Source organism: Agrobacterium sp. CCNWLW32, from assembly GCF_037083425.1.
Classification (GTDB): domain Bacteria; phylum Pseudomonadota; class Alphaproteobacteria; order Rhizobiales; family Rhizobiaceae; genus Agrobacterium; species Agrobacterium radiobacter.
In genome coordinates, this window is sequence record NZ_JBAOJM010000015.1 from 56,926 (window position 1) to 110,633 (window position 53,708).

Below are 53,708 nucleotides of genomic sequence, written 5' to 3' on the forward strand. Positions count from 1 at the left end.
CGCCCAACAATCCCTTCGTGGCTGACAAGGTTTTCAATTTCCGCAAGGAGCGCATGGGTAATCTCGTGCCCTCGCATGCCGGCTCTTCCTTCGCGCTGGCGCGACAGCTGGAAAAGGGTGGCGGCGTGGGCGTGCTCGTCGACCAGAAATTCGGCAAGGGGCTGACGACGAAATTTTTCGGCCTTGAGGTTCGCACCAATCCGCTTCTCGCCAAGCTGGTGCGGCAGTTCAACTGCGATGTTTATCCTGCCCGCTGCGTGCGTCTTCCGGATAATCGCTACAGGCTGGAAATAGAGCCCAGGGTTGAAATTCCGCGCGATGAGAAGGGCAATGTCGATATTCAGGCGACGGCGCAGCTTCTGAACGACAAGGTGGAAAGCTGGGTGCGCGAATACCCCGGACAATGGCTGTGGTATCACGACCGCTGGGACGTGAAGCATCAGATTTGACGGGATCGTGTGCGGCCAGATTTTCGGTGATTCTCACGAAATTCGACGGGAAAATCGTGCGTTTCGGTACTTTTCCATATTTGCGGAACCTCATTTTTCGTTCATGGATTATCGAAATTGAAAAATTAGCGGCTGCTGTGATATTTTGAACAACAATCCTCGCGGCGTTCCTGCGTTTCGTTACGTCATTTTTAAGCGCAAAGACGCTACAATCAGGGGATAAAGGCTTAATCCGTTCGCATAGGTAGCGGGGTTATGCCCGTTCAGGGAGAGTTGGGTTGAAAGATTTGATTGAGTTGTTCTGGCTGCGTTATACGGAACTGCAATCTGCCGTTGGTAAAAACGAAGCCGACAAGATTGCCGTGCTGGAACGTGAACTGGAACAGCTCCTCGAGCGGGTTGTCGGACGCAAGACAGAAAACTCCGAAGATATCCGCGAGCAGTTCCGTTTTGCCATCGATCTCCTTAACCACGAGGCGGAAGACCTTGGCTGCGTGCAGCGCAACTCCGAGCTTCTTCGCACCCTTGTCGATCGCTACGTCGGCATGCCGTCAAAGGCGAAGGTCGTCGGTGACGAGGACGAAGACACTCTGGAGTGGCATCACCGCCATCTGATCCTCGATGAGGATATGCTCAACGATCTCGACGAGCCGGTGGTGATCGTTTCCCCTGGCTACCGCGTTTCCTTCGCCAATGCTCTCGATGCATTTCAGCGCAATGCCCCGGAAGGGCTTGTCGGCTGCCATATCGCCGAACTTGTCGGCGTTCACCGGTTCCAGAACAATCTCAGGGAAAAGCTCGACAATTGCTTCAAGGGCGATACGTCGAAATATACCTATGCGGAAGATCAGAATGGCCGCACGGTCGTCAAGTCGCTGGAAATGTCGCCGTGCTACTCGTCCGCCTACAAGCTCGTAGGTGCGATGGTGGTGATCCGCGAAATCGCCGATCGCCGTCGCCGCGCCGCTGGCTGAGGCAGCAGGGCGCCTTCCCATTGTCGGAATGACGGGAAAAGGCGCTCCACCATCCCTTATTTCGGGAATATGGTTTCCCAGACAGTGGCGATCGACCAGGCGGACGATGCGTCGACAAGAAGCTTCGTCGCCATGGCAAGGCATGACAGGACGAGCAGCGGGCGGATGATCTTTGCGCCGTTTTTCATCGCGAAACGGGATCCGATCTGCGCGCCGATGAACTGGCCGACCCCCATGGCCAGGCCGAGCTTCCACAAAACCGCGCCACCCATTGCAAAGACGAGAAAGCCGCCGAAATTCGAACCGAGGTTGAGAAGCTTCGTGTGGGCGGTCGCCTTCAGCATTCCGAAACCGGCAAGACCCACAAAGGCCAGCATGTAGAAGGACCCAGCGCCAGGGCCGAAAACACCGTCGTAAAAACCGATCAGCGGCGCGACCGCAAGCCCGAACACGAAGGGCGTGATGCGGCGGTGGCTGTCGACATCGCTGAGCTGCGGCTTGAAGGCAAAATAAAGCGCGATCGCAATCAACAGGAACGGCATGATGGCGCGCATGAGATCGGCCGGCACGAAGGCGGCTGTCAGCGCGCCGAGCATCCCGCCGGCCATGGCCATCAGCGCCATCGGCAATTGTTCTTTGAGATTCACATGGCCGCGTCTGGCATAGGCAAGGGTCGCAGAGGCGGAACCGAACTGCGCCTGCAGCTTGTTCGTGCCGAGCGTATCGAGTGGGGCGATGCCCATGATCATCATTGCGGGAATGACGATGAGGCCGCCACCACCGGCGATGGAATCGATAAATCCGGCAAAGATGGCGACGCAGAAGAGAACGATAAAAACGTTGAGGGCGATGTCTTGCACTGGGAATGTCCGGGCAGGCGAAGGAGAGGGCTTCTTCTTTCACCGAAAGGGCCACGGCGCAATCTCTTTCTGTGCGTTCAGCAGCGGGCAGGGGGATTGCGGTGTTGCCGCTTATCGTTATGTTTCCGTGGCGCGTCGCCGGAAGGACGGATGGCGCTTGAGACATATGGATGAGGGCATTATGCATAAAGTGATATTCGATACGGACCCCGGTGTGGATGACGCCATGGCGCTTCTGTTCCTGCACCGCCATCCCGATATCGATCTGATCGGCGTTACCACCGTTTTCGGCAATGCGCCCATTGATATCACCACCCGCAATGCGCTCTTCCTGAAGCGGGAATGGCAGATGACAGCACCGGTCGCCAGGGGCGCCGGCGTGACCTTCGATCCCGCCCGCAAGGAAGGCCACTGGCCGACCTTCATCCATGGCGAAAACGGTCTCGGCGATATCGATATCCCTGAGGCCATCGATCTGCCGCTCGACCCGCGCCCCGCACATCGTTTCATCATCGAGACGGTAAAGGCCAATCCCGGTGAGGTGACGCTGATTGCCGTCGGTCGCATGACCAATCTGGCGCTGGCGCTCAGCGAAGAACCTGACTTCGCGGCGCTGGTGAAGGAAGTGATCGTCATGGGCGGCGCCTTCGACATGAACGGCAATGTGTCGCCGGCGGCCGAGGCTAATATTCACGGCGATCCTGAAGCGGCCGATCTCGTCTTCACCGCGCCCTGGCGCGTGATCGTTGTCGGTCTCGATGTGACGATGAAAACGGTGATGACCAGCGCCTTCATGGCTGACATGGCAAAGGCCGGCGGCAAGCCGGTGCAGCTGCTTTCGGACCTGTCGCAGTTCTACATCGATTTCTACAAGACCCGCACCGGCGACGGCATGGTGGTGCATGACAGCTGCGCCTGCGTCTATCTTGTGGCGCCTGAGCTTTTTGAAACCCGCAGCGGCCCGGTACGCGTCGTCTGCGGCGGGCTTGCCGACGGCCAGACGATCCAGAAGCCGGATGGCCGCGCCTTTCCGCCCGGTGACTGGGATGGGCATCCGAGCCAGCTCGTCTGCACAAATATCGAGCCGGAGCGCGTGCTTTCGGTCATCCGTGCCGCAATTGTGACAGGGGAGCGCGGCTGAAGGGCGGGAATGGCTGTTCTTGAGCATGGCTTGCCTTGCATTTTCCAAGAATCTGGCGTTATGCAAGTTCCCTGATCGTAGTGCGCGATCCGCCATGCCTGAGGGGCTGAAAAGGCCGTGCCGGAAGGACGGGCGGATGGCCGCTATGCGGCGTGGGCCAAGAAAACCCCTGTAGGTTTTCCCGTGCTTTGCGCTACAATGAATAACGCCTGCCGGGTCGGTTCGTGTCGGCGGCGTTTAACAACAAAAAACGAACCTTCGTTATGGACCGGAAGAACCGGTCCATTCCCATGAGGAAAGAGATGGAAGAGTTTCATAAGGTCCGGCGTCTGCCGCAATACGTCTTCGAACAGGTCAACCGTTTGAAAGCGAGCGCGCGAGCGGCCGGGGCCGATATCATCGATCTCGGCATGGGCAATCCCGACCTTCCGACCCCCAAGGCGATCGTCGACAAGCTTTGCGAGGTCGTTCAGGATCCGCGTACCCATCGTTATTCCTCCTCCAAGGGCATTCCAGGCCTTCGCCGCGCGCAGGCCGGTTATTATGCCCGCCGTTTCGGCGTGAAGCTGAACCCCGATACGCAGGTCGTCGCGACCCTCGGCTCCAAGGAAGGCTTCGCCAATATGGCGCAGGCCATCACCGCGCCGGGCGACGTCATCCTGTGTCCGAACCCGACCTATCCGATCCATGCCTTCGGTTTCCTGATGGCGGGCGGTGTTATCCGTTCGATGAATGTCGAGCCTGATGACAGTTTCTTTGGCCCGCTGGAGCGCGCCGTGCGCCACTCCATCCCGAAGCCGCTGGCGCTGATCGTCAACTACCCGTCGAACCCGACGGCGCATGTCGCCTCGCTTGATTTCTACAAGGACGTGATCGCCTTTGCGAAGAAGCACGAGATCATTGTGTTGTCCGACCTTGCCTATTCGGAGATCTATTTCGACGACAACAATCCGCCGCCTTCGGTTCTGGAAGTTCCCGGTGCAATCGACGTTGCGGTGGAATTCACCTCCATGTCGAAGACCTTCTCCATGCCAGGCTGGCGTATGGGCTTTGCCGTCGGCAACGAGCGGCTGATCGCGGCGCTGACGCGTGTGAAGTCCTATCTCGACTACGGCGCCTTCACGCCGATCCAGGTTGCGGCAACGCATGCGCTGAACGGTGACGGCTCTGACATTGCCGAAGTGCGCAATGTCTATCGCCGCCGTCGCGATGTCATGGTCGACACGTTCGGCAAGGCCGGCTTCGAGGTTCCGCCGCCGGCGGCGACCATGTTCGCCTGGGCGAAAATCCCGGAAAAGTTCCGCCATCTCGGCAGCCTGGAATTCTCCAAGCTTCTGGTCGAGAAGGCCGATATTGCCGTTGCTCCCGGCATCGGCTTTGGCGAGATGGGCGATGATTACGTCCGTCTCGCGCTCGTGGAAAACGAGCACCGAATTCGTCAGGCAGCGCGCAATCTGAAGCGTTTCCTGTCGAGCGCAGACGAAACGATGCACAACGTCGTTTCGCTTAACGCCCACAGATAAGGGCAACCGAAGGCGGCCGGGCCTCGGCCGCCACCATCACCAACAAATCAGGAACATACCCATGGCAGATTCATTGAGAATCGGCATAGCGGGGCTCGGCACTGTCGGCGCTTCGCTCGTGCGCATCCTCCAGCAGAGAAGCAACGAACTTGCGATTACCTGCGGACGCGCGATTGAGATTATTGCGGTGAGCGCGCGCGACCGTTCGCGCGACCGCGGCATCGATCTCAAGGGTATTACCTGGTTCGACACGCCGGAGCAGATGGCAAGCGAAGCCGATATCGACGTCTTCGTCGAACTGGTCGGCGGTGCTTCCGGCCAGGCGGAAAATGCGGTGCGGGCCGCACTCGCACGTGGTCTCCACGTGGTGACAGCCAACAAGGCGCTGCTGGCCAAGCATGGCGTCGAACTGGCGACCATTGCCGAAGACAAGGGGGCGCTTCTCAATTTCGAAGCGGCGGTGGCCGGCGGTATCCCCGTCATCAAGGCGCTGCGCGAATCCCTGACCGGCAACCATGTGTCGCGCATCTACGGCATCATGAACGGCACCTGCAATTACATCCTGACCAAGATGGAGAAGGAAGGGCTGTCCTTCGAGGCCTGTCTGAAGGAAGCGCAGCGGCTGGGCTATGCCGAAGCCGATCCGGCCTTCGATATCGAGGGCAACGACACCGCTCACAAGCTCGCCATTTTGACCACGCTTGCCTTCGGCAACAAGATTTCGGCTGATGACATCTATCTGGAAGGCATCACCAATATCTCCAGCGAGGACATTCAGGCGGCCGCCGAACTCGGTTACCGCATCAAGCTTCTCGGCGTGGCGCAGGTGACCGAATCCGGCATCGAGCAGCGCGTGCATCCGACCATGGTGCCGCTCGATTCCGTCATTGCCCAGGTGGACGGCGTGACCAATGCGGTGGCGATCGAATCCGACATTCTCGGCGAATTGCTGATGGTCGGCCCGGGTGCGGGCGGCAACGCCACGGCTTCCGCCGTGCTGGGCGACATTGCCGATATCGCCAAGAGCCGTCCGGGCGCCCAGCAGGTGCCTGTCCTCGGCCGTCCGGCGAAATCCCTGTCGGAGTATCGCCGCGCCAAGATGAAGAGCCATGAGGGCGGTTATTTCATCCGCCTGACGGTGAAGGACCAGGCGGGCGTCTTCGCCTCCATCGCCACCCGCATGGCTGACAATAACATCTCGCTGGAATCCATCGTGCAGCGCCAGCGCGTGCATGTGGAAGGCGCGCCGCAGACCATCATCCTTGTCACCCATGCGACGATGGAAGATGCGATCCGCAAGGCGGTAAAGGCGATCAAGAACGAGAAATATCTCGTCAGCGAGCCGCAGGTCATCCGCATCGAGCGGACCTGAGACGCTTCATTATTTTGATGACACCGAGAGCCGCGCTTCCATATGGAGGCGCGGTTTTTCGTTGTATGGCTGCCTGTATAGCGCCGGTGGTCCGGCGCCCATAAAATTTGAGGGGAAGGCGTCGGAAGCGCTGGAAAACAAGGCGATTCGGCACTATGGTTAATCCTGTTCACCAAGCGAGGGAGGCGTGGCCGTGACATCGATCATCCTGTTCAAGGACAATAAGCGCGCTGGCATTGCGGCGACCCATCACCGGGCGCGGCCTCACAATGCCAATGACAATATTCGCACTATGGAATTCGACATGGGGGAGCATGAGCGCAACTGGTGTTCGCTCGCCGTCTTCTCGCTGCTGCTGCTCGTTGGCGCTGTCTCGATCGTCAGCCCATTTTTCTCGATTTTTTCGGTGTGAAACCTCATATGCGCGTTTTTGCTTGAAAAACGCGCCACCGCCATTTAGCCCGTCTTAAGAGCGCGATCAGGCGCATGACAGGACGAATGGACAGGATGGCAATGATGGAGCCGGCCGATACCGTGGCCCGCGCATTTTTAAGCGTGGAGCGGTCGGCGACAGAACAGCGCTGGGTATCGCGGCTGGATCAGGCCGGGCAGAACCGCGCGCTGGCCATGTCCCAGATTCACGCCATTCCCGAATTGATCGCACGCGTTCTTGCCGGACGCGGGGTGGGTGTCGATGACGCCCTGGCATTCCTTGATCCGACCATCCGCTCCCTGATGCCCGATCCGCATATGCTGACCGATTGCGAGAAGGCCGCCGAGCGGCTGGTACGCGCTATCGAGACCGGCGAGAAGGTGGCGATCTTCGGGGATTACGATGTCGACGGTGCAGCCTCTTCCGCACTGATGTATCGCTTTCTCGCGCATTTCGGTCTGACGCCGGAAATCTATATTCCCGACCGTATTTTTGAGGGCTACGGGCCGAACCCGGCGGCGATGCAGCAGCTTGCTGCCAATGGCGCGACGCTGATCGTGACGGTCGATTGCGGCTCAACCAGCCATGAATCGCTGCAGGCCGCCAAGGACGCGGGAACGGATGTCGTGGTGATCGATCACCACCAGGTCGGCACGGAGCTGCCGCCGGCGGTGGCGCTGGTCAATCCCAACCGCGAGGACGATCTTTCGGGGCAGGGGCATCTCTGTGCGGCAGGCGTGGTGTTCCTCGTGCTGGTCGCCACCCTGCGCCTATTGAAGGACAGGCGGAACCGGCAGGCCTTCACACTCGATCTGCTGTCCCTTCTCGATATCGTTGCGCTTGCCACCGTATGTGATGTGGTGCCGCTGAAGGGCCTCAACCGCGCCTATGTGGTCAAGGGGCTGATTGCCGCGCGCCACATGAACAATGCAGGTCTCGCTGCTCTGTTCAAGAAGGCGGGGCTTGGTGGCCCTGTCACACCCTATCATTTCGGTTTCCTGATCGGGCCGCGCATCAATGCCGGCGGCCGCATCGGTGATGCGGCACTCGGCAGCCGACTGCTGACGATAGATGATTCCTCGCAGGCCGAGGTGATCGCGGAGCGGCTGGATGAGCTGAACCGTGAGCGGCAGGCGATGGAAGCGGTGATGCTCGCGGAAGCCGAAGCGGAGGCTCTGTTCGAATATGGCGACGGCTCGGGTGCGGGCGTCATCGTCACCGCGCGCGAGAACTGGCATCCCGGCATTGTCGGCCTGCTCGCCTCGCGTCTGAAAGATCGTTTCCGCCGCCCGGCTTTCGCCATTGCTTTTGATCCCTCGGGCAAGGGCACCGGCTCCGGCCGTTCGATCAACGGTTTCGATATGGGGCGCATGGTGCGCGCCGCCGTGGAGGCCGGTTTGCTGGTCAAGGGCGGTGGGCATGCCATGGCGGCCGGTCTGACGGTTGAGCGCGCCAATCTCGGCAAGCTCAGGACCTTCTTCGAGGAGGCGGCCGCAAAGACCGTGAATGAGCTGGTGGAAAGCAGCGTGCTGAAGATCGACGGCGCCATCGGCGCCTCGGGCGCGACATTGCAGCTTGTCGACCAGTTGGAGCAGGCCGGTCCTTACGGATCAGGCCACTCGCAGCCGATCTTTGCCGTGCCGGCGCATCGCCTGCGCGACGTGCGGCTCGTGGGTACAGCTCACGTCAAGATCACGCTGGAGGCCATGGACGGCTCGCGGCTGGACGGTATCGCGTTTCGCGCTGCAGAAGCGCCTCTGGGGCAGATGCTGCTGAATGCACGCGGCAGGAACATTCACGTCGCAGGCACCGTGGGCGCCGATCTGTGGCAGGGCCAGAGGCGCGTGCAGCTGCGCGTTCTGGACGCGGCTTTCGCGCCCTGACGGGGCCTTGGAACTTACCCTGAATTTTGGGAACACTGTCTCTGACGAATGGCCGAGACACGCCAATGCGTCTTTACGCGATGCGTGAAGATTTTCGTGCAGACTACTGATTTTTATGGAGAAGCAAGTGGCACGCCCTAGGGGAGTCGAACCCCTCTTTTCAGAATGAAAATCTGACGTCCTAACCGATAGACGAAGGGCGCGTGCGCTTGTGGTGTGGCGCCCTTATAGTCAGGCTCCCGTTGCTCCGCAAGCGGAAAAATTGATTTTTTTCGCTTCACGACGAGTTTTTTTATGGAAGCCGAAAGGGCTGTGGAAAACTGAGCCGGGTCTGGCCAAGGCCTTGAAATTTCGCCGCTATCGCTGCGCGCCGGTAATGCCTTCATGCCTCGTGGAAGGCCGGGGGGTGCTTTTCCCAACCCTTAGCTGGCATCTGCCGCCCGCCGGAAAGAACCGACGCTATGACTTGTCTAAAGGGGGGAAAGGCAAGCCGGTCGATTTGCCCGCTGGCGCTTCATCCGGCTTGCCTTCCATCGGGGGGACAGCACTCTAACGTGCCGACCGGGAATCGGTTCCGGCGCATCGATCACGCGCGACGAATTCGCGATCTGTGAAGCTGCTTTATATTTTTGAAGAGGAAGAACACGAAGGCAAGTGGCACGCCCTAGGGGAGTCGAACCCCTCTTTTCAGAATGAAAATCTGACGTCCTAACCGATAGACGAAGGGCGCGTGCGCTTGTGGTGTGGCGCCCTTATAGTCAGGCTCCCGTTGCTCCGCAAGCGGAAAAATGCATGATTTGACAAAAAAATGACATGGACCGCCAGAAGCCCTGAGAAACAAGGATTCTTGTTTCGTAACAAATGGTTAAATGGTCGGGCTGTGGCTATTTTTGAGGCCTGTTGCTTTGGATGTGGGCTGTGAAACGACGACTCAGCACAAGCGTTGGCTTGATTGGAACTAACGGCGAGGCAGTGATGAGGTAGAACATATTTGCCGTCATCCTCGCCTCAGGGGCGAGGATGACGTTGGGTGTGGCCACTGTTTCTGCAATAAAAAACGGGGCCGAAACGGCCCCGTTGGATGATGCGTTGATGGCAAAAGTTCTCAGTGCAGAATCTGGCTGAGGAACAGCCGGGTGCGCTCGTGCTGTGGATTGTCGAAGAATTCGGCAGGCGAATTCTGTTCGACGATCTGGCCCTGGTCCATGAAGATGACGCGGTTTGCGACCTGGCGGGCAAAGCCCATTTCGTGGGTCACGCACAGCATCGTCATGCCGTCTTCGGCAAGGCTGACCATGGTGTCGAGCACTTCCTTGACCATTTCCGGGTCAAGCGCCGAGGTGGGTTCGTCGAACAGCATGATCTTCGGCTTCATGCAGAGCGAACGGGCAATCGCCACGCGCTGCTGCTGGCCGCCGGAGAGCTGGCCGGGATATTTATGAGCCTGCTCGGGGATCTTGACGCGCTTCAGATAGTGCATCGCCACTTCTTCGGCTTCCTTCTTGGGCATCTTGCGAACCCAGATCGGCGCCAGCGTGCAGTTCTCGAGGATCGTCAGATGCGGGAAGAGATTGAAGTGCTGGAACACCATGCCAACCTCGCGGCGCACCTCGTCGATCTTCTTCAGATCGTTGGTGAGCTCGATGCCATCGACATTGATCGTACCCGACTGATGTTCTTCCAGCCGGTTGATGCAGCGGATCATGGTCGACTTGCCCGACCCCGAAGGACCGGCGATGACGATGCGCTCGCCTTTCATGACCTTCAGGTTGATGTCGCGCAGTACGTGGAAGTCGCCATACCACTTGTTCATGCCGATGAGTTCGATCGCTACGTCCGTTGTCGAGACGGTCAGTTTTTTTGTTTGGGTTTCTGCCATTTGAGCGTCCCTTATCGTTTATGCCCGGTGTCGAGGTGCCGTTCCATGAACAGCGAATAACGCGACATGCCGAAGCAGAATATCCAGAATACGAAGCCTGCGAAAATATAGCCAGTCATGGCGGTGACGGGCGTCGCCCAGTTCGCATCCGACTGGTTGAGTGTGACAATGCCAAGCAGGTCAAACATGCCGATGATCGAGACCAGCGACGTGTCCTTGAAAAGACCGATGAAGGTGTTGACGATGCCCGGAATAACGAGCTTCAGCGCCTGCGGCAGCACGATCAGCCGGGTTTTCTGCCAATAGTTCAGGCCGAGCGAGTCTGCCCCTTCATATTGCCCCTTCGGGATGGCCTGCAAGCCGCCACGGATCACCTCCGCCATATAGGCGGACGAGAAGAGCGACACGCCGACCAGAGCTCGCAGGAACTTGTCGAAGGTCCAGCCGTCGGGAAGGAACAGCGGCAACATGATGCTGGCGAAGAACAGGACGGTGATCAGAGGAATACCTCTGATGACTTCAATGAAGAGCACGCAGAGCATCTTGATGACCGGCAGGTTCGACCGTCGGCCGAGCGCCAGGAGAATGCCGAAGGGGAGCGACACCGTGATCCCGAAGAAGGACAGGATGAGCGTCACCATCAGGCCGCCCCACAGCTGCGTTTCCACCTTCGGCAGGCCGAAGACGCCGCCGATGAGCAGGAAAAACGCAATGAAGGGCAGGATGATGAAAAGCACCAGCGCGTTGAGGCGCTTGAACGGCGCTTTTGGAATCAGCATCGGTATCAGCAGGATGGCGAACGTCACCATCACGAGGATGGGACGCCAGCGTTCGTCGATCGGATAGCGGCCGAAGACGAATTGTCCGAGCTTTGCCGAAACGAAAGCCCAGCACGCACCGGACTGGCCGTCCGGCAGCGCGCCGCCCTGCGAAGCGGTCAGGCAGGCGATACGATCGCTGCCGGTCCACACCGCGTCAATGAACAGCCACTTGATGACCGGCGGCACCAGATAGGCGAGCAGGGCAAGGGCGATCACCGTCAGGACCGTGTCCTTGGGGGTGGCGAAGAGTTTGGTGCGCAGCCAGTGACCGAAGCCGACGGCGCTCGAGGGCGCGGGTCTGGCGTCCTCGATGGTCTGCCGCACGAAAGCGTGATTGCTTGTTGTCATCGTCATCTCTCCACCAGGGCCATTTTCGCGTTGAACCAGTTCATGACCACGGCCGTGAGCAGGGACAGCGAGAGATAGATGACCAGCCAGATCGCAACGACTTCGACCGCCTGACCCGTCTGGTTCAGGATCGTGCCGCCGACGGAGACGATGTCGGCGAAGCCGACCGCGACCGCAAGCGAGGAGTTCTTGGTCAGGTTGAGATATTGACTTGTCAGCGGTGGGATGATGATGCGCATCGCCTGCGGAACGACGATCAGGCGCGTCGTGGTGCTGGAACGAAGCCCGAGCGCATCCGCAGCTTCCGTCTGGCCCTTCGCCACGGCCTTGATGCCGCCGCGAACGATCTCGGCGATGAAGGAGGCGGTGTAGAAGGAAAGCGCCAGAAACAGCGACATGAATTCAGGTGCGACGACCGCGCCGCCCGAGAGGTTGAACCGCCCGGCAATCGGGTAGTCGAAGGTCAGCGGTGAGCCGAGCGCGAGAAATGTCGCGGCCGGAAGGCCGATGATGAGAAGTGTAGCCGTGATCCCGGTGCGGAACTGCTGACCGGTCTTTTCCTGTCTCGCCTTTGCCCAGCGGTAAATGAAAAAGCTGATGACGATGGCGACCAGAAGGGCGAGCGGTATCAGCCACGTGCCTTCGCCCCAAAGGGGCTTCGGAAAGAAGAAACCGCGATTGTTGAGGTAGCTTCCGAGCGGAAGCTCCAGCGAATCACGCGCCTGCGGCAGGACTGAGATGACGCCCTTGTACCAGAAGAAGATGACGAGCAGGGGCGGGATGTTGCGGAAGATTTCCACATAGGCCTGCGCGAGCTTCGAAATCAGCCAGTTGCTGGACAGCCGGGCGATACCAACGATGAAACCGATGATCGAGGCGGCGATGATGCCAAAAAACGCAACCTGGATCGTGTTGAGAATGCCAACGAGCAAAGCCCGGCCATAGGTCGCGTCGCTGGTATAAGCGATCAGCGACTGGCCGATATCAAAACCGGCTCTTCCGTTGAGGAATCCGAAGCCGGACGAAATGTTTGACCGTTGAAGATTGGTGATCGTATTCGTCACGATGATCCAGACGAAGGCGGCCAGGATGACGACTGTCAGGACCTGATAGAAAATTCCGCGTATGCGTGGATCGTAGATAAGTGACGACGCGCTTTGCGCGCGCGATCGTTGCGAACTGACCGCGTTGCCTGCCATAGGCACCTTTCCCTTTTATATGCTCTTTGCGAGCTTATTTATATAATTTTAAAATGGAGGCCGGGCATTGCCCAGCCTCCTGTCATGATCTAGCCGATGATGGGGCCGATCAACGGACCGGCGGTGCGTATTGCAGGCCGCCCTTGGTCCACAGCGCGTTCTGGCCGCGCTCGATCTTCAGCGGAGAGCCTGCACCGACGTTGCGGTCGAAGACTTCGCCGTAGTTACCCACCAGCTTGATGATGTTGTAGGCCCAGTCGTTGGTCACGCCGAGATCGGTACCGATCTTGGTGCCTTCTTCCGTGCCGAGCAGGCGCTTGATATCAGGGTTGGCGCTGGTCTTCTGCTCATCGACGTTTTTCGAGGTGATGCCCAGTTCTTCGGCATTGACCATGGCGTAGTGAACCCAGGTCACGATGTCGAACCACTGGTCGTCGCCCTGGCGAACGGCCGGTCCAAGCGGCTCCTTGGAGATGACCTCAGGCAGAACGATGTTGTCGTCCGGGTTCTTCAGCTTGAGGCGGATGGCGTAAAGACCGGACTGGTCGGTGGTGTAGACGTCGCAACGGCCGGAATCATAGGCGGAGGTTGCGTCGGCTTCCTTTTCGAAAACGACCGGGTTGTACTGCAGATTGTTGGTCTTGAAGTAGTCGGCGAGATTGAGCTCGGTGGTCGTGCCGGTCTGAACGCAGACGGCGGCGCCGGAAAGCTCGAGCGCGGACTTAACATTCAAGCCCTTCTTGGCGATGAAACCCTGGCCGTCATAATAGTTGACGGTACGGAAGTTGAAGCCGAGCGACGTGTCGCGGCTGATCGTCCAGGTGGTGTTACGGGTCAGAACATCGACTTCACCGGACTGGAGAGCCGGGAAACGGTCCTTGCTCGAAAGGGCGACGAACTTGGCCTTGGAAGGATCGCCGAAAACCGCAGTGGCAATACCACGGCAATAGTCCACGTCGATACCGGACCATTCGCCCTTGTCATCGGGATTGGAAAATCCCGGAATGCCGGCGCTGACGCCGCAGGTGACGAAACCCTTGCCCTTCACATCCTGAAGCGTCGCAGCCGAAGCGACCGAGGCTCCTCCCAAAACTGCTGCGCCGATGGCGGCTGACAGAATTGCCTTTTTCATTTTTCCCAACCTTTGTTTGTTATCGTCACTTGGAAGAGGACCGGCATATTGTCTTGCCCCAGCTCCCCCTTCAGCGAGACCTTTTCGATCCGCTTTTTCTATCACAATCGCAATTGGCAGCGGGGTCAAGACGTGCGGGCAATAATTGTGCCTATAAAACGGAATTTTCCAAATTTTGGTCGGGAAGTGTGCAAAGGGTGAAAATATAAGCATATTTTTGCGAAAATTTGAACTTGCACAGTATTTGTATACTTGTTGTATGCTCGCTCTCGGCGGATCAATTCACCCTGTTTGACAGAACCCTGCGGGACTTGACCTTGCGGTCCGCTCTTAGCATTGTCGCACGCGTCAATGTTCCTTCGAAAGCTGATCTGAAATGACCAAGACAAATGACCTGCTTTCCGCCGCAGGTGTGAATACGCGCCTGACCCACGGCGGCAACGATCCCGCGGACTGCTTCGGTTTCGTCAATCCGCCCATCGTGCGTGGCTCTACAGTGCTTTTCCCCGATGCCGAGACGCTTTCGACCGAAAACCAGAAATACACCTATGGCACCCATGGCACGCCGACGACCGATGCGCTGTGCAGTCTCGTCGATGAGCTGGAAGGGTCTGCCGGAACCATTCTCGTGCCGTCGGGCCTTGCGGCGATTACCGTGCCGTTCCTCGCCTATCTCGGCGCCGGCGATCATGCGTTGATTGTCGATTCCGTCTATTATCCCACGCGCCGCTTCTGCAACATGATGCTGCGGAAGCTCGGCGTCGAGGTGGAATATTACGACCCGGCAATCGGCACGGGCATCGAGGCGCTGATCCGTCCGAATACCAAACTCGTGCATCTGGAAGCGCCGGGCTCCAATACCTTCGACATTCAGGATGTCCGGCTGATCACCGAGATCGCCCACAGGCATAATTGTGTGGTGACGATGGACAATACCTGGGCGACGCCGCTTTATTTCAGGCCGCTCGATTTCGGCGTCGATGTCTCCATTCACGCCGCCACCAAATATCCTTCGGGTCATTCGGACGTGCTGATGGGTTTCGTCTCGGCCAATGAAAAGCATTGGAAGACGCTTTATCAGGCCAATACCAATCTTGGCATCTGCGTCACCTCTGACGATGCCTATCAGATCCTGCGCGGCATGCGCACCATGGGAATCCGGCTGGCGCATCATCAGAAAAGCGCGCTTGAAATCGCCACATGGCTGGAGAGCCGTGACGACGTCATTCGTGTGCTGCATCCGGCCTTGCCGAGCTTTGCCGGGCACGAACTCTGGAAGCGCGATTTCAAGGGCGCAAGCGGTGTCTTCTCCTTCGTGCTGAAGGCGGAAGAGGGCAAATACAAGCAGACGGCGGCTGCCTTCCTTGATGCGCTGACGTTCTTCGGGCTCGGCTATTCCTGGGGCGGATACGAATCGCTTGCTGTTTCGGTGTCGCTTGTCGACAGGACCATCGCCAAGGGCCCCTCCGAAGGGCCGGTCATCCGCCTGCAGATCGGGCTCGAGGATGTCGCCGATCTCCAGAAGGACCTCGAAGCCGGGTTCGCGGCTGCCGCCGGAGTCTGATTTCAGACCCCGCACCCTTCAGCCCTTTGCGTGATAACCGTAGAGCCAGTCGAAGTCCTTCAGGAAGGCTTCCGTCGGACGTGTGGAAAACACGAAGTCCCGCGCGGTGCGGACCGGGCCTCTGGCATGATAGGCAAAACGATTGAGAGAGGCCCGCTTGCGGGCCTTTTCTATGCGCGGCAGGCGCAGGGCCTCGAAAGCGGCAAGGGCCTGCGGCACGGGCGGCGGGGCTCCGGCGTTGCTGCCTGCCATGGTTCCCGCAAGTTCAAACGCATCCTCGATCGCCATGGCCGCGCCCTGGGCGGCGAACGGCATCATGGCGTGCGCCGCGTCGCCGATCAGCACCGTGTCACGGCCGTTGTGCCAGCGGCCGGAGCCAGCCTGATAGAGCGGCCAGAAAGTCGGGTTTTCAGACGAATCAAGCAATCGGACGATGTCAGGGCTGAAGCCGCGAAACTGTTCCAGCAAGAGGGCTTTCTGCCGTCCGCTCGATTCCGCCCGCCATGTCGCGCCGGGGTCGGCGCCGAGCGCGATGGCGACGATGTTGAAGCCGCCGATTTCCTTCAGCGGATAGGCGACGATATGGCCGCCCGAGCCGAGATAGGCCGTGACGGCGCTTTTGTTGATGGCTGACGGCACGTCATTTGCCGTGACCGTGAAGCGCCAGGCCACATTGCCGGAGAAGGTGGCGGTGGGAGCGGAAGGCACGGCGAAGCGGGCCGCCGACCAGACGCCATCCGCGCCGACCATCAGATCATGGTCGCGGAAAGTGGTTGCGGCAATGATATCCGCTGTCGCATTTTCGATGCGTTTTCCGAGATGCAGGCGGCAAAGCGGGTTGCGTATCACCGCCTGGAGAAGTGCGTTTTGCAGCGTCGAGCGGTGCAGCACGCCATAGGGTGCGCCCCAGCGGCTGCGGGCCACCGCGCCCATCGGCAGGGAGAGCAGCGTGGCAAGCGATTTTCCGGAGGCGAGTTCGACGCTGAGAGGTTCGGTCCAGCGCGCCTCGATATCAGGCAGTACCCCGAGCGTGGCGAGAATGCGGGCGGCATTGGGGGAAAGCTGCAGGCCGGCGCCAACTTCCGCCAGTTCGCCGGCCTGTTCGATGATGTCACAGTCGATACCGTGCCGGGCAAAAGAAAGGGCAGCGGTGAGACCGGCAATGCCGGCACCGACAATGGCTACGGATTTTATGGGCATGGTGCGCCCCGATCAGAAAAGGTGGAAGGTCAGGCAGCCTTCACATGGAAGACGCAGCCCGGAGGATTGGTCTGCTCTGCCTTCAGCGACGGATTGTAGCGATAAAGGGTCGAGCAGTAGGAACAGACCTTCTCATTGTCGTCGCCCATATCGATGAAGATATGCGGATGATCGAAAGGCACGGAAGCGCCGGTGCACATGAATTCCTTGACGCCGATCTCGATCATGCGGTGTCCGCCATCGTTCTGGAAGTGGGGAATGGAATGGCCGGCCATGTTCGTCTCCAAATGCAACATCGTTATCGAGCCGCCGCTGGTTTTCGCGCATCGGCTCGTCGTTGCGGATATGTAGCCTCAAACGCATTGCATCTCCATAAAAATCGTCAGCAAAACATGTTCAACATTGCTAATTCCTGCCATATGGTCCGGCAAAAAGGATGTCCTTGATGAATCTCAACACGCCGCAGTTTTCCGATTTTTCCCATGACGGCCTTCGCCTTGCCTATTTCGACGAGGGTAATCCGGCGGGCGATCCGGTTTTGCTGATCCACGGCTTTGCCTCCAGCGCCAATGTCAACTGGGTGCATCCCGGCTGGCTGAAGACGCTGGGTGAAGCGGGTTACCGGGTGATCGCCATTGACAATCGTGGCCATGGCGCAAGCGACAAGCCGCATGATCCGGAAGCCTATTATCCGCCTGTCATGGCCGGCGATGCGGTGGCGCTGCTCAATCATCTCGGCATCGCCGAAGCCCATGTGATAGGATATTCCATGGGCGCGCGCATTTCCGCCTTCCTTGCCATGGCCCATCCTGAGCGTGTGCGTTCGCTGGTCTTCGGCGGGCTCGGCATCGGCATGGTCGAGGGTGTCGGCGACTGGGATCCGATTGCCGAGGCGCTTCTGGCACCTTCGCTCGATGTCGTGACGCACGAGCGCGGCCGTATGTTCCGCGCCTTTGCCGACCAGACGAAAAGCGACCGGCTGGCGCTGGCCGCCTGCATCGAGACATCGCGGGTTCTCGTCACGCGCGAACAGGCGGAAAAGATCGACGCCCCGACGCTGATCGCAGTCGGAACGAAAGACGACATCGCCGGATCCGGCGCGGAGCTTGCGGCGATCATGCCGCATGCGCGGGCAATCGATATTCCCGGCCGCGACCACATGCTGGCTGTCGGCGACCGGGTGTTCAAGGCGGCGGTGCTGGAATTTTACCGCTCGCTATGAGCGTGATGGCAAGAAACGGTTTTTCATGCTGCATGAAGAAAAACTGAAGCCTTGCCGCCTTTAAAGTCGTCATTCGAATCCCATTTCTAATGCACGTCTTTTTCTGTATAAAGAACGACTACTGCAAACGAGGAGACCATTCATGGTCGCACGTACCGAGGCCCGTCAGCCCGAACAGCTGGCGATCGTCGATCCGATCTGGGGCAGCCTGCTGCATGAGGCGCGTAGCGCCGCGGCACAGGATCCGCTGCTTTCGGCCTTCCTTTATTCGACGATCCTCAATCACCGGTCTCTCGAAGAATGTGTGATCTACCGTATCTGTGAACTCCTCGATCATCCCGACATGCAGGCCGTGCTTCTGCGCCAGACCTTCCAGGATATGCTGGATGACTGGCCGGAATGGGGAAGCGTGCTGCGCGTCGATATCCAGGCCGTTTACGACCGTGATCCGGCCTGCACGCGCTTCATGGAGCCGCTCCTCTATTTCAAGGGGTTCCAGGCCATCCAGACCCATCGCCTTGCCCATTGGCTGCTGCAAAAGGGCCGCAGGGATCTGGCGCTTTATCTGCAAAGCCGCTCATCGAGCATCTTCCAGACCGATATCAATCCGGCCGCGCGCATCGGCAAGGGCATCTTCCTCGACCATGCCACCGGGCTGGTGGTCGGCGAGACGGCCGTCATCGGTGACAACGTCTCCATCCTGCATGGCGTCACACTTGGCGGCACCGGCAAGGAGGGGGCGGATCGCCACCCGAAGATCGCCAATGGCGTGATGATCGGGGCGGGGGCGAAAATCCTCGGCAATATCGAAATCGGCAGCTGCTCGCGCATCGCCGCCGGTTCGGTGGTGCTGAAGCCGGTTCCGCCGAAGACTACCGTTGCCGGCGTGCCGGCGCGCGTGGTGGGAGAAGCAGGGTGTTCGGAGCCCTCGCGCCTGATGGACCAGCTTATCGGAGCCGATATCTGACCGGCCCTGTCGCGCTCTGATGGGGCCGGCATTTTCACGGTCGTCCGTGTGGAAGACGCGGATGACTTGCCGCTTTCACTTTACTTTGGCCTTTGTCCCATGCCAAAAGCGGCTCAACGCGAACCGCACAGGAGAATAGTGGTGAAAGCCGACGAAATCAAAAAACTCGACGCCTATTTCAAGCGCACCTTCAATGAAAAGATGATTGTGAAGGCGCGTCCGCGCAAGGACGATTCCGCCGAAGTGTATCTTGGCGAAGAGTTTCTCGGCGTCGTTTATATCGATGACGAAGACGGCGACCGTTCCTACAACTTCTCCATGGCGATCCTCGACGTCGATCTCTGATCGTCACCATTCGGTGACGGATGGAGTTTCGCACTAAATCAGTCGCCCGCGGTGGTTACGCCGCGGGCGATTTGTTTTGTCGCGGGCTCACCTGCATCATCAGGCGGTTTTCCGGCCGCAAGGTGACCCGCATCAGCGGCTCCGTATTTGCCGGGCTTTTGTTCTTGAGGTGGACGTCCTGCAAAAGCACGGCAAGGATTGCGACAGCCTCCATCATGGCAAAGGCGTTGCCGATGCAGACGCGCGGGCCCGCGCCGAAGGGCATATAGGCGTAGCGGTGGCGCGCCTTGATCTTTTCGGGTTCGAAACGTGACGGGTCGAAGCGGTCGGGTTCGTCCCACAGCGTGGTGTGCCGGTGGACGGCGTAGATCGGCACATAAAGAACGGTGCCCGCCGGGATATCGTGTTCGCCGAGCCTGAAGTCCTGCAATGCGGTGCGTGTCACGACAGGGGCGGGCGGGTAGAGCCGCATCGCTTCCGAAAATACCTGTCTGGTATAGGTCAGGCGGGCGATATGATCCGCCGCCACCGGTTCGCCGGCGGTAGCGGTTTCAATCTCGTCGATGACCTTGCTTTCCACGTCGCTGCTTTGGGAGAGCAGATGGAAAGTCCAGGCAAGGCCGAGGGCCGTGGTTTCATGACCGGCCGTGATGAAGGTCAGGAGATTGTCGATGATTTCCGTGTCGCTCATCATGCGTCCGGTTTCCGGGTCTTTCGCTTCGAGCAGCATGGAAACCAGATCGTTCCTTTCGATCGGATTCTGCCGTCTTTCGGAAATGACGGTCGCAAGGCTGGAACGAAGATAGCCGACCGCCGCGCGGGCCTTGCGCCGGCCCGGATGCGGAAGCCATTCCGGTGCGCCCAGCATGGCGAGCGCGAAGGTCCAGCCCGTGGGTTTCAGATAATCGGTGATGCTTTGCTCGACACGTCCTATATCGATGCCATGGCCGCCGGACATCATGGTTTCGACAATGATATCGAACGTCGTCCGCATCATCTCATGGCCGATATCGATATCACCGGCAGGTGAGCGCCAGCGCCCTTGCGTGCGACGCGCGGCGTCGATCATGACCGGTAGCAATTCCAGCAGCTTCTCGTGCCGAAAGGCCGCGGCGACGGATTGCCTTTGCCACTTCCAGTGATCGCCGTCGGCCGTCAGCAGGCCCTGGCCGAGTGCGGGGCCGAGGGCGCGGCGTACATCTTCGCCCTTGCCGAGCAGATGGGCGTTCTTGACCAGAGCTTCATGAATAAGTGCGGGGTCGGCAAGATGAACCCGCATGACACCGCCAAGGCGCGTAAAGACCGCCGGCTCGCTGAAAATTTCCGGCGGCAGAGCCTTCAACGGATTGCGGATGAGCGACAGGGCGACGCGTACCGTCGCGAATTTGGAGACGGGAGCGGTTCCGGGCGTATCGGGGGAGGCGGTGCGAATGTCGGTGCCGGTCATTTACAGGTCCTTTGTCCGCGTTGAACACTTACATTTTCTGTTAAGGTGTATACCTTATTTTTGGTATTTAAGGTGCATGCCTTAGGTTTCAATGGTTGGGTTCGACATCAATGAAAAAAATCAATACCGGACGCACGTCCGTTCGTCCCACGCGCCAGAGAATTCTCGACGCCGCACTTGTGCTGTTCAACGAGCGCGGGCCCGATCATGTGACGACGGCCGAAATCGCGCGAGCGGTAGAAATCAATGAGGGCAATCTCTATTACCACTTCCGCACCAAGGAAGCGCTGTTTCTGGCGCTGTTTGCACGATTCGAGGCCGATGCGCTGGCGATTGTCGGAAAGATTGACGGGGCGGATGAGGCGGCGGCGGCAACCTATGCCGGTTTTCTGCGGCTCTGGTTTTCGCTTGTATGGGACTATCGTTTCCTGTTTCGCGATCTGGTCGGCCTTATCTCTTCCGCCCCGGCGCTGGTGGAGCCTGTGCGAACCATAAGCGCCGCCATGCGTCTCGCTGTCGGCGATATCGTCGCCCGCATGGAGAAAGCGGGCCTGGCAGTTATTCCCGAGGAAGAACGGTCGGCCGTCCTGACAAATCTCTGGATCGTCTCCACCTATTGGGCGGCCTATCTCAACCTTCAGGAAGGTATCACCGAATTTGGATCGCAGCAGCTAGACTGGGGATTGGAGCAGGTCTCAAGCCTGTTCAGCCCCTATCTCTCCCCGGAAGCGAAAGCCGAACTGGAAGCGATGCTGATAGTGGAACCGTAAGTTTCACCTGACGGTGACAGGACGGGAAACAAAGACGCCCGCGACGATATCCGTCGCGGGCGCTTTTACGAGTATCAGCCGGGTGCCGCTGAAGTATCAGGCAGCCTTCAGCAGATCGCCATGCGGATCGAGGACGAACTTGGTTGCCGCACCCTGGTCGAAGCTTTCATAACCCTGCACGGCGTCATCAAGCGCGATGATCTTGGCGTTGACGATATCGGCAATCGGCAGGCGGTCATGCAGGATCGCCTGCATGAGCTGGCGGTTATATTTCAGCACTGGCGTCTGGCCGGTGTGGAAGGATTGCGCCTTTGCCCAGCCGAGGCCAAAGCGCAGCGAAAGGGCGCCCTGTTTTGCCGCATTGTCAACCGCGCCGGGATCTTCTGTGACATAAAGCCCGGGGATGCCGATAGAGCCGGCGGCGCGGGTGATTTCCATCATCTGGTTGAGAACGATGGCTGGCTGTTCACCGCCGGAATGGCCGCGTGCCTCGAAACCGACGGCGTCGATTGCACTATCAACCTCATTGGTGCCGACGATCTCGGCGATCATGTCGCCCAGCCGGTCGCCCTTGGAAAGATCGACGGGTTCGAAGCCGACTTTTGCTGCATGGGCAAGGCGATCCTTGTTGAAATCGCCGATCATGACGACGGCAGCACCCAGAATGCGGGCGGAGGCGGCAGCGGCGAGACCCACCGGGCCGGCGCCTGCGACATAGACCGTAGAGCCGACGCCGACGCCCGCCTTGACCGCGCCGTGGAAGCCGGTCGGCAGAATGTCCGACAGCATGGTGAGGTCGCGGATTTTCGACATCGCCTTGTCGCGGTCCGGGAACTTCAGCAGGTTGAAATCGGCATAGGGGATGGTGACATAGCGGGCCTGTCCGCCGATCCAGCCGCCCATATCGACATAACCGTACGCGCCGCCGGCGCGGGATGGGTTCACCGTCAGGCACACGCCGGTATCCTGCGACTTGCAGCAGCGGCAACGGCCGCAGGCGACGTTGAACGGCACGGATACGATATCACCGACCTGCAGCATCTCGACGTCGATGCCTTTTTCGATGACTTCACCGGTGATCTCATGGCCAAGAACGAGGCCCGGCATTGCCGTGGTGCGGCCGCGCACCATGTGCTGGTCGGAGCCGCAGATATTGGTGGAAATCACCTTGAGAATCACGCCGTGCTCGATACGGCGGCCATCCGGCGCCTCAAGCTTCGGGTCGTCGATGTCGCGGACTTCGACCTGACCCGGCCGCATGTAGACGACGCCTCTGTTCCTGCTCATATCCATCTCCTCCGTGGTTTGAACACCGTGCCTGTCCGCTCCTCCGCGGGCAGGTGACTCCATGGGTGCAGCAAACCATGTGAGGGGAGATGTGGCGTTCGGGAATACGACACTGGTTGTGGCCGTAACGACACCGGCTTTCATCCGGTGTCACGGTGGCGTTATCTGTCGAGTGGTTTTCTGAGGCGGCCGGCGGCATCCTGAATATATTGCCAGGCAACGCGGCCCGAGCGGCCGCCGCGGGTGGCTGCCCATTCCAGCGCTTCACGATGAAGCGTTTCGCGGTCCAGACCCAGATCGAAATGCGTGGCATAGCTGTCGATCATCGTCAGATAGTCTTCCTGGCCGCATTTGTGGAAACCGAGCCACAGGCCGAACCGGTCCGAAAGCGACACTTTTTCCTCAACCGCTTCCGAAGGGTTGATGGCGGTGGACTGCTCGTTTTCCATCATGTGGCGCGGCAGAAGATGGCGGCGGTTGGAGGTCGCATAAAACAGCACATTGTCCGGCCGTCCCTCGATGCCGCCGTCGAGTGCTGCCTTCAGCGATTTATAGGCTGTATCGTCATGGTCGAAGGAGAGGTCATCGCAGAAAACGATGACGCGCTGGCCTGACGCCTTCAGGATGTCGAGCAGGGCGGGCAGGGTGTGAATGTCCTCGCGGTGCACTTCCACCAGTTTGAGCGAAACGCCGCTTGCCGCGCGCACATCTTCGTGAACGGCCTTGACCAGCGAGGATTTACCCATGCCGCGCGCGCCCCACAGGAGCACGTTGTTGGCGGCAAAACCTTCCGCGAAGCGCAGCGTGTTTTCATGCAGGATGTCACGCACATGATCGACGCCACGGATCAGCTTCAGCGCGATGCGGTTGGGGCGGGGAACCGGCTGGATAAAGGAGTTGGTCGGCACCCAGACGAAACAATCGGCCGCATCCCAGTCGTTTACGGCGGGCGCGGGGCCGGCCAGCCGCTCCACGGCGAGGGTGAGCCGGCGCAGTTCTGAAAGAAGCAGGGAGGCCGTTTCTTCTCGAATCATGGTGTTTCTTCCGCTTGTCTGGTGTTCAAAACTCTGTTTTGCGCCCGGCCTAGCATGGTGTTTGGCGCCCATAAAGGTTAAGAGGTCCGGAATCGGTACGGCGTGGGCCCTGCATCTGTTGCAATCCCGGCGTTCCCCACTATATTCCGGCGGCTTGAAAGCTGGGGCGGCATCCAAGGTCGTGCCGTAATTCTGAGGAGTTTTATATGTTCATTAGTCAAGCTTTTGCCCAGGACGCAGCAGGCGGCGCATCTGCCTTCGGTTCCGGCCTTGAAATGCTTTTCCTGTTTGCGCCGCTTATGGTGGTCTGGTACTTTTTCCTTATCCGCCCGCAGCGCGCGCAGATGAAGAAGCGTCAGGAAACGCTCACCAATATTCGCCGTGGCGATCAGGTCGTTCTTGGTGGCGGCATCGTTGGCAAGGTGACCAAGGTCATCGATGACAATGAACTCGAAGTCGAAATCGCCGAAGGCGTGAAAATCCGTGCCGCCCGTGCTTACATTGCCGAAGTGCGCGTGAAGGGCGAAGTGGTCAAGACGGAAACCGCTTCCTGATCCTGCCGGACAACCGAATGCCCGATTGCGAATTTTGACGGGTTGCGCGGAGCGCGACCCCAACCCTGACCGAGATCGAAATGCTTCATTTTTCCCGTTGGAAAACAGTCTTCATCTGGCTGCTTGTGCTGGCAAGCGTCTTCATCGCCTCTCCCAACCTGTTTACGGACAAACAGCTGGAGGGCATGCCTGCCTGGTACAAGGACAACAAGGTAACGCTCGGTCTCGACCTTCAGGGCGGTTCGCACATCATGCTCAAGATCGAGCGTTCCGACATCGTCAAGGAACGGCTTGAAACGATCGTGGGCGATGTGCGCACGCAGCTTCGCGACGCCAACATTCGCTATTCGGGGCTCACCGGCAACGGCCAGCAAATTCAGGTCCGCATCAGCGATCCCGCTCAGGTGGAAGCCGCAAAGAACGCGCTTCGTGACCTGACGCAGCCGGTGTCCGCCGGCACGCTGGTCGGCGGCTCCATCACCGAAGTGACGATGAATGACGGCGGCGACAATCTGCTCCGGCTCAATCTGACGGATGAAGGCATCGATTACCGTCTGTCTTCGGCCGTTTCGCAGTCCATCGAAGTCGTGCGCCGCCGCGTTGACGAAGTCGGCACCACCGAGCCGCTCATCCAGCGTCAGGGTTCCGACCGCATCATCGTGCAGGTTCCGGGGCTTCAGGATCCGCAGCGTCTGAAGTCGCTTTTGAACCAGACGGCCAAGCTCTCCTTCCGCATGGTCGACACGACGATGCCGGTGCAGGAAGCCATGAACGGCCGTCCGCCGGCTACATCAGAGGTTCTGTACTCGCAGGACGATCCGCCGGTTCCCTATCTGGTGGAGCGCCGCGCGCTCGTTTCCGGCGACAATCTCGTCGACGCGCAGGCAAGCTTCAACCAGCAGACCAACGAACCCGTCGTTACCTTCCGCTTCGACAGCCGCGGCGCGCAGCGCTTTGCGCAGGCGACGCAGCAGAATGTCGGCAAGCCTTTCGCCATCGTGCTTGATAATCAGGTCATTTCCGCGCCTGTCATCCGCGAACCGATTATTGGCGGTTCGGGACAGATTTCAGGTAATTTCTCGGTGCAGGGCGCCAACGACCTTGCGGTTCTGCTGCGCGCCGGTGCACTGCCGGCCACGCTGACCGTGGTTGAAGAACGCACTGTCGGTCCGAGCCTTGGTAACGACTCCATCACCGCCGGTCTGACGGCCAGCGTCATCGGCGCCGTCGGCGTCCTCATCTTCATGTTCGTGTTCTATGGCTTCTTCGGCCTGCTCGCGAACATCGCACTCATCGTCAACGTCGTCATGCTGCTCGCTGTCCTCAGTGTGATAGGATCAACGCTGACCTTGCCAGGTATTGCCGGTATCGTTCTGACGATCGGTATGGCGGTGGATTCCAACGTTCTGATCTATGAGCGCATACGCGAGGAGGTGAAGAGCGGCAAACCGCTGATCCAGTCACTGGATAACGGCTTCACCCGCGCCTTTGCGACCATTATCGACGCCAACCTGACGACGCTGATCGTGGCGAGCGTGCTGTTCTACATGGGCACCGGCCCGGTCAAGGGCTTCGCGGTCACGCTGGCTGTCGGTATCATCACCACCGTCTTCACGGCCTATACGCTGACGGCGTGGATGTTCGGCTACTGGGTTCGCCGCAGCCGTCCGAAACATCTGCCGAAGGGTGTCCGCACCGCCATGTTCGACGGCCGCGACATTCCGTTCATGCGCTACCGTCGCGTGGTGTTCATGATCACCGGCGTCGTCATGCTCGCCTGTGTCGGTGGCTTCGTGGCCAAGGGCCTGAACCTCGGCATCGACTTCCAGGGCGGCTCGGTCATCGAAGTCCGCGCCAAGCAGGGTGAGGCCGATCTCGCCGATATCCGTGATCGCCTGAACCAGCTCAACCTCGGTGAAATCCAGGCGCAGAACTTCGGTACGCCGCAGGACGTTCTCATCCGCATCCAGGCGCAGGACGGCGGCGAAAATGCCGAGCAGTCTGCGATCACCATGGTGCGCGGCGAGCTTGAGGACAAATATGACTTCCGCCGCGTGGAAGTCGTCGGTCCGGCCGTTTCGGGTGACCTCACCTTCACCTCCACGGTTGGCATCCTGCTCGCCATGACGGCGATCATGATCTACATCTGGGTTCGCTTCGAATGGCAGTTCGCCTTGGGCGCCGTCATTTCGATGGTGCACGATGTGGTCTTCACCATCGGTCTCTTCGTGTTCCTGGGGATAGAATTCAACCTCACCAGTATCGCGGCGATCCTGACGATCATCGGTTATTCGCTGAACGACACCGTCGTCATCTATGACCGTATCCGCGAAAACCTCAGGCGTTATAAAAAGATGCCGCTGTCGATGATCATCGACGTGTCGCTGAACCAGACGCTGTCGCGTACGATCCTCACCGGTCTGACCGTGCTTCTGGCGCTGCTGTCGCTCTACCTCTTCGGTGGCGAAGTCATCCGCTCCTTCACCTTCGCCATGCTGTTTGGTGTCGGTATCGGCGTGTTCTCGTCGCTCTACATCGCCGCACCGGTGCTGATCGCCTTCAAGCTGCGTCCCGACAGCAAGGATGCGGAAGACGAGAAGGACGACAAGAAAGAAAACAACACCGGCGCCATTGGCGGCAAGCCTGCCGTCTGATGGCCGGCGGGATCGAAATACGCCCGGCCCATTTTCCCGGCCGGGCGCCCATCGATGCCTATGGTAATGGCGGTTTTCGCTTTGCCGACATGTCGCATCGCGGCTCTCTTCTCCTCCTGCCTTCGGGCATTTACGGGTGGGAGCCGGTTGATGCAAAAGAACTGACCGTCGGGCATTTCGAAAAGGTTCTGGCGGAAGCACAGGATATCGAAGTGCTGCTGATCGGCACGGGTGACGGCATGCGGGTCCTGCCGAAAGAACTGCGCGCCGCCTTTAAGGAGGCGGGCATTTCGGTTGATCCGATGAGTACGGGTGCTGCGGTGCGCACCTACAATATCATGCTTTCGGAATCGCGCGCCGTGGCCGCGGCGCTGATTGCCGTCGAAGGCTGACAGGACGTTTCGCGCGGGGAACCATGGCACCCACAGAAAATCTCGACGTCAGCCTCGCGACGCTGCGCGATACCGATCGCGACCGTTATCTTGCCTGCCTTCTGTCGCCTGCCGACAGGCGTAATGCCCTTGCCGCGCTTTATGCCTTCAACGCCGAAATCGCCCGCATCCGCGATTCCGTGCGCGAGGCGTTGCCCGGCGAAGTGCGCATGCAATGGTGGCGCGACCTTATCGATGGCAATCCGCACGGTGACAGCCAGTCCCACCCGGTGGCTGCAGCGCTTCTGACAACGATCGAGCAATATCGCCTGCCGCGCCCGGTTCTGGCCAATATGATCGAGGCCCGGATCTTCGATCTCTATGACGACCTGTTCGAGGATCGCAATGCGCTGGAAGGTTATGCTGGCGAAACCGCATCCGCTTTGATCCAGCTTGCAAGTCTCGTGCTTTCCGCTGAAGACGCCGCATCCAGCGCGGAAGGGGCAGGTCATGCGGGCGTCGCGCAGGCCATGGCCGGCATGTTGCTGCTTATGCCGCTGCACCGGCGTCGCGGGCAGGTCTATATTCCCGCCGATATGCTGGCTGCGGCCGGGCTCGACCGCGAGACTTTTCTGGAAGGTAAGGACAGGCAGCGCATCGGCATTGCCATCGAGATTTTTGCGACCCATGCGCTGGATCATATGGAGAGGGCACGACGCGCAAAGATCTCGAAAAATGTTTTTGCCGCCTATCTTCCCGTCGCCCTGTCCGGCCCTGTCATCGCTGCGGCGAGAAAGGCGGGGAGCGGTGTATTTGACGGCGACCTGCAACTGTCGCAGCTTCGCCGGCAATGGCTGCTGGCAAAGGCCTCCTTCCTCAAGCGTTTCTGATTGCGCAGACCGCGTAGCGCAGCGAAACGACGTCGATCCGGCAGAGCCACACTTCACACAAGCCTCGGTCTGTATGAACCTGAGCCGGGTTCGCGTCTTTTCGATTCGCGAATCGTGATGTTTCGATGCTGAGGGAGCGCCCCGGATGAGTATTGCGATCTGGATTATCGTTTTCGTGCTGCTTTCGGTCTTCGCTGTCTACGCCTGGCGCATGACGCGGGCGACGGATGAGGATAACAGTCATGATGTGGGGCAGGCGATCATGGATTTCGCCCGTGCCTTTCCCAATGAGGCGATCAGAAGTCTGCACATGACGGCGGATGGTGGTGCTGCCTTCGTGCGGCTGCACGACAACAAGGCCGGCTTCATGCGCAATATGGGGTCGCATTATGTGTGTGTGATGATCGATCCCGAGCGCATCAGGGTCGAAAGTCTGGAAAGCGGTGACGGTTTCGTCGTCACCTTTTTCGATATGCCGAAATATAGCGGCTCATACCGGTTCAAATCGGCCGGAGAGGCGGCCGAGGTTTCCCTTTGGCTGCTTGGCAGTCTTGTGGAGGCGCAGGATCATCACGACGACGGGCCGCCGCCCTCGGATAGTTGAGAGACGGCTAGGGTTGGCAGTCATTGCCCGTCAAGCGGCGGGTTTGCGCCGGTTTGCTGGCGCTCGCGCCAGATGATGAACAGGCCGGATGCGACGATGATGAGAATGCCGAGCCATTTTGATGGCGTCGGGAAATCGGAAAACAGCGCATAACCGAGGATAGTCGCCGAGATGATCTCGAAATACTGGAACGGCGCCAGCAGAGAAAGCGGCGCCAGCCGGAAGGCCCTGACGATCAACAGGTGCATGTAGCCGGATATCGATCCCAACAGGATTAGCAGGGTGAGGGCAAAGCCGGATTGCGGAAGCGAGACGGCAAAATCCTTGTCGCCGAGTGCATCACCGGCAAGAAGGGCCGCCCCCATGAACACCGTACCGGCAATGCCGGACATGGTCTGCATGACCAGCGGGCTGTCGGCATCGCCGATGGCGCGGTTCAGGAACAGGTAAAGTGTGTACAGAAAGGCGCAGGCAACCGGCAGAAGCGATGTCCAGCCGAAGATTTCGAAACTCGGCTGAATGACGATCAGGGCGCCGCCGAACCCGACTGCGATCGCCGTCCAGCGCTTCCAGCCCACCTTGTCGCCGAGGAAGATCGCCGACATCATCGTCAACATGAATGGTTCGACGAAATAGATCGCGAAGACATCCGCAAGCGGCATGTATTTGACGGCGGCGAAGAACATCAGGCTGGCCGAGGCGTGCAGCACACCGCGCAGGCAGTTCATCCATGGCCGTTTGGCGCTGAACAGCGCCCTGGGTGACACCACGAGCAGCAACGGCAGGGTGCAGAGCACCTGGAAAAAGAAGCGGTAGAAGGTCACTTGCGCCGGCGACATGCCGCCACTGACCGCCATGTATTTGGCGATCGCATCCATGACCGGCAGCACCAGCATGCAACCCGCCATGATGGTCATGCCCTTGGCGATATCGTTGAAACCGGTCTGGCTGGTCATGGATCAGGCTGCGCTTTCGACCCAAAGGTCCAACGGGAGAGGGGACGCCTGCAAGGTCGCCCCCCTTCAGGGGTCAGGCGGCCTTCTGGCGCGGCAGGCTCTTCATATCAATGACGAAGCGATAACGCACATCGCTTTTTATCATGCGTTCATAAGCGTCGTTGATCTGATCGATATTGATCATCTCGATCTCGGCGGTGATGCCTTTTTCGGCGCAGAAATCCAGCATGTCCTGCGTTTCGGGAATGCCGCCGATCATCGAGCCGGCAAACGTCTTGCGGCCGGGAATGAGACTGAAGGCCATCACCGAGAGCGGCTTTTCCGGTGCGCCCACCTGCACCAGCGCGCCGTCACGTTTCAGCAGTGCGAGATAGGCGTTGATATCGTGGTCGGCGGCCACAGCGTCGATGATGAGATCGAGACTGGAAGCGGCCTTGTTCATCTGTTCGGCATCACGCGAGATGATGACCTCGTGGGCGCCGAGTTTTTTAGCGTCCTCCGCCTTGCCGGGCGACGTCGTGATCATCACGACAGTCGCGCCCATGGCGTTGGCGAGCTTGACCGCCATATGGCCAAGGCCGCCGAGACCAACGACGCCGACACGCTTGCCGGGACCGGCATTCCAGTGCCGCAGCGGCGAGTAGGTGGTGATACCCGCGCAGAGCAGGGGTGCGGCGGCGGCCGGGTCGAGGCCTTCGGGAATGTTGAGGACGTAACGGTCATCGACGACCACATGGGCGGAATAACCACCAAGCGTATGCGCGCCGCCGCCCATCGCCTTGTCAGGCGAATTATAGGTGCCGGTCATGCCGTTTTCGCAATATTGCTCCAGACCTTCGGCGCAGCTCGCGCATTCACGGCAACTGTCGACGATACAGCCGACGCCGACGCGGTCGCCCACCTTGAATTTGGTGACCTGCGCACCCACCCGGCCGACACGGCCGATGATTTCGTGGCCGGGAACGCAGGGGTAGAGGGACCCCGGCCATTCGCTGCGGGCCGTATGAATATCGGAGTGGCAGACGCCACAGAATTCGATCTCGATTTCGACATCGCGCGGGCCGGGATCGCGACGCTTGATGGTCGCGAGCTTCATCGGCGAAGAACCGTCGTCGCAGGCATAGGCGGACGTTGTGAACATGGTCGTTCCTCCTCTTGTAGTGATCGATGCTGGAAACACCGGACTGCGGCAAAGGTTGCGCTGCAATCAGCCGCCAGCGCCGGTTTCGGGCACTGCAGGGCCAAAGACCTCCTCGAAGGCCTCGCGCAGCAGAACGTCGACGTCGCCGATCATAACCGGCAATCCGAGATCGACAAGGCTGGTGACGCCATAGGCGCTGATGCCGCAGGGAACGATGCCGGAAAAATGCGTGAGGTCGGGATCCACATTGATCGACAGCCCGTGAAAGCTCACCCATTTGCGCAGGCGGATGCCGAGCGCGGCGATCTTGTCCTCGGCCATGCCGCCATCGGGCAGAAGAGGTTTTTCCGGACGCCTGACCCAGACGCCGACGCGGTCCTCGCGCCGCTCGCCCCGGACATTCATCTTGTCGAGCGTGCGGATGATGACATCCTCCAGCGCCGCCACATAGGCGCGCACATCCTGCCGCCGCCGCTTCAGGTCGAGCATGACGTAGACGACCCGCTGTCCCGGCCCGTGATAGGTATATTCACCGCCGCGACCGGTGGCGAAGACGGGGAAACGATCAGGCTCAATGAGATCAACGGCATCGGCGCTTGTGCCCGCGGTATAGAGCGGCGGATGTTCCAGAAGCCAGACGAGTTCGTCAGACTCCCCGCTGGCAATGGCGGCCACTTCGCGTTCCATCTCCTCGATCGCCAGTTCGTAAGGCACGAGACCTTCCGAGATTCGCCAGCGGACGGGCGGCGAACCGGCGGCGGGAAGCATATTTGTCTCGATATCGGTGCGTGTGAGCATGAAAAAGTCCTTTCCACAGCCTTCTCGCAAAATGGCGACAGGGCCGCAACCCCAGCATTTCCGGGCTTCCTGCATATAGGATGGTGCAGTGCGATTTTTAATTTCAAAAAACTGTCACGACGCTCTTGTGCACCGAAAATCCTTTTGCTACATGCACCCCCGTCGGCGCAAGTCGACGCCTACCACGATGCGGTCGTGGCGGAATTGGTAGACGCGCAGCGTTGAGGTCGCTGTGGGGCAACCCGTGGAAGTTCGAGTCTTCTCGACCGCACCAAAAAAACCCGCTTCGGCGGGTTTTTTCTTTTTTAGCCAGTCGTTTAGCTAGCTCTCCGTTTTCTGCCCCGGGTTCGTTGGGCCGTATTGGAAGTCACCCGGGCTGCGTCGATGTGATTTGCGCCACTGCCCGGGCTTTATAATTTCGGTTCGGAAATTCCCGACTTGCTGCTACTTCAGCATAGTCGTCGCGATTTAGCGTCGAATGATATTTGAGGCCGTACCGTTTTCCTGATGGTTGCCATCTCCGACGCGATAAGGGTCCCCGTCCATGACCTGGTCCATCCGCCATCCGCTTCCGCGATATGGACTTTCCCATGTCTGGCACCCAGCGAGAACGACAGTTACCATCAGTAGTCCGAAAGTGAGAGCGGTTCGCAGCATATTGGCCTCCTTTGAAATTTCATCACAGCGCTATGTAGGAACAGGTTGGTGGCTTTGCGATATCTCTTAGGAACTTATCGCTCCTTTGAGCCCTTACTCCGATCAGGCCGTCATGAAATTTCGGTGGATATCAATGCACGCTCTGGTGGACGGCAGCTTCTCCCTAAAAAACGAGGGGTGGAATATTAGAGGTCTGATGTTAGCTTTTGTCAGGAAAAATGTCTGGGGGTTTTCGTGCTGGGGGACAAAACGGATTCAGACAATGCGCTCGGCTATTACATGTGGAGCATTTCCGACAACAGGCTGATCATGGATGCTGTCACCGCGGAATGTCATGGGTTTCCCGAACCAGTTGCGTCGCGCGGGGTGACGATTGAGGAGATTCTCGAAAGAATCGATGTCGAAATGCGCGATCAGGTGGCGCAGGCCATTTTTGAGAGCATCACCACCGGCGTGTTTTTCGATCAGCGCTACAAGGTCAATCTGCCGGATGGTTCAAGCCGGTGGATCGTGGCGAAGGGCAGGGCGATTTTTGATGCCGACAATACGCCGTTTCTCGGCATTGGCAGCGTCCGGGATATTACACTGAAAAAAGCCTATCAGTTCGAGCCTCGCCAATAGCGATCAGGCAGGTGAAAAACGCGCATAAAAAGAGGCGGCTTTCGCCGCCTTTTTCGTCTGCACTACGCCGGGACATCAGAAGACGGCGAGATATTTCAGCAGCGAAATAATGCCGATGATGATGACGATCACTTGAGCGATCTGTTTCGCACCGCCGCCGACCGGCAGTCGTGCGATAAGCCACAAGACAAGCACAATCACCAGGAAGGTGATCAGAATGCTGACGAGCGTAGATGTAACCATATGTCCCAGCTCCCTTTTTAATCAATATTCGACGGTCGTTCACCGTTGCGTGAGTAAAAGCGCGAGGCTAATTTTGGTTCCATCGGTGTAATCGCGGTGTGAGGTCGGGTGTGAATCAGTTCAGGGTTAAAAAGCGGCCGACAGGGGCTGTCGTTACACTTGGCCGCCTTGGGCATCCCGACGTCGTCACGGCCACCGGAGGCGCCCTGACGGTGGTGACGGGGGCCTCAGAGCCGGGTTTCAATCCGCTCGATCTTCTTTATTCGTCGCTGGCGGCCTGCCTGGCGCTTAGCGCCCGGATTGCGGCGAGCCGCATGGCTGTGCTCGACCGGTTCGAAAAGGTCACGGTGCATGTGTCGGGCGAAAAGGCCGATGAGGAGCCATCGCGGATCGTGCGTTTCGATGTCCGGATCGAGATAAAGGGGGATTTCGATGAGGCCACCCGCAGCGGCATCGCCCATATGGCCGAGGATATCTGTACCGTCAGCAACACGCTGAAGGGCGATGCGGAATTTGTGCTGTCGGTTACCGGCTGACCATCAAGTTTTTCGGGATTTTTCCCATTTTTTTACCAGCCGGTCGCGCTTGAGTTTCGAGAGGCGCTTCAGCCAGAAAATACCGTCCAGCTGGTCGATCTCGTGCTGGATACAGATGGCGTGAAACCCCTCGGCGTTCTGCCGGTGTTCGCCGCCGGATATATCCTGAAACCTCACCTCGACTTCGGAAGGCCGCTCAACCTCGTCGGTAAAGCCCGACATGGAGACGCTTCCTTCCATATGCCGCATCGTCTGTGCGGATTGGCTGACGATTTCAGGGTTGACGTAGGTGAGGACAGTTCCCGGCGTCAGCTCCAGAACGAAAACGCGCTGCTTGACGCCGATATGGGCGGCGGTGATGCCGACGCCGGGCGCGGCGCGCATCGTGTCGATCAGGTCGGTGACCAGATCGTGCAGCTGCTCGTCGAAAACCGTGACCGGCGCGCAGATTTCGGACAGACCGGGATGGGGATAGGGCAGGATCGGCCTGATTGCCAAGGAATGCTCCGTTCGTTTCAAATCCGGGATGAAGAGGCGGCGGCGAGCGCCTGTCCTTCTTCAGTCGTCTCTAGAAAGCTGCGCTGGGTGCGGGCGTCGCGTTTTATCACCCGTACGAAACGCGGTGACAGGAGAGTGATTTCGCGCAGAATAAGGGCGTGTGCAAGCCCAAGCCGGTTGGCGATGCTGCGGCTGTCGGCGGCGATGTTCAGATAAACCGCCAGAAGGATCGCCGCGCCCGTGGCCGTCAGCGCCTGTGAGGAGCTTTCCTGAACCCGCTCCACCGCCGCCATGAACGCAGCGGCGGATTGCTCCTCTTCCATCAGGAGGCGTTCGGGCGCAGGCGAACGGAGACGAGCACCGATTTCGATGTCGGCGTGAAGCTGCCTTCGCCATAGCTCGACAGCGGCACCAGCACGTTCAGTTCCGGGTAATAACCGCCGACGCTGCCGCGCGGGATATTATAGGGCACCAGTCGGAAATCTTCCGCGATACGCTCCATGCCATCGCCATATTCGCCGATGACATCAACGCGCTGGCGGGAATGGGCGCCGAGCGCTTCCATATCTCCAGGGTTCATGAATATGACGTGGCGTTCGCCATAGACGCCGCGATAGCGGTCATCCATGCCGTAGATCGTGGTGTTGTATTGATCGTGGCTGCGGAATGTCTGCAGCACGAAGAGGTTATCACGCATCAGCGCCTGCTGGTGTTCGGTCTGTTCCGGCAAGGGGCCGCTATAGAAGGTGGCCTTTTTTGCCGGCGTGTTCCATTCCCGTTCGGCCGCCGCATTGCGCAGATGAAAACCGCGGGGCACACGGACGCGTTCGTTGAAATTGTCGAAACCGGGAATGACCCGCTCGATCATGTCGCGGATGAGATCGTAATCATCGGCAAGCGCCTTCCAGTCGAGATGCGCATTGCCAAGCGTTGCTTCGGCGATGCCGGCAACGATGGCGACTTCCGAACGCAGCTCCTCCGAGGCCGGCGGATTGATGCCGCCGGAACCGTGCACCATGCTCATGGAATCTTCCACCGTAACGATCTGCGAGCGGCCGGCCGAATTGCGGTCGATTTCCGTTCGGCCGAGGCAGGGCAATACGAAGGAGGTTTCGCCCGGCACCAGATGCGAATGGTTGAGCTTGGTGGCGATGTTGACGGTCAGCTTCTGCTTTTCGAAAGCCTTGATAATCAGCGGGCTGTCGGGTGTCGCGCGCATGAAATTGCCGCCAAGCGCGATGAAGGCCTGAGCCTTGCCCTCCAGCATCGCGGCGACGGCTTCCACGGTATTGTGGCCGGGTCTGCGCGGCATAGGGGCGCCGAGTTCCTTCTCCAGCGCGTCGAGAAGCGCCGGCGGTGCTTTTTCGTCGATGCCGACGGTGCGGTCACCCTGCACGTTGGAATGGCCGCGCACCGGGCAAAGGCCAGCGCCGGGACGGCCGACATTGCCGCGCAGCAGCATGAAATTGGCGATTTCTCGAACGATGATGACGGAGTGACGGTGCTGGGTGACGCCCATGGCCCATGTGGTGATGACCGAGCCGGCATTCATGTAGATACGGGCGGCTTCCTCGATCTCCGCGCGGGTGAGGCCGGACTGGTCGAGGATGCTTTCCCAGCTCGTCGCTTCAACGGCGGCGCGATAGGCCTCGAACTCCGCCGCATGTTCGGCGATGAAGTCATAATCGATAATGGTAGGCTCGCCGGCCGCCCTTGCGGCCTCGTCGGCGGCGAAGACCGCCTTGCTCATGCCGCGCACCGCCGCCATGTCTCCGCCCTGCCGGGGCTGGTAATAATTGGTGGCGATGCGGGTGCTGCCACCGGTAATCATCTCCACCTTGTCCTGCGGGTCTGCAAAGCGCTCCAGACCCTTTTCGCGGATGGGGTTGAAGACGGCGATCCGGGCGCCGCGAAGGGCGGCGCGGCGCAGGTCGCCCAGCATGCGGGGATGGTTGGTGCCGGGATTTTGCCCGATGACGAAAATGGCGTCGGTCTGCTCGAAATCCTCAAGCAGCACGGTGCCCTTGCCGACGCCGATCGATTCCTTCAGGCCGACGCCGCTCGCTTCGTGGCACATGTTGGAGCAGTCGGGGAAATTATTGGTGCCGTAGAGCCGGACCATCAACTGATAGAGGAAGGCGGCCTCGTTGGAGGCGCGGCCGGAGGTATAGAACTCCGCCCGGTCCGGGCTGTCGAGACTGTTGAGGATGTCACCGATTTCGGCGAAGGCATCGTCCCAGGAAACGGGCAGATATCTGTCGCTTGCCCGGTCATAACGCATGGGATGGGTCAGGCGGCCCTGTTTTTCCAGATCGTAGTCAGACCAGCTGCGCAGTTCGGAGACGGTGCGGCTGGCGAAGAAATCCGGTGGTACGCGCGCCTCCGTCGCTTCCCATGACACTGCCTTGACGCCGTTTTCGCAGAATTCGAAAGAGGAGCCGTGTTCTGGGTCACCCCAGGCGCAGCCCGGGCAGTCGAAACCATCCGGCTGGTTGGTCTTCAAAAGTGTGCGGGCGCCGGAAATCGGTGCGCCGGATTCCAGAAGGCGTTTGCCGACGCTTTTGAGTGCGCCCCAGCCACCTGCGGCGGAGGATGCCTTGCCTATGAAATCCGTCTTGCTCATGGTTGTGATTCCCGGGATATGTCTTCTCGCGCCCGCCTGCCGGCGCTTGTCGTTTGTCAAAAGCAACTTCAAAAGCGCTGATCCACACCGCCTGTCAATGTCTTAATTGTGCATTGCGGTGAAACCCTTATTTGCCCGTTCGACATTTGAAATGGGAACGGCGTAAAGGGGGTGGACGTTGTCGCAAAGCAAGCCGCAAAGATTGGCTAAACATGCTTATGGCCGCTGGCTGAGACCCTGCCGGCCAATAGGAAGAGGAATGTTGAATGGATTTTGCGCCGCAGTCGGAAAGCTTGTTCATTTGCCGCTATCCGGTTGTTGACAATATACCTTTTAACGCCATTCTGCCTGCGCATCCGTGCACTGCGGCATTTGAATACGAGGGGACGCCAGATGACAGACCGTGACGACGATCCTGTCGCGCCCGAGGACGTGAAGCCGACGGAAGCGCCCTCCGATATTTACGCCGAAGATGGGTCTGTGCGCTCCGACTTTCTGACGATGGTGGGTGCGGCGATCGCTGACCGCGATCTGCTTTTCCTGCGCAAGAATGTGGCGCGGCTGCACGAATCGGAACTCGGCGACCTCCTGGAATCCATCCTGCCTGAACAGCGCCATGCGCTGGTGCGGCTTCTTGGTTCCGATTTCGACATGACGGCGCTGACCGAGGTGGATGAGGGCATCCGTCTCGATATCGTCGACCAGATGTCGAACGAGCAGATCGCCGCCGGTATCGGCGAGCTGGATTCGGACGACGCCGTCTATATTCTCGAGGACCTCGACGACGAAGACCGCGAGGATATTCTCTCGCAACTGCCGTTCACCGAACGCGTGCGGTTGATGCGGGCGCTGGATTATCCGGAAAGTTCGGCCGGCCGCCGCATGCAGACGGAATTCGTGGCCGTGCCGCCGTTCTGGACCGTGGGGCAGACCATCGATTATCTGCGCGAAGAAGAAGAACTGCCGGAATCGTTTTCGCAAATTTTCGTTATCGATCCCACGTTCAAGCTGGTCGGTGCGCTTGATCTCGATCGCGTGCTGCGCGCCAAGCGTCAGGTGAAGATCGAAACGATCATGCACGAGACCAACCACTCCATTCCGGCCGAGATGGACCAGGAAGAGGCCGCGCAGCTTTTTGAGCAATACGACCTTCTCTCCGCAGCCGTAGTCGATGACAACGGCCGGCTGGTGGGCGTGCTGACCATCGATGACGTGGTGGACGTCATTCAGGAAGAGGCCGAAGAGGATCTGTTGCGCCTTGGCGGTGTCGGTGACGAAGAGCTGTCTGATAGCATTGTCAGCACCTCGCGCTCGCGTGTGCCCTGGCTTGCCGTCAATCTCCTTACCGCCTTTCTGTCCGCCTCGGTCATCAGCCTGTTCGATGCGACGATCCAGCAGATTATCGCTCTGGCGATCCTGATGCCGGCGGTGGCCGGTATGGGCGGCAATGCCGGATCGCAGACCATGACGGTGTCGGTGCGGGCGCTCGCCACCAAAAGCCTCGATATTCACAACGCCGCCCGCATCATCAGGCGCGAGGCGGGTGTGGGTATCCTGAACGGCATGCTGTTCGGTTGCGCCATCGGCATTGTCGCCGGTGTCTGGTTTCAGGATATCCATATCGGTGGCATCATCGCCACGGCCATGTGTCTCAACATGCTGGCGGCGGCGCTGGCGGGCATTCTCATTCCGCTGGTGCTCGACAAGTTCGGAGCGGACCCGGCCGTCTCCTCGGCAGTCTTCGTCACGGCGGTGACCGATATTGTCGGCTTTTTCGCCTTTCTGGGGATCGCGACCTGGTGGTACGGTATTTCCGGATAGGGGAAGCGGGCGAAAATTGACTTTTACGTGAAGGTCAAATAATATTATCCGGTTATGAATCGGATAGGCCCTTGGACAAGTATTATAGCATAACCGAACTGACACGCGAATTCGGTGTTTCCACCCGTACCTTGAGATTTTATGAGGACGAGGGGCTTATTCACCCTGAGCGTCGTGGGCGCACCCGGCTTTTCAGGGCTGCGGACCGCCGCCTCATTCAGGAAATCCTGCGCGGCCGCCGTATCGGTTTCACCATCTCCGAAATTCGCGAAATCATTCACGTCTACAAGGAGCCGCCGGGCGAATCGGGCCAACTGGTGCTTCTGATGAAGAAGGTCGATGAAAAGCGCGCCGATCTCAGGCAAAAACGCAAGGACATCGAGGAGACGCTGGCGGAACTCGACAATGTCGAAGAAGCCTGTCTGACGCGGCTTGCCGAAATCGGCGTGGGGACGTGAACCCCGCCCTGTAGCGGTTTGGCTACTCCGTTAACGTAACGTCGAGAATGGCTCTGAAGTCTTTCCACTTTTGCTGCATATGGAACGAGCGGGTTTCGCTCATTTCTTCTCCCCACCGGGGAGAAGGTCGCGGCAGCGGGATAAGGGGCGAGGGTAAAGATAGTTCGGCGAGGGTTCCCCCTCATCCGGCCCTTCGGGCCACCTTCTCCCCGGCGGGGAGAAGAAATGGATCGTAAGCCCTGACGTTTATCCCTATTGCGCCTCAGCCGTACACTGCTGCGCCACTTCGCTGACCTTCGTCTGCTGATCCGCGCTGAGTTTGCCTTCCATCATCATATCGAACAGGTCTTCGGCCTGCAGCTTCTCCAGCGTGCAGCCGCAGAAACGCTGGCATAGTTCCAGCCCGTTTGCCTGCTCGACGCAGCTTTTTTCACAGCTCGATTTGTACAGCTCGACCTGATCGACAGGCGGAGGCGGAGCGATGAGCGACAGGGTGTAAACGAGGCCGATCAGCACCGGCTGGTGGATAAGGTAAAAGGCGAGGCTGTGGCGGCCGGCGCTGGCGATCAGGTTGCGAGGTGAACTCGGGCTTCGAAAGCGATCGAGCCAATCGCGCGGCGTGACGAATTGCGAAACCGCAAGCCCGGCGAGGAAGGGCGCAAGCCAGGGCAGCAGTGGAACATAATCGTTCGAGCGGGGCGGCATGGTGGAAAAACCGATCCAGGCCAGCCATTTTGCGTTGAACAGTTCGGATTGCAGATATTGCGGCAGGATGAAAGCGATCACCGCAAAAAGCAGCGTCACGACTGCAGGGGCTCGCAGGAACAGCAGCCCCACGAGGCTTGCGGCGGCGATATTGTGCAATATACCGAAGAAGATGAAACTGTCCGGAAAGGCAAAATAGGTCGCGACGGTAATGAGCAGCGCCGAACCGGCCACCATCGCAAAACGTTTGCCGAAAGACGGCCAGTTCACGCCCTTGCCATGGGCGAGAAACAGGCTGAAACCGGCCAGGAACAGGAACGAGCTGGCGATGCCGCGCGCATAGAGTTTCCACAGGCCTGTCGTCGCCGTGCCGGGTTCGAGATAGCCGAAATATTCCAGGTTCCATGTGAAGTGATAGGACGCCATGGCGATGAGGGCCAGCCCGCGCAGGGTGTCGAGACCGCCGATGCGGCCCTTGCGGCGGTTTTCGTTTGCGGCTGCGTCTGTGTCCATGTTTCCCGCTTTTTTCAGCTTTCGAGGGAGCTAACATTCACTTGGATTCGCTCGAAATGACCCGAGGGCTTGGCCCTTGAAGTGCGGCTATTTCAAGGCTGGTTTTCTTCCATGATCGCGCGCCGGGCCTCGGAAAAGAACTGGCGGCGCAACAGCGCCACGATGATGATGACCGTACTGGCAATGAAGACATAGGGGCTGATGAACCAGCCGAGATAACCGATGGACAGAAAGATCGTCCGCAGGCCGTCATTGAAGTTCTTAGCAGCGATGATGTTCATCTTTATGACGTTTTCGGCCGCCCGCTCCGCTGCCTCGCGATCCGCGTTGACATCGTGGACCATGGGGATGGCGCCGAAAAGGATTGTGCAATAGTTGAACAGGCGGTAGGACCAGCCGAATTTGAAGAAGGAGTAACCGAAAAGACAGGTGAGCCCTATGACCTTCAGTTCGAAGGCCGTGCGCCCGGCATAATGCACGAAAGGCATGTCGCGAAACACCGATTCGACCTGTTCGGTCGCGCCCAGAAGAGCGAAACATCCACCGATGGCGAAGATGGAGGTGGAGGCGAAAAAGGCGGTGCCGTTCTGCAGGCCGGCCATGATCTGCGTGTCGATCATCTTCAGGTCGCGCTTCAGCGAATTCATAATCCAGTGGCGACGGCGCTCGGCCATGGCCTGATTGAGGCTGGCTCTCGAAAACAGCCTCGTTCCCGTCGTTACATGGGTATAGATGGCCCATAGCAGGATGAAAACGACGATCGAGATATAGTCCATGACGGTCATCACGGGCAGGCCACCTTACTGTTTGCGAATCTTCGAAAGCATATTGATTTGAAGGCCATGGCAAGGCAATGGCGGTGACTGCCGTCACTCGATATTCTCCTTCGGCGTTGCGGTTTCATCATTCGGTTTTTCGCTAACTTTCCGGTAACCAAGTCGCTTTATCAATCCACTTGCGGACGACAGGTCTGCCGGTTCCGGGTAAGGTTTTGCGTACCGGTTCCGCGTAAATCCCGGCACGGTCACCCGCCGATTGACAGGATGGCATTTCGCACCTAGCCTTTCATCAGGACCGGTGTTTCCGGTATCCGGGGTAATCAGGGCTTTCCATGTCCCGCATCCTGCGGGCAGGTCTTGTTTCTCCGGTCCGGTATCAGCGGCAGTCCGGCATGAACAACCGGGGGACGCCTTTTTCTACGAATCGTTCCCTTCATGACCGCCTGTCCCTGGCTTGCGTCACCGCAAAGATGCCGGTCCGATTCATTCTTTTCCTTCAGGTTTCCCATGACAGATAAAAACCGCTCCGTTTTCATTCTTGGCGGCGCGCGCTCCGGCAAATCGCGTTTTGCCGAGGAACTTGCGGGAAAATCCGGCGGACGCCTGCATTACCTCGCCACCGGGCGAGCATGGGATGACGAGATGCGCGACCGCATCAGCCATCATCAGGAGCGGCGCGGCGGGGAATGGACCACCCATGAAGCGCCGGTCGATATCGCCGCCGTTCTGCAGCGGCTCGACGACGCGGGAAATGTCATTCTCATCGACTGCCTCACCCTGTGGCTCACCAATCTGATGATGGAGAATGCCGATATCGAGGCTGCCTTCACCGCAGTTGAGGCGGCGATCATATCGTCGCAGGCGACGCTGATATTCGTCTCCAATGAAGTGGGTCTCGGCATCGTGCCTGAAAATCGCATGGCGCGTGAATTCCGCGATCACGCCGGCCGCCTGCATCAGCGAATCGCGGCAATTGCCGGCGAGGTCTATTTTGTCGCCGCCGGGCTGCCCCTGAAGATGAAGGGCTGAGACGACACCCTGGTCGATATCGCCCTGCGTTTTTTGCTTTTACGCAAATTCCTCTCGTAGAGCCGCGCCCTGTTTTGCCGGGGCTGCGACAGCTTTGCATTCTTGATCTGGATCAAGGTGGGCTTTCCCGCGCGGTGGCAATGCTCCAACCGACGCAAAGGCGCGTTCCCGCTCTCCCAGGCGCGTGCCGTGCCTTTCGTCGGTCGGCTTGCACGTTGGGGGAAACCAACAATGAATTACACGTTAGAAACCGCGATCGTGGCCCTCGGGGCCTTTCTCGCGTTGCTCGGGGCAGCCTTTGCCCATGACAGTCTTTTCGCTGCCCATATGTGGGTGCTGTTCTTTACACTTCTGGTCAGCACGGTGCTTCTGCTGCGCCGTGTCTCCTTTGCGCCTGTCGATCAGGCGGCGCGTGCGCGCCTCAAGTCGGAATATTTCGATGAGGTGGTGAAATACGGCGTCATCGCCACCGTGTTCTGGGGTGTCGTCGGTTTTCTGGTGGGTGTCGTGGTGGCGCTGCAACTCGCCTTTCCCGATCTCAACATCGCGCCCTATTTCAATTTCGGCCGCATGCGGCCGCTGCACACATCAGCGGTGATCTTCGCTTTCGGGGGAAATGCGCTGATTGCCACGTCTTTCTACGTGGTGCAGAGAACCTGTCGCGCGCGCCTCTTCGGCGGCAATCTCGGCTGGTTCGTGTTCTGGGGATATAATCTCTTCATCGTCATGGCCGCCACCGGCTACCTGCTCGGTATTACCCAGGGTCGCGAATATGCGGAGCCGGAATGGTATGTCGATATCTGGCTGACCATCGTCTGGGTTGCCTATCTCGTCGCCTTCCTTGGCACGATCTTCATGCGCAAGGAGCCGCATATCTATGTGGCGAACTGGTTCTACCTGGGATTCATCGTAACGATTGCCATGCTGCATATCGTCAATAATCTCGCCATTCCGGTCTCGTTCCTTGGCGTCAAGAGCTACTCGGCCTTTTCGGGCGTGCAGGATGCGCTGACGCAATGGTGGTATGGCCACAATGCCGTCGGCTTCTTCCTCACCGCCGGCTTCCTCGGCATGATGTATTATTTCATTCCGAAGCAGGTGAACCGTCCGGTCTATTCCTACCGCCTGTCGATCATTCACTTCTGGGCGCTGATCTTCATGTATATCTGGGCCGGCCCCCACCATCTGCATTATACCGCGCTGCCGGACTGGGCGCAGACGCTCGGCATGGTGTTCTCGGTCATGCTGTGGATGCCCTCGTGGGGCGGCATGATCAACGGTCTGATGACGCTTTCGGGCGCATGGGACAAGATCCGCACGGACCCTGTCGTGCGCATGATGGTGATGGCCGTTGCCTTCTACGGCATGGCGACCTTCGAAGGTCCGATGATGTCGATCAAGGCCGTCAATTCGCTCAGCCACTATACCGACTGGACCATTGGCCACGTGCATTCCGGCGCACTCGGCTGGAACGGCATGATCACCTTCGGCGCGATCTATTACCTGACGCCGAAACTATGGGGCAGGGAGCGTCTCTACAGCCTGCAGCTGGTCAACTGGCACTTCTGGCTCGCCACGCTCGGCATCGTCGTCTACGCCGCCGTCATGTGGGTGGCCGGCATCCAGCAGGCGCTGATGTGGCGCGAATATGATAGCCAGGGCTTCCTCGTCTATTCCTTCGCGGAATCGGTCGCAGCGCTGTTCCCCTATTACGTGATGCGTGCATTGGGCGGCCTGATGTTCCTCAGCGGCGCGCTGATCATGGCCTACAACGTCACGATGACCATCCTCGGTCATCAACGCGACGAAGGCGTCCGCAAGGATGCCGAAGTTTCGGCGCAGCCCGCCGAAACCCGTTCGCTGCAGCCTGCTGAATAAGGAGAGGCCGATGTCCATACTCGACAAACACGGCGTCATCGAACGCAACGCCACGCTGCTTCTGGTCGGCTCCCTGCTGGTCGTCTCGATCGGCGGCATCGTGGAAATCGCACCGCTCTTCTATCTCGAAAACACCATCGAGAAGGTGGAGGGCATGCGGCCCTACACGCCGCTGGAGCTGGCCGGGCGCAACATCTACATCCGCGAGGGATGTTATGTCTGCCACAGCCAGATGATCCGTCCGTTCCGCGACGAGGTGGAGCGTTACGGGCACTATAGCCTGGCGGCGGAATCCATGTATGACCATCCGTTCCAGTGGGGTTCCAAGCGCACGGGGCCGGACCTCGCGCGCGTCGGTGACCGCTATTCGAACGAATGGCACGTGCAGCATCTGGCCGATCCGCGCTCGGTGGTGCCGGAATCGATCATGCCGTCCTATGCGTTCCTCAAGACCACGCCGCTGAAGATCACCGACGTCTCCATGGAGCTGAAGGCCAACCGCGCCGTTGGTGTGCCCTATAGCGACGAGATGATCGAGAAATCCGCGGCCGATCTTGCCGCCCAGGCCGACCCGAATGCGGATTCGTCGGAACTCCTGGCGCGGTATCCCAAGGCGAAGGTGGGCGATTTCGATGGCGACCCGACCAAGCTTACCGAAATGGATGCGCTGGTCGCCTATCTGCAGATGCTCGGCACGCTGGTCGATTTTTCGACCTATGACGATGCCGCCGGATACCGGTGAGGAGGTGTAAGCCATGGAAACCTACACGGCCATGCGCCACTTCGCCGACAGCTGGGGCCTGCTTGCCATGACCCTGTTCTTCGCCGGCGTCGTCGTTTTCACCCTTCGCCCCGGCTCGAAGAAGGCCGCGGACGATGCCGCCAGCATTCCGCTCAAGGAGGACTAGGATATGTCCGAAAAACACATTGATGACATCAGCGGCGTCGAAACCACCGGCCATGAATGGGACGGTATCCGTGAGCTGAACAATCCCATGCCGCGCTGGTGGGTCTGGACCTTCTACTTCACGATCCTCTGGGCCATCGGCTATACCATCGCCTATCCGGCATGGCCGCTGATCAACGGGGCGACGCAAGGGCTGCTCGGTTGGAGCAGCCGTGGTGAGATCGCCGCCGAAATCGCCGATGCAAAACAGTCGCAGAGCGTTTTTGTCGACAAGATCGCCAAGTCGTCGCTTGCCGATATTCAGGCCGATCCGACCCTGATGCAATTTGCCCTTTCCGGCGGTGCGGCCGCTTTCAAGGTCAATTGCATTCAGTGTCACGGTTCTGGTGCGGAAGGCGGGCAGGGTTATCCCAACCTCAATGATGACGACTGGATGTGGGGCGGCAGCGTTGACGACATCTACACGACGGTGAAGCACGGCATCCGTTTTGCAGATGATGCTGACACGCGCGCGTCGGAAATGCCGGCCTTCGGCGATATTCTCAAGTCGGACGAAATCCGCGAGGTTGCGGCTTACGTCGTCAGCCTGACGGGAAAGCCCGCCAACCCGGCGCTGGTGGAACCCGGCAAGCAGGTCTTTGCCGACAATTGCGCTTCGTGCCACGGCGAGGATGCCAAGGGTAACCGCGAGTTCGGTGCACCGAACCTCGCCGATGCGATCTGGCTGAAGGCGCATGGAGAAGAGGGCATCGTCGCGCAGATCCGTTCGCCCAAGCATGGCGTCATGCCCGCCTGGGGTGAGCGCCTTGGCGATACGACGGTCAAGCAGTTGGCGATCTTCGTGCATTCGCTTGGTGGGGGCGAGTGAAGCAAGCGGAATGTAAAGAAGGGGCGCCGGGGAGGCGCCCTTTTTTATTGTTTAGATCAGGCGTTTTCCGCCCGTCCATCCGGATATTCGGCTGGTCCCTTCAACTCGATCTTGTTGCCGAAGGGATCACGGAAATAGAACGAATGTCCCATTCCTCTCGCGCCGCCGTGAAAGGCTTCCTGTTCTATCGTGACGTTAAATTTCGCCAGATGTGCGCGAAGTGCATCATGGTTCAGAGGACCGGTCGCTATGCAGATGTGATCGACATTACGTCCTCCGGCGACGGGCGGAGCAGCCTTTGTGCCACCGGGATGCGTGACATCCCACAGCACGATCAAGGCATTTCCGCACCAGACTTGTTCCATCCCGAGAGCAGGGTAAGAGTAACCATCCCTACACCCCAGCACGTTCCGGTAAAAATCGAGCGCCCGCATCATGTCGTCGACGATGAAGACGATATGATCGATACCGACCAACGAAAAAGGCGGCGTTGTCAAAGTCATGACGGGCTCCTGCCAATCAGTTTTTCGACCAGACTGCTAGTTCGTATCCATCCGGATCGGTGAAATGAAAACGGCGTCCGCCGGGAAACTCGAAAAGCGCGACGCTGATCTGGCCGCCGGCGGCCTCGACGCGGCGCTGGGCATCCTCGATATCGGCGGCGTAGAGAATCACGAGCGGCCCGCCTTTGGCCGAGACGGGTGCCGTGGTGGTAAAACCGCCGGTCAGCCGGCCGTCGGAAAACTCGCAATATTGCGGACCGTAATCCTTGAAGGACCAGCCGAAGGCGCCGCCGTAAAATTCCTTGCTGCGCTCGATATCGGTGACGTTGAATTCGACATAGTCGATCCGCCGGTCGTTTGTATTCGTGGTCATCGTTCCTCCATCAGTCCTTTTCGAGCAGCACCTTCAGCGTTTCGAGATCGGCCGTGATCGCTCTTGCATCCTGCTCGAAATCCTCGTCCGTCATGTCCTGAAGGCGAAGGAGGGTGAAACTCACCTCCGTACCGCTGCCGTTCGGCGTCACCCGTAGCGCGTTATAAACCTTGATGCCATCCGGCAATGTCACGACATGGTCGATGACGCCGAATTCGTTTGCGGGCGCAAAATTGACGCGCACCTCGCCAAGCGGTCCGCCCTCGGCGATCCAGTCCTCGCCATCGGATTTGAGGCCGCCCGCAAGGCCTGCGGCCCAGCTGGGCATGTTCTGCGGGTCGGAGGCGAAGTCGTAGACCTGGGCCCAGGGTTTTTCGATCGACAGATGAATGATTCTCGACTGCATGACAGGCATTTCATCCTCCCTTGGCGGCGCGTTCCCATACTGCGCCACTTTGTCGTCACTTGATGTAAGTCAAGGATGTTTCACCGGGGAGATGGGAGAAAGCAAGGAGATAAAAACGGACATCTTACCATGAACATCTATCGCGCCGGACAGGACAGCCCGCAACAGCCCGTCGAAAGGCTGGAGGCGGAAGCCGTCAATTCCGCAAAAACGCGCAAACCGCTCTACGAAGCCCGCAAGAAGATTTTTCCCAAGCGCGCGGAAGGTCGGTTCCGGCGGTTCAAATGGCTGGTGATGCTCGTCACCCTCGGCATCTATTATCTGACGCCGTTCCTGCGCTGGGACAGGGGGCCTTATGCACCCGATCAGGCAGTGCTGATCGATATCGCCAACCGGCGCTTTTATTTCTTCTTCATCGAAATCTGGCCGCAGGAGTTCTTTTTCGTTGCGGGATTGCTGGTCATGGCGGGGCTGGGGCTGTTTCTCGTCACCTCAGCCGTGGGGCGCGCATGGTGCGGTTATACCTGTCCACAGACCGTCTGGGTCGATCTGTTTCTGGTGGTTGAACGGGCGATAGAGGGTGACAGGAACGCCCGCATGAAACTGGACGCCGCGCCCCTTACATTCGGCAAATTGCGCAAGCGCGTGCTGAAACATGCGATCTGGCTGGTGATTGGCGTTCTGACCGGCGGCGCCTGGATTTTCTATTTCGCCGATGCGCCGACGCTGGCGATGCAGTTCATGACGGGACAGGCGCCGATGATCGCCTATTCGACCGTCGCCACGCTTACCGCCACCACCTATGTTTTCGGCGGGCTGATGCGGGAGCAGGTCTGTACCTACATGTGTCCCTGGCCACGCATCCAGGCGGCGATGCTGGATGAGAATTCGCTTGTTGTCACCTATAATGACTGGCGCGGCGAACCGCGCTCGCGGCACGCCAAAAAAGCCGCTGCGGCGGGCGAGAGCATCGGCGATTGCGTCGATTGCAACGCCTGTGTCGCCGTCTGTCCCATGGGCATCGACATCAGGGACGGGCAACAGCTGGAATGCATCACCTGCGCGCTCTGCATCGACGCCTGCGACGGGGTGATGGACAAGATCGGCAAACCGCGCGGGCTGATCGCCTATGCGACGCTTGCGGAATACCAGTCCAACATGGCGCTGGCGACCGGCAACGGTGCGCACGCCATCCGGCCTGCCAATGTGCGCGAGGAGGATGGCAGCTTCAGGAAGAGCATCCGCCACTTCAACTGGCGCATCGTCTTCCGGCCGCGCACGCTGCTTTATACGGCCATCTGGTCGGCGGTCGGCATCGGCATGCTGTTTGCGCTGGTGACGCGCGAGCGGCTGGCGCTCAACGTCCTGCACGACCGCAATCCGCAATATGTGCTGGAATCGAACGGTTCGATCCGCAACGGCTATACCGTGCGCATTCTCAACATGGTGCCGCAGCCGCGCATGATGAGCCTCACCATCGAGGGCATCCCGAATGCGGTGATGAAGATAAACGGCATGCCGGATACGGTCTCGCGCACTTTCAACGTTACGGTCGAACCGGATGAGGCGACGACGCTGAAGGTCTTTGTCACCCTGCCTGGCAAGGATGTCGCGCGAACGGCTGAAAATTTCGAATTCATCGTCAGCGATACGGGCGGCCATGAGACGGCCCGTTACGATGCTGTCTTCAACGCTCCGGGAGTGAAAAAATGACCGTGAACAATCGCCAGACATCCGGCTTCACTTTTACCGGCTGGCACATGCTCGGCGTCATGCTGCTGTTCTTCGGCACCATCATCACGGTCAACATGATCATGGCCTGGAATGCGGTGAACAGCTGGAGCGGGCTTGTCGTGCCCAATACCTATGTCGCCAGCCAGCAGTTCAACGCCAAGGCGGAAGCCGCCAAGGCACGGGCCGCGACTGGCATCAAGGGCAAGCTCGTGGTGGACGAAAAGACCGTACGCTATGAGGTTTTCCATCCGGATAAGGGGCCCGTCGATACGGATACGGTGACGGCGCATTTCCGCCGGCCGGTCGGTGAAAGCCAGAATTTCGACATGGAGCTCACCCCGCTTTCCACCGGCGTCTTCACCGGTGTGCATGACATGCTGCCCGGCCAGTGGATCGTCGAGGTCACCGCCGTCAAGGATGGCCGGATCATCGTGCATGAGGGGACGCGGATCGCCGTCATCAGGGGGCGCAAATGAGCTGCTGCGCACCGGGAACGGAAGGTTCGCTTCAGCTTGGCGAACCGGTCAATCCACCATCGTCGGAGGAATTGCTGCTGGCGAGCCGCGATCTGGGGCAGGGGCTGCGGCAGACTGATCTCAGCGTGCCGGATGTCTATTGCGGCGCCTGCATCACCACCATCGAAACCGCGCTTAGCCGTCTCCGCCAGGTGGAGCGGGCGCGCGTGAACCTGTCGTCCAAACGCGTCGCAATCGTCTGGAAGGAAGAGGTCGATGGCGTCAGGACCGATCCTTCCGATCTCGCCCGCGCCATTCTTTCGACCGGATATCGCACGCATCTTTTCGCCAGCGGTCAGGATGCTTCCGACGCCTTGCGTTCGCAATTGATCAGGGCGGTGGCGCTGTGCGGTTTTGCCTCCGCCAATATCATGCTCCTTTCCGTCTCCGTCTGGTCAGGCGCGGATGCGGCGACGCGCGACATGTTCCACTGGATTTCGGCGATGATCGCCGCGCCGGCGCTGATCTATGGTGGCCGCTTCTTTTACCAGTCGGCCTGGAATGCGCTGAAACACGGCCGCACCAATATGGATGTGCCGATTGCGCTCGCCATCACGCTCTCCTATGCCGTTTCGCTGTGGGAAACGATCCATCACGGTGAACATGCGTGGTTCGACGCGACCGTGTCGCTGCTGTTCTTCCTGCTGATCGGCCGCACGCTTGACCATATCATGCGCGACAAGGCGCGTTCGGCCATTGCCGGGCTTGCAAGGCTTTCGCCGCGCGGCGCGACCGTGATCGGTGAGGATGGAACGCGGGAATACCGCCAGCTTGCCGATGTCCAACCCGGAATGTCGATAACGATTGCCGCCGGGGACCGTGTGGCGGTGGATGCCGTGGTCGTCTCCGGCAGCAGCGATCTCGACATGTCCATCGTCAACGGCGAAAGCGCACCGCGCCGCGTTACGGCAGGTGACAGCCTGCAGGCCGGTACGCTCAACCTCACCGGTTCGCTGATCGCGCGGGTAACCGCCTCGGCAAAGGAGTCCTTCCTGTCGGAGGTGATCGGGCTTATGGAGGCGGCGGAAGGCGGCCGGGCGCGGTATCGGCGCATCGCTGATCGCGCCGCGAGCTATTATTCGCCCGTCGTGCATCTTCTCGCGCTGGTGACATTTCTTGGCTGGGGCTTTTTCGGCGGCGACTGGAAACAGGCGATGCTGATCGCCATAGCGGTTCTCATCATAACCTGCCCCTGTGCGCTTGGCCTTGCCGTTCCCGTCGTGCAGGTGGTGGCGGCAGGCAGGCTCTTCCGGCACGGCATCATGGTCAAGGAAGGCTCGGCCATGGAGCGGCTGGCCGAAATCGATACCGTGCTGTTCGACAAGACAGGCACCCTGACCGTTGGAAAGCCGAGACTGGTCGAGACAGGTGATGTGAAGCCGGCCACCATGGCGATTGCTGCGGGGCTTGCCGCCCATTCGCGCCATCCCCTCTCGAAAGCCCTGTATGCCGCCTATAACGGCGCCATGACGACCTATGAGGCAGTGCGGGAAATTCCCGGCTCCGGCGTTGAGGCTGAGACGGAAGCCGGAACCTACCGGCTCGGCAATCGCCGTTTCGCCTGCCCGGATGACGACGCGGGCGTCGACAATGGCGATGCGCGGTCGGAAGTCGTGCTGTCCCTTGACGGCCGGCATCTGGCGAGCTTCGGCTTCGAGGACAATCCGCGCGCAGGTGCAGTTGCGGCATTGCGCAGCCTCTCAGTGCGGGGCCTTGCGCAGGAAATCGTCTCGGGTGACCGGGCGGCGGCTGTCAGCGCCATGGCGCAGCGGCTGGGGATCGGCAACTGGAGTGCAGACCTTTCGCCGAGGGACAAGGCGGCGCGCTGCGCTGCGCTCGCCGGCGAGGGTCGCAGGGTGCTGATGGTGGGAGACGGCATCAACGATGCGCCGGCGCTTGCCGCCGCCCATGTTTCCATGGCGCCCGCCACCGCCGCCGATATCGGCCGGCAGGCCGCTGATTTCGTGTTCATGCAGGAGGATCTCGATGCCGTGCCCTTTGCGATCGAGACGTCGCAGCGGGCCGGAAGGCTCATCCGGCAGAACTTCGCTCTCGCCATCGGCTATAATGTCATCGCCGTGCCGATTGCGATTGCCGGTTATGCGACGCCGATGATCGCGGCCATCGCCATGTCGACATCCTCGCTGATCGTCGTCGCCAATGCGTTGCGTCTTGCCGGCACGGCTGAAACCGTGCGTCCTCGGAACAACGTAAAAACAGGATATGCGGGAGAGGGGGCGCAACTGGCATGAACATGCTGATCTATCTCATTCCGGTCGCGCTGTTTCTGGGGGCGCTCGGCCTTTTCGCCTTCCTCTGGTCGGTGCGCTCTGGCCAGTATGAGGATATGGACGGGGCCGCCTGGCGTGCGCTGGATGACGGCGACGACCGACCCCGGCGATCATAGGAGGCGAGGTGGGCCTGTCGTTTAGAGCCGGCTCTGACCTGTCGCAAATATGCAAAGCTGATTTGCGTCATCAAAATTTAATCGTTTCAGTCGCGGCTAGCCTTGCCGTTTGTTCATTACAGTGCCACAACACGACCACCTTAAAGCAAGATGGAGGCACATCCGTGGAACAGGCAGAAATCGGTTTGATCGGTCTCGGCGTCATGGGCTCGAACCTGGCGTTGAACATCGCGGAAAAGGGCAACAAGATTGCCGTATTCAACCGAACCCCTGAAGCGACGAAAAAATTCTACGCTGAAGCCGGGGACTTGCAGGGACAGCTGATCCCCTGCGAAACCATCGAGGAATTCGTCGCCGCCATTCGTCCTCCGCGCCCGATCATCATCATGATCAAGGCTGGTGACCCTGTCGACCAGCAGATGGAAATCCTTAAACCCCATCTTTCTAACGGCGACATCATGATCGATGCGGGCAATGCGAATTTCCGCGATACGATCCGCCGTTTCGACAATCTGAAGGATAGCGGCCTGACCTTTATCGGCATGGGTGTTTCCGGCGGCGAAGAAGGTGCCCGCCATGGACCGTCGATCATGGTTGGCGGGACCGAGGATAGCTGGAAGCGTGTCGAGAAGGTGCTGACCTCCATTTCCGCCAAGTACAACGATGATCCGTGCGTGGCATGGCTCGGCAATGACGGCGCCGGCCATTTCGTCAAGACGATCCATAACGGCATCGAATATGCCGACATGCAGATGATCGCCGAAATCTACGGCATCCTGCGTGACGGCCTTGGCATGAGCGCAGTCGAAATCGCCGACGTGTTCGCCGAATGGAACAAGGGCCGCCTGAACTCCTACCTGATCGAAATCACCGAGAAGGTTCTGCGCGCCGCCGATCCGATCACCGGCAAGCCGATGGTCGATCTGATCCTCGACAAGGCCGGCCAGAAGGGCACCGGCAAGTGGTCGGTCATCGAGGCGCAGAACATGGGCGTCGCCGCAACCGCCATCGAGGCGGCTGTGGCTGCCCGTATTCTCTCCTCGCAGAAGGACGAGCGCGAAGCTGCCGAGAAGATCTTCGGTCTACCGACCGTTGCACCGGCACCCGCTGACAAAAAGGCCTTCATCGCCGATCTCGAAAGCGCGCTTCTGGCCGCCAAGGTCGGCGCCTATGCGCAGGGCTTCGCCATCATGTCGGCCGCATCGAAGGAGTTCAACTGGAACCTGCCGATGCCGACGATCGCCCGCATCTGGCGCGCCGGCTGCATCATCCGCTCGGAATTCCTCGATGAGATCACCTCGGCCTTCACCAAGGACCCGCATGTGGCCAACCTCATCGTGACGCCGGCCTTCTCCGGCATCGTCAAGGATACCGACGCACCGCTGCGCCGTGTTGTTTCCTATGCCGTTCTCTCCGGCCTGCCGGTTTCGGCACTGGCTTCGGCGCTTGGCTATTTCGACGCCTATCGCCGTGGTCGCGGCAGCGCCAACCTCATCCAGGCGCAACGCGACTTCTTTGGCGCACATGGTTTCGAACGCACCGACGGCGTCGACAAGCCGCATGGCCCGTGGGGCAGCGGCGCCGATATCTTCTGATCGGCTGAAACTATAAACGACAAAAGGGTCGGCTTTGAGCCGACCCTTTTTGCTTGGTGGATATGTCGAAACCTCTCCTTCGTCATTCTCGGGCTTGACCAGAGAATCCACAGCCCATTGCGATCAATGGATCCTCGGGTCAAGCCCACTGCTGTCCGGTTTAAATTTGGTGGACATGGCGCACGGTGTTGATTCTACTCGTATTCGAGCGTTTGGCGACG

The 53,708-nt window shown here is 59.5% G+C and carries 53 protein-coding genes and 3 tRNA genes (1 of these 56 running past the window's edge); 32 read left to right on the forward strand and 24 right to left on the reverse strand.

Annotated features, from left to right (window positions below; translation table 11 throughout):
• Window positions 1–449, forward strand: the end of a protein-coding gene (locus V6R85_RS22755) for a lipid A biosynthesis lauroyl acyltransferase (protein ID WP_003502881.1). Its footprint begins 481 nt before the window's first position; 449 of the gene's 930 nt are visible here — the last part of the coding sequence; its start codon lies beyond the left edge, outside the window; it ends in the stop codon at window positions 447–449.
• 278 nt (window positions 450–727) lie between these two features.
• Window positions 728–1,423, forward strand: coding sequence for a hypothetical protein (locus tag V6R85_RS22760; protein WP_003502880.1), 696 nt, complete (start codon window positions 728–730; stop codon window positions 1,421–1,423).
• A 56-nt stretch (window positions 1,424–1,479) separates the two neighbouring features.
• On the opposite strand, the gene V6R85_RS22765 is transcribed toward V6R85_RS22760, so the two are convergent.
• Window positions 1,480–2,283 carry a TSUP family transporter gene (locus V6R85_RS22765; RefSeq protein ID WP_003502879.1) on the reverse strand — a complete coding sequence of 268 codons (804 nt, stop codon included), beginning with the start codon at window positions 2,281–2,283 and terminating at the stop codon, window positions 1,480–1,482.
• Window positions 2,284–2,464: 181 nt separating this feature from the next.
• Here V6R85_RS22765 and V6R85_RS22770 point away from each other — a divergent pair, with 181 nt between their 5' ends.
• From V6R85_RS22770 to recJ, 5 genes are all read left to right on the forward strand, one after another.
• A complete protein-coding gene (locus V6R85_RS22770) occupies window positions 2,465–3,424 on the forward strand; it encodes a nucleoside hydrolase (RefSeq protein ID WP_111834533.1) in 960 nt (319 codons plus the stop codon).
• Between the two features lie 302 nt (window positions 3,425–3,726).
• Window positions 3,727–4,947, forward strand: a complete 1,221-nt coding sequence (locus V6R85_RS22775; RefSeq protein WP_003502876.1) for an LL-diaminopimelate aminotransferase — start codon at window positions 3,727–3,729, stop codon at window positions 4,945–4,947.
• Window positions 4,948–5,008: 61 nt separating this feature from the next.
• Window positions 5,009–6,319 (forward strand): homoserine dehydrogenase, encoded by a 1,311-nt coding sequence (locus V6R85_RS22780; protein ID WP_020012584.1) that lies wholly within the window; start codon window positions 5,009–5,011, stop codon window positions 6,317–6,319.
• Window positions 6,320–6,506: 187 nt separating this feature from the next.
• The gene (locus tag V6R85_RS22785) at window positions 6,507–6,731 is read left to right on the forward strand and encodes a hypothetical protein (protein WP_060725790.1); all 225 of its coding nucleotides are present in this window, start codon (window positions 6,507–6,509) and stop codon (window positions 6,729–6,731) included.
• A gap of 95 nt (window positions 6,732–6,826) precedes the next feature.
• Window positions 6,827–8,635: a single-stranded-DNA-specific exonuclease RecJ gene (gene recJ, locus V6R85_RS22790; RefSeq protein WP_111834430.1), complete on the forward strand. Its 1,809-nt coding sequence runs from the start codon at window positions 6,827–6,829 to the stop codon at window positions 8,633–8,635.
• Between the two features lie 128 nt (window positions 8,636–8,763).
• Here the strand turns inward: recJ and V6R85_RS22795 are convergent.
• The 6 genes from V6R85_RS22795 to V6R85_RS22820 all read right to left on the reverse strand — a co-directional run bounded on the left by V6R85_RS22795 (window position 8,764) and on the right by V6R85_RS22820 (window position 14,014).
• Window positions 8,764–8,838: transfer RNA gene (locus V6R85_RS22795), tRNA-Glu, on the reverse strand.
• A 452-nt stretch (window positions 8,839–9,290) separates the two neighbouring features.
• Window positions 9,291–9,365 (reverse strand) — tRNA-Glu (locus V6R85_RS22800).
• Between the two features lie 375 nt (window positions 9,366–9,740).
• Window positions 9,741–10,514: an amino acid ABC transporter ATP-binding protein gene (locus V6R85_RS22805; RefSeq protein ID WP_111834429.1), complete on the reverse strand. Its 774-nt coding sequence runs from the start codon at window positions 10,512–10,514 to the stop codon at window positions 9,741–9,743.
• An 11-nt stretch (window positions 10,515–10,525) separates the two neighbouring features.
• On the reverse strand, window positions 10,526–11,683 hold the full coding sequence (locus tag V6R85_RS22810; protein ID WP_003502867.1) for an amino acid ABC transporter permease: 1,158 nt from the start codon (window positions 11,681–11,683) through the stop codon (window positions 10,526–10,528).
• A 2-nt stretch (window positions 11,684–11,685) separates the two neighbouring features.
• Window positions 11,686–12,882: an amino acid ABC transporter permease gene (locus V6R85_RS22815; RefSeq protein ID WP_003502865.1), complete on the reverse strand. Its 1,197-nt coding sequence runs from the start codon at window positions 12,880–12,882 to the stop codon at window positions 11,686–11,688.
• Window positions 12,883–12,991: 109 nt separating this feature from the next.
• Complete coding sequence (locus V6R85_RS22820; RefSeq protein WP_003502863.1) at window positions 12,992–14,014, reverse strand: amino acid ABC transporter substrate-binding protein; 1,023 nt, start codon at window positions 14,012–14,014, stop codon at window positions 12,992–12,994.
• Between the two features lie 376 nt (window positions 14,015–14,390).
• On the opposite strand from V6R85_RS22820, the gene V6R85_RS22825 reads away from it, so the two are divergent.
• Entirely contained in the window at window positions 14,391–15,578 is a 1,188-nt protein-coding gene (locus V6R85_RS22825) for a cystathionine beta-lyase (protein WP_111834428.1), read from the forward strand.
• Window positions 15,579–15,596: 18 nt separating this feature from the next.
• Here the strand turns inward: V6R85_RS22825 and V6R85_RS22830 are convergent, their stop codons facing one another.
• On the reverse strand, window positions 15,597–16,778 hold the full coding sequence (locus V6R85_RS22830; protein ID WP_111834427.1) for an FAD-dependent monooxygenase: 1,182 nt from the start codon (window positions 16,776–16,778) through the stop codon (window positions 15,597–15,599).
• 29 nt (window positions 16,779–16,807) lie between these two features.
• The gene (locus V6R85_RS22835; protein ID WP_003502857.1) at window positions 16,808–17,053 is read right to left on the reverse strand and encodes a zinc-finger domain-containing protein; all 246 of its coding nucleotides are present in this window, start codon (window positions 17,051–17,053) and stop codon (window positions 16,808–16,810) included.
• Between the two features lie 170 nt (window positions 17,054–17,223).
• Here V6R85_RS22835 and V6R85_RS22840 point away from each other — a divergent pair, with 170 nt between their 5' ends.
• From V6R85_RS22840 to V6R85_RS22850, 3 genes are all read left to right on the forward strand, one after another.
• Window positions 17,224–18,000, forward strand: a complete 777-nt coding sequence (locus V6R85_RS22840) for an alpha/beta fold hydrolase (RefSeq protein WP_111834532.1) — start codon at window positions 17,224–17,226, stop codon at window positions 17,998–18,000.
• A 142-nt stretch (window positions 18,001–18,142) separates the two neighbouring features.
• On the forward strand, window positions 18,143–18,967 hold the full coding sequence (gene cysE / locus V6R85_RS22845; protein WP_003502853.1) for a serine O-acetyltransferase: 825 nt from the start codon (window positions 18,143–18,145) through the stop codon (window positions 18,965–18,967).
• 141 nt (window positions 18,968–19,108) lie between these two features.
• A complete protein-coding gene (locus V6R85_RS22850) occupies window positions 19,109–19,312 on the forward strand; it encodes a DUF3126 family protein (protein ID WP_003502851.1) in 204 nt (67 codons plus the stop codon).
• A gap of 55 nt (window positions 19,313–19,367) precedes the next feature.
• Here the strand turns inward: V6R85_RS22850 and V6R85_RS22855 are convergent, their stop codons facing one another.
• On the reverse strand, window positions 19,368–20,759 hold the full coding sequence (locus tag V6R85_RS22855; RefSeq protein ID WP_111834426.1) for a cytochrome P450: 1,392 nt from the start codon (window positions 20,757–20,759) through the stop codon (window positions 19,368–19,370).
• Window positions 20,760–20,869: 110 nt separating this feature from the next.
• Between V6R85_RS22855 and V6R85_RS22860 the strand changes: the two genes are divergently transcribed.
• Complete coding sequence (locus tag V6R85_RS22860) at window positions 20,870–21,529, forward strand: TetR/AcrR family transcriptional regulator (RefSeq protein WP_111834425.1); 660 nt, start codon at window positions 20,870–20,872, stop codon at window positions 21,527–21,529.
• A gap of 96 nt (window positions 21,530–21,625) precedes the next feature.
• On the opposite strand, the gene fdhA is transcribed toward V6R85_RS22860, so the two are convergent.
• Both fdhA and V6R85_RS22870 read right to left on the reverse strand, forming a co-directional pair.
• On the reverse strand, window positions 21,626–22,816 hold the full coding sequence (gene fdhA, locus V6R85_RS22865) for a formaldehyde dehydrogenase, glutathione-independent (RefSeq protein ID WP_003502846.1): 1,191 nt from the start codon (window positions 22,814–22,816) through the stop codon (window positions 21,626–21,628).
• Between the two features lie 161 nt (window positions 22,817–22,977).
• On the reverse strand, window positions 22,978–23,850 hold the full coding sequence (locus V6R85_RS22870) for an ATP-binding protein (protein WP_111834424.1): 873 nt from the start codon (window positions 23,848–23,850) through the stop codon (window positions 22,978–22,980).
• Window positions 23,851–24,056: 206 nt separating this feature from the next.
• Between V6R85_RS22870 and yajC the strand changes: the two genes are divergently transcribed.
• The 5 genes from yajC to V6R85_RS22895 all read left to right on the forward strand — a co-directional run bounded on the left by yajC (window position 24,057) and on the right by V6R85_RS22895 (window position 28,923).
• The gene (gene yajC, locus V6R85_RS22875; protein ID WP_020012565.1) at window positions 24,057–24,404 is read left to right on the forward strand and encodes a preprotein translocase subunit YajC; all 348 of its coding nucleotides are present in this window, start codon (window positions 24,057–24,059) and stop codon (window positions 24,402–24,404) included.
• An 80-nt stretch (window positions 24,405–24,484) separates the two neighbouring features.
• Window positions 24,485–27,058 carry a protein translocase subunit SecDF gene (gene secDF / locus V6R85_RS22880; protein ID WP_003502840.1) on the forward strand — a complete coding sequence of 858 codons (2,574 nt, stop codon included), beginning with the start codon at window positions 24,485–24,487 and terminating at the stop codon, window positions 27,056–27,058.
• Window positions 27,058–27,450 carry an Mth938-like domain-containing protein gene (locus V6R85_RS22885; RefSeq protein ID WP_003524967.1) on the forward strand — a complete coding sequence of 131 codons (393 nt, stop codon included), beginning with the start codon at window positions 27,058–27,060 and terminating at the stop codon, window positions 27,448–27,450. Before secDF ends, V6R85_RS22885 begins: the two co-directional genes overlap by 1 nt.
• Before the next feature lie 23 nt (window positions 27,451–27,473).
• Window positions 27,474–28,319, forward strand: coding sequence for a phytoene/squalene synthase family protein (locus V6R85_RS22890; protein ID WP_111834423.1), 846 nt, complete (start codon window positions 27,474–27,476; stop codon window positions 28,317–28,319).
• Window positions 28,320–28,464: 145 nt separating this feature from the next.
• Entirely contained in the window at window positions 28,465–28,923 is a 459-nt protein-coding gene (locus tag V6R85_RS22895) for a hypothetical protein (RefSeq protein ID WP_060726268.1), read from the forward strand.
• A 20-nt stretch (window positions 28,924–28,943) separates the two neighbouring features.
• Here the strand turns inward: V6R85_RS22895 and V6R85_RS22900 are convergent, their stop codons facing one another.
• From V6R85_RS22900 to lipB, 3 genes are all read right to left on the reverse strand, one after another.
• Complete coding sequence (locus tag V6R85_RS22900) at window positions 28,944–29,879, reverse strand: DMT family transporter (RefSeq protein WP_161974074.1); 936 nt, start codon at window positions 29,877–29,879, stop codon at window positions 28,944–28,946.
• 73 nt (window positions 29,880–29,952) lie between these two features.
• The gene (locus V6R85_RS22905; RefSeq protein WP_111834422.1) at window positions 29,953–31,020 is read right to left on the reverse strand and encodes an NAD(P)-dependent alcohol dehydrogenase; all 1,068 of its coding nucleotides are present in this window, start codon (window positions 31,018–31,020) and stop codon (window positions 29,953–29,955) included.
• Between the two features lie 66 nt (window positions 31,021–31,086).
• Window positions 31,087–31,818, reverse strand: a complete 732-nt coding sequence (lipB, locus tag V6R85_RS22910; protein ID WP_111834421.1) for a lipoyl(octanoyl) transferase LipB — start codon at window positions 31,816–31,818, stop codon at window positions 31,087–31,089.
• A gap of 189 nt (window positions 31,819–32,007) precedes the next feature.
• On the opposite strand from lipB, the gene V6R85_RS22915 reads away from it, so the two are divergent.
• Window positions 32,008–32,092, forward strand: a tRNA-Leu gene (locus tag V6R85_RS22915).
• Window positions 32,093–32,709: 617 nt separating this feature from the next.
• Window positions 32,710–33,096 (forward strand): PAS domain-containing protein, encoded by a 387-nt coding sequence (locus V6R85_RS22920; RefSeq protein ID WP_020012558.1) that lies wholly within the window; start codon window positions 32,710–32,712, stop codon window positions 33,094–33,096.
• A 75-nt stretch (window positions 33,097–33,171) separates the two neighbouring features.
• Here V6R85_RS22920 and V6R85_RS22925 read toward each other — a convergent pair whose 3' ends face one another.
• On the reverse strand, window positions 33,172–33,339 hold the full coding sequence (locus V6R85_RS22925) for a Thivi_2564 family membrane protein (protein WP_003502827.1): 168 nt from the start codon (window positions 33,337–33,339) through the stop codon (window positions 33,172–33,174).
• 110 nt (window positions 33,340–33,449) lie between these two features.
• Between V6R85_RS22925 and V6R85_RS22930 the strand changes: the two genes are divergently transcribed.
• Window positions 33,450–33,875, forward strand: coding sequence for an OsmC family protein (locus V6R85_RS22930; RefSeq protein WP_003502825.1), 426 nt, complete (start codon window positions 33,450–33,452; stop codon window positions 33,873–33,875).
• Window positions 33,876–33,878: 3 nt separating this feature from the next.
• Here the strand turns inward: V6R85_RS22930 and V6R85_RS22935 are convergent, their stop codons facing one another.
• Genes V6R85_RS22935 through V6R85_RS22945 form a run of 3 tightly spaced genes read right to left on the reverse strand, consistent with a single transcriptional unit; the run spans window position 33,879 to window position 36,996 of the window.
• Complete coding sequence (locus V6R85_RS22935) at window positions 33,879–34,373, reverse strand: peptide deformylase (RefSeq protein ID WP_087744049.1); 495 nt, start codon at window positions 34,371–34,373, stop codon at window positions 33,879–33,881.
• Window positions 34,374–34,390: 17 nt separating this feature from the next.
• Entirely contained in the window at window positions 34,391–34,696 is a 306-nt protein-coding gene (locus V6R85_RS22940) for a hypothetical protein (protein WP_111834420.1), read from the reverse strand.
• On the reverse strand, window positions 34,696–36,996 hold the full coding sequence (locus V6R85_RS22945; protein ID WP_162724163.1) for an FdhF/YdeP family oxidoreductase: 2,301 nt from the start codon (window positions 36,994–36,996) through the stop codon (window positions 34,696–34,698). Before V6R85_RS22945 ends, V6R85_RS22940 begins: the two co-directional genes overlap by 1 nt.
• 393 nt (window positions 36,997–37,389) lie before the next feature.
• On the opposite strand from V6R85_RS22945, the gene mgtE reads away from it, so the two are divergent.
• Together mgtE and V6R85_RS22955 are read left to right on the forward strand one after the other, a co-directional pair.
• The gene (gene mgtE, locus V6R85_RS22950) at window positions 37,390–38,817 is read left to right on the forward strand and encodes a magnesium transporter (RefSeq protein WP_003502821.1); all 1,428 of its coding nucleotides are present in this window, start codon (window positions 37,390–37,392) and stop codon (window positions 38,815–38,817) included.
• Window positions 38,818–38,888: 71 nt separating this feature from the next.
• Window positions 38,889–39,275 carry a MerR family transcriptional regulator gene (locus V6R85_RS22955; protein WP_003495942.1) on the forward strand — a complete coding sequence of 129 codons (387 nt, stop codon included), beginning with the start codon at window positions 38,889–38,891 and terminating at the stop codon, window positions 39,273–39,275.
• A 252-nt stretch (window positions 39,276–39,527) separates the two neighbouring features.
• Here the strand turns inward: V6R85_RS22955 and V6R85_RS22960 are convergent, their stop codons facing one another.
• Both V6R85_RS22960 and V6R85_RS22965 read right to left on the reverse strand, forming a co-directional pair.
• Entirely contained in the window at window positions 39,528–40,493 is a 966-nt protein-coding gene (locus tag V6R85_RS22960) for a heparan-alpha-glucosaminide N-acetyltransferase domain-containing protein (protein ID WP_111834419.1), read from the reverse strand.
• Between the two features lie 92 nt (window positions 40,494–40,585).
• Window positions 40,586–41,278 (reverse strand): DUF599 domain-containing protein, encoded by a 693-nt coding sequence (locus V6R85_RS22965; RefSeq protein WP_003502819.1) that lies wholly within the window; start codon window positions 41,276–41,278, stop codon window positions 40,586–40,588.
• Window positions 41,279–41,779: 501 nt separating this feature from the next.
• On the opposite strand from V6R85_RS22965, the gene cobU reads away from it, so the two are divergent.
• From cobU to ccoP, 5 genes are all read left to right on the forward strand, one after another.
• On the forward strand, window positions 41,780–42,301 hold the full coding sequence (cobU, locus tag V6R85_RS22970; protein ID WP_111834418.1) for a bifunctional adenosylcobinamide kinase/adenosylcobinamide-phosphate guanylyltransferase: 522 nt from the start codon (window positions 41,780–41,782) through the stop codon (window positions 42,299–42,301).
• Window positions 42,302–42,532: 231 nt separating this feature from the next.
• On the forward strand, window positions 42,533–44,179 hold the full coding sequence (gene ccoN, locus V6R85_RS22975) for a cytochrome-c oxidase, cbb3-type subunit I (RefSeq protein ID WP_060725810.1): 1,647 nt from the start codon (window positions 42,533–42,535) through the stop codon (window positions 44,177–44,179).
• A gap of 10 nt (window positions 44,180–44,189) precedes the next feature.
• A complete protein-coding gene (ccoO, locus tag V6R85_RS22980) occupies window positions 44,190–44,921 on the forward strand; it encodes a cytochrome-c oxidase, cbb3-type subunit II (RefSeq protein ID WP_031234438.1) in 732 nt (243 codons plus the stop codon).
• Window positions 44,922–44,934: 13 nt separating this feature from the next.
• Window positions 44,935–45,087, forward strand: a complete 153-nt coding sequence (locus V6R85_RS22985) for a CcoQ/FixQ family Cbb3-type cytochrome c oxidase assembly chaperone (RefSeq protein WP_003502810.1) — start codon at window positions 44,935–44,937, stop codon at window positions 45,085–45,087.
• Between the two features lie 3 nt (window positions 45,088–45,090).
• Window positions 45,091–45,954, forward strand: a complete 864-nt coding sequence (ccoP, locus tag V6R85_RS22990) for a cytochrome-c oxidase, cbb3-type subunit III (RefSeq protein WP_003502808.1) — start codon at window positions 45,091–45,093, stop codon at window positions 45,952–45,954.
• A 56-nt stretch (window positions 45,955–46,010) separates the two neighbouring features.
• On the opposite strand, the gene V6R85_RS22995 is transcribed toward ccoP, so the two are convergent.
• The 3 genes from V6R85_RS22995 to V6R85_RS23005 are packed head-to-tail and all read right to left on the reverse strand — an operon-like array spanning window position 46,011 to window position 47,245.
• Window positions 46,011–46,457, reverse strand: a complete 447-nt coding sequence (locus tag V6R85_RS22995; protein ID WP_003502805.1) for a VOC family protein — start codon at window positions 46,455–46,457, stop codon at window positions 46,011–46,013.
• 16 nt (window positions 46,458–46,473) lie between these two features.
• The gene (locus tag V6R85_RS23000) at window positions 46,474–46,830 is read right to left on the reverse strand and encodes a VOC family protein (RefSeq protein WP_003502804.1); all 357 of its coding nucleotides are present in this window, start codon (window positions 46,828–46,830) and stop codon (window positions 46,474–46,476) included.
• 10 nt (window positions 46,831–46,840) lie between these two features.
• Window positions 46,841–47,245, reverse strand: a complete 405-nt coding sequence (locus V6R85_RS23005) for an SRPBCC family protein (RefSeq protein WP_060725811.1) — start codon at window positions 47,243–47,245, stop codon at window positions 46,841–46,843.
• Between the two features lie 120 nt (window positions 47,246–47,365).
• Between V6R85_RS23005 and ccoG the strand changes: the two genes are divergently transcribed.
• The 5 genes from ccoG to gndA all read left to right on the forward strand — a co-directional run bounded on the left by ccoG (window position 47,366) and on the right by gndA (window position 53,487).
• Window positions 47,366–48,949 (forward strand): cytochrome c oxidase accessory protein CcoG, encoded by a 1,584-nt coding sequence (gene ccoG / locus V6R85_RS23010; protein WP_111834417.1) that lies wholly within the window; start codon window positions 47,366–47,368, stop codon window positions 48,947–48,949.
• Window positions 48,946–49,446, forward strand: coding sequence for a FixH family protein (locus tag V6R85_RS23015; protein ID WP_111834416.1), 501 nt, complete (start codon window positions 48,946–48,948; stop codon window positions 49,444–49,446). The genes ccoG and V6R85_RS23015 overlap by 4 nt, the downstream gene beginning before the upstream one ends.
• Window positions 49,443–51,737: a copper-translocating P-type ATPase gene (locus V6R85_RS23020; RefSeq protein ID WP_111797806.1), complete on the forward strand. Its 2,295-nt coding sequence runs from the start codon at window positions 49,443–49,445 to the stop codon at window positions 51,735–51,737. The genes V6R85_RS23015 and V6R85_RS23020 overlap by 4 nt, the downstream gene beginning before the upstream one ends.
• Window positions 51,734–51,892, forward strand: a complete 159-nt coding sequence (ccoS, locus tag V6R85_RS23025) for a cbb3-type cytochrome oxidase assembly protein CcoS (RefSeq protein WP_003502794.1) — start codon at window positions 51,734–51,736, stop codon at window positions 51,890–51,892. Before V6R85_RS23020 ends, ccoS begins: the two co-directional genes overlap by 4 nt.
• A gap of 164 nt (window positions 51,893–52,056) precedes the next feature.
• On the forward strand, window positions 52,057–53,487 hold the full coding sequence (gndA, locus tag V6R85_RS23030; RefSeq protein WP_003502791.1) for an NADP-dependent phosphogluconate dehydrogenase: 1,431 nt from the start codon (window positions 52,057–52,059) through the stop codon (window positions 53,485–53,487).
• Window positions 53,488–53,708: the final 221 nt, after the last annotated feature.

What these genes read in the sequence shown, in the direction of transcription:
- V6R85_RS22770 (WP_111834533.1), top strand. Translation starts at nt 2,465, where the DNA reads ATGCATAAAGTGATATTCGATACGGACCCCGGTGTGGATGACGCCATG.
- V6R85_RS22775 (WP_003502876.1), top strand. Translation starts at nt 3,727, where the DNA reads ATGGAAGAGTTTCATAAGGTCCGGCGTCTGCCGCAATACGTCTTCGAA.
- V6R85_RS22780 (WP_020012584.1), top strand. Translation starts at nt 5,009, where the DNA reads ATGGCAGATTCATTGAGAATCGGCATAGCGGGGCTCGGCACTGTCGGC.
- recJ (WP_111834430.1), top strand. Translation starts at nt 6,827, where the DNA reads ATGGCAATGATGGAGCCGGCCGATACCGTGGCCCGCGCATTTTTAAGC.
- V6R85_RS22805 (WP_111834429.1), bottom strand. Translation starts at nt 10,514, where the DNA reads ATGGCAGAAACCCAAACAAAAAAACTGACCGTCTCGACAACGGACGTA.
- V6R85_RS22810 (WP_003502867.1), bottom strand. Translation starts at nt 11,683, where the DNA reads ATGACAACAAGCAATCACGCTTTCGTGCGGCAGACCATCGAGGACGCC.
- V6R85_RS22815 (WP_003502865.1), bottom strand. Translation starts at nt 12,882, where the DNA reads ATGGCAGGCAACGCGGTCAGTTCGCAACGATCGCGCGCGCAAAGCGCG.
- V6R85_RS22820 (WP_003502863.1), bottom strand. Translation starts at nt 14,014, where the DNA reads ATGAAAAAGGCAATTCTGTCAGCCGCCATCGGCGCAGCAGTTTTGGGA.
- V6R85_RS22825 (WP_111834428.1), top strand. Translation starts at nt 14,391, where the DNA reads ATGACCAAGACAAATGACCTGCTTTCCGCCGCAGGTGTGAATACGCGC.
- V6R85_RS22830 (WP_111834427.1), bottom strand. Translation starts at nt 16,778, where the DNA reads ATGCCCATAAAATCCGTAGCCATTGTCGGTGCCGGCATTGCCGGTCTC.
- V6R85_RS22835 (WP_003502857.1), bottom strand. Translation starts at nt 17,053, where the DNA reads ATGGCCGGCCATTCCATTCCCCACTTCCAGAACGATGGCGGACACCGC.
- V6R85_RS22840 (WP_111834532.1), top strand. Translation starts at nt 17,224, where the DNA reads ATGAATCTCAACACGCCGCAGTTTTCCGATTTTTCCCATGACGGCCTT.
- cysE (WP_003502853.1), top strand. Translation starts at nt 18,143, where the DNA reads ATGGTCGCACGTACCGAGGCCCGTCAGCCCGAACAGCTGGCGATCGTC.
- V6R85_RS22855 (WP_111834426.1), bottom strand. Translation starts at nt 20,759, where the DNA reads ATGACCGGCACCGACATTCGCACCGCCTCCCCCGATACGCCCGGAACC.
- V6R85_RS22860 (WP_111834425.1), top strand. Translation starts at nt 20,870, where the DNA reads ATGAAAAAAATCAATACCGGACGCACGTCCGTTCGTCCCACGCGCCAG.
- fdhA (WP_003502846.1), bottom strand. Translation starts at nt 22,816, where the DNA reads ATGAGCAGGAACAGAGGCGTCGTCTACATGCGGCCGGGTCAGGTCGAA.
- V6R85_RS22870 (WP_111834424.1), bottom strand. Translation starts at nt 23,850, where the DNA reads ATGATTCGAGAAGAAACGGCCTCCCTGCTTCTTTCAGAACTGCGCCGG.
- yajC (WP_020012565.1), top strand. Translation starts at nt 24,057, where the DNA reads ATGTTCATTAGTCAAGCTTTTGCCCAGGACGCAGCAGGCGGCGCATCT.
- secDF (WP_003502840.1), top strand. Translation starts at nt 24,485, where the DNA reads ATGCTTCATTTTTCCCGTTGGAAAACAGTCTTCATCTGGCTGCTTGTG.
- V6R85_RS22885 (WP_003524967.1), top strand. Translation starts at nt 27,058, where the DNA reads ATGGCCGGCGGGATCGAAATACGCCCGGCCCATTTTCCCGGCCGGGCG.
- V6R85_RS22890 (WP_111834423.1), top strand. Translation starts at nt 27,474, where the DNA reads ATGGCACCCACAGAAAATCTCGACGTCAGCCTCGCGACGCTGCGCGAT.
- V6R85_RS22895 (WP_060726268.1), top strand. Translation starts at nt 28,465, where the DNA reads ATGAGTATTGCGATCTGGATTATCGTTTTCGTGCTGCTTTCGGTCTTC.
- V6R85_RS22900 (WP_161974074.1), bottom strand. Translation starts at nt 29,879, where the DNA reads ATGACCAGCCAGACCGGTTTCAACGATATCGCCAAGGGCATGACCATC.
- V6R85_RS22905 (WP_111834422.1), bottom strand. Translation starts at nt 31,020, where the DNA reads ATGTTCACAACGTCCGCCTATGCCTGCGACGACGGTTCTTCGCCGATG.
- lipB (WP_111834421.1), bottom strand. Translation starts at nt 31,818, where the DNA reads ATGCTCACACGCACCGATATCGAGACAAATATGCTTCCCGCCGCCGGT.
- V6R85_RS22925 (WP_003502827.1), bottom strand. Translation starts at nt 33,339, where the DNA reads ATGGTTACATCTACGCTCGTCAGCATTCTGATCACCTTCCTGGTGATT.
- V6R85_RS22940 (WP_111834420.1), bottom strand. Translation starts at nt 34,696, where the DNA reads ATGGAAGAGGAGCAATCCGCCGCTGCGTTCATGGCGGCGGTGGAGCGG.
- V6R85_RS22945 (WP_162724163.1), bottom strand. Translation starts at nt 36,996, where the DNA reads ATGAGCAAGACGGATTTCATAGGCAAGGCATCCTCCGCCGCAGGTGGC.
- mgtE (WP_003502821.1), top strand. Translation starts at nt 37,390, where the DNA reads ATGACAGACCGTGACGACGATCCTGTCGCGCCCGAGGACGTGAAGCCG.
- V6R85_RS22960 (WP_111834419.1), bottom strand. Translation starts at nt 40,493, where the DNA reads ATGGACACAGACGCAGCCGCAAACGAAAACCGCCGCAAGGGCCGCATC.
- V6R85_RS22965 (WP_003502819.1), bottom strand. Translation starts at nt 41,278, where the DNA reads ATGACCGTCATGGACTATATCTCGATCGTCGTTTTCATCCTGCTATGG.
- cobU (WP_111834418.1), top strand. Translation starts at nt 41,780, where the DNA reads ATGACAGATAAAAACCGCTCCGTTTTCATTCTTGGCGGCGCGCGCTCC.
- ccoN (WP_060725810.1), top strand. Translation starts at nt 42,533, where the DNA reads ATGAATTACACGTTAGAAACCGCGATCGTGGCCCTCGGGGCCTTTCTC.
- ccoO (WP_031234438.1), top strand. Translation starts at nt 44,190, where the DNA reads ATGTCCATACTCGACAAACACGGCGTCATCGAACGCAACGCCACGCTG.
- V6R85_RS22985 (WP_003502810.1), top strand. Translation starts at nt 44,935, where the DNA reads ATGGAAACCTACACGGCCATGCGCCACTTCGCCGACAGCTGGGGCCTG.
- ccoP (WP_003502808.1), top strand. Translation starts at nt 45,091, where the DNA reads ATGTCCGAAAAACACATTGATGACATCAGCGGCGTCGAAACCACCGGC.
- V6R85_RS22995 (WP_003502805.1), bottom strand. Translation starts at nt 46,457, where the DNA reads ATGACTTTGACAACGCCGCCTTTTTCGTTGGTCGGTATCGATCATATC.
- V6R85_RS23000 (WP_003502804.1), bottom strand. Translation starts at nt 46,830, where the DNA reads ATGACCACGAATACAAACGACCGGCGGATCGACTATGTCGAATTCAAC.
- V6R85_RS23005 (WP_060725811.1), bottom strand. Translation starts at nt 47,245, where the DNA reads ATGCCTGTCATGCAGTCGAGAATCATTCATCTGTCGATCGAAAAACCC.
- ccoG (WP_111834417.1), top strand. Translation starts at nt 47,366, where the DNA reads ATGAACATCTATCGCGCCGGACAGGACAGCCCGCAACAGCCCGTCGAA.
- V6R85_RS23015 (WP_111834416.1), top strand. Translation starts at nt 48,946, where the DNA reads ATGACCGTGAACAATCGCCAGACATCCGGCTTCACTTTTACCGGCTGG.
- V6R85_RS23020 (WP_111797806.1), top strand. Translation starts at nt 49,443, where the DNA reads ATGAGCTGCTGCGCACCGGGAACGGAAGGTTCGCTTCAGCTTGGCGAA.
- ccoS (WP_003502794.1), top strand. Translation starts at nt 51,734, where the DNA reads ATGAACATGCTGATCTATCTCATTCCGGTCGCGCTGTTTCTGGGGGCG.